Source organism: Paenibacillus sp. FSL R10-2782, assembly GCF_038592985.1.
Classification (GTDB): domain Bacteria; phylum Bacillota; class Bacilli; order Paenibacillales; family Paenibacillaceae; genus Paenibacillus; species Paenibacillus terrae_C.
On record NZ_CP151951.1, the window covers coordinates 2,536,708 to 2,594,378 of the forward strand.

Annotated in this window: 30 protein-coding genes (2 of these 30 only partly in view); 19 read left to right on the top strand and 11 right to left on the bottom strand. The window is 48.7% G+C overall.

The annotated features are described in order from the left end of the window. The 4 genes from NST83_RS11615 to NST83_RS11630 all read left to right on the top strand — a co-directional run. Positions 1-13,951, top strand: the 3' end of a protein-coding gene (locus tag NST83_RS11615) for a non-ribosomal peptide synthase/polyketide synthase (protein ID WP_342417691.1). The gene continues 28,133 nt to the left of window position 1, outside the view; the window shows 13,951 of its 42,084 coding nt (coding positions 28,134-42,084); its start codon lies beyond the left edge, outside the window; its stop codon occupies positions 13,949-13,951. A gap of 165 nt (positions 13,952-14,116) precedes the next feature. Then, complete coding sequence (locus tag NST83_RS11620; protein ID WP_342417692.1) at positions 14,117-25,294, top strand: amino acid adenylation domain-containing protein; 11,178 nt, start codon at positions 14,117-14,119, stop codon at positions 25,292-25,294. 260 nt (positions 25,295-25,554) lie between these two features. After that, positions 25,555-27,456 (top strand): serine hydrolase domain-containing protein, encoded by a 1,902-nt coding sequence (locus NST83_RS11625; RefSeq protein ID WP_342417693.1) that lies wholly within the window; start codon positions 25,555-25,557, stop codon positions 27,454-27,456. 167 nt (positions 27,457-27,623) lie between these two features. Next, the gene (locus NST83_RS11630) at positions 27,624-30,659 is read left to right on the top strand and encodes a chitinase N-terminal domain-containing protein (protein ID WP_342417694.1); all 3,036 of its coding nucleotides are present in this window, start codon (positions 27,624-27,626) and stop codon (positions 30,657-30,659) included. 86 nt (positions 30,660-30,745) lie between these two features. Here NST83_RS11630 and NST83_RS11635 read toward each other — a convergent pair whose 3' ends face one another. After that, the gene (locus NST83_RS11635) at positions 30,746-30,880 is read right to left on the bottom strand and encodes a hypothetical protein (RefSeq protein ID WP_283655879.1); all 135 of its coding nucleotides are present in this window, start codon (positions 30,878-30,880) and stop codon (positions 30,746-30,748) included. Positions 30,881-30,909: 29 nt separating this feature from the next. Then, positions 30,910-31,263, bottom strand: coding sequence for a hypothetical protein (locus NST83_RS11640; protein ID WP_137063002.1), 354 nt, complete (start codon positions 31,261-31,263; stop codon positions 30,910-30,912). Positions 31,264-31,539: 276 nt separating this feature from the next. Between NST83_RS11640 and greA the strand changes: the two genes are divergently transcribed. Further along, positions 31,540-32,019, top strand: coding sequence for a transcription elongation factor GreA (gene greA / locus NST83_RS11645; RefSeq protein ID WP_137063003.1), 480 nt, complete (start codon positions 31,540-31,542; stop codon positions 32,017-32,019). Positions 32,020-32,165: 146 nt separating this feature from the next. Here the strand turns inward: greA and NST83_RS11650 are convergent, their stop codons facing one another. Together NST83_RS11650 and NST83_RS11655 are read right to left on the bottom strand one after the other, a co-directional pair. Then, positions 32,166-32,705 carry a transcription repressor NadR gene (locus NST83_RS11650; RefSeq protein WP_342417695.1) on the bottom strand — a complete coding sequence of 180 codons (540 nt, stop codon included), beginning with the start codon at positions 32,703-32,705 and terminating at the stop codon, positions 32,166-32,168. Further along, positions 32,702-33,856, bottom strand: a complete 1,155-nt coding sequence (locus NST83_RS11655) for an IscS subfamily cysteine desulfurase (protein WP_342417696.1) — start codon at positions 33,854-33,856, stop codon at positions 32,702-32,704. Before NST83_RS11655 ends, NST83_RS11650 begins: the two co-directional genes overlap by 4 nt. A 168-nt stretch (positions 33,857-34,024) precedes the next feature. Here NST83_RS11655 and nadA point away from each other — a divergent pair, with 168 nt between their 5' ends. Then, positions 34,025-35,131 (top strand): quinolinate synthase NadA, encoded by a 1,107-nt coding sequence (nadA, locus tag NST83_RS11660; protein WP_342417697.1) that lies wholly within the window; start codon positions 34,025-34,027, stop codon positions 35,129-35,131. 9 nt (positions 35,132-35,140) lie between these two features. Here nadA and NST83_RS11665 read toward each other — a convergent pair whose 3' ends face one another. Beyond that, positions 35,141-36,499, bottom strand: coding sequence for a PQQ-binding-like beta-propeller repeat protein (locus NST83_RS11665; RefSeq protein ID WP_342417698.1), 1,359 nt, complete (start codon positions 36,497-36,499; stop codon positions 35,141-35,143). 233 nt (positions 36,500-36,732) lie between these two features. Between NST83_RS11665 and NST83_RS11670 the strand changes: the two genes are divergently transcribed. The 5 genes from NST83_RS11670 (at position 36,733) to NST83_RS11690 (ending at position 41,154) form a co-directional block, all read left to right on the top strand. Next, complete coding sequence (locus NST83_RS11670) at positions 36,733-37,062, top strand: hypothetical protein (RefSeq protein WP_342417699.1); 330 nt, start codon at positions 36,733-36,735, stop codon at positions 37,060-37,062. Beyond that, positions 37,028-37,861, top strand: coding sequence for a membrane protein insertase YidC (gene yidC / locus NST83_RS11675; protein ID WP_342417700.1), 834 nt, complete (start codon positions 37,028-37,030; stop codon positions 37,859-37,861). Before NST83_RS11670 ends, yidC begins: the two co-directional genes overlap by 35 nt. A gap of 260 nt (positions 37,862-38,121) precedes the next feature. Further along, positions 38,122-38,790, top strand: coding sequence for a phosphatase PAP2 family protein (locus tag NST83_RS11680; protein ID WP_342417701.1), 669 nt, complete (start codon positions 38,122-38,124; stop codon positions 38,788-38,790). A gap of 280 nt (positions 38,791-39,070) precedes the next feature. After that, positions 39,071-39,781: a response regulator transcription factor gene (locus tag NST83_RS11685; RefSeq protein ID WP_342417702.1), complete on the top strand. Its 711-nt coding sequence runs from the start codon at positions 39,071-39,073 to the stop codon at positions 39,779-39,781. Next, entirely contained in the window at positions 39,778-41,154 is a 1,377-nt protein-coding gene (locus NST83_RS11690) for an ATP-binding protein (protein ID WP_342417703.1), read from the top strand. Before NST83_RS11685 ends, NST83_RS11690 begins: the two co-directional genes overlap by 4 nt. An 83-nt stretch (positions 41,155-41,237) precedes the next feature. Here NST83_RS11690 and NST83_RS11695 read toward each other — a convergent pair whose 3' ends face one another. Then, a complete protein-coding gene (locus NST83_RS11695; RefSeq protein WP_137063012.1) occupies positions 41,238-41,711 on the bottom strand; it encodes a C40 family peptidase in 474 nt (157 codons plus the stop codon). A gap of 360 nt (positions 41,712-42,071) precedes the next feature. On the opposite strand from NST83_RS11695, the gene NST83_RS11700 reads away from it, so the two are divergent. Together NST83_RS11700 and NST83_RS11705 are read left to right on the top strand one after the other, a co-directional pair. Continuing rightward, complete coding sequence (locus tag NST83_RS11700; protein ID WP_342417704.1) at positions 42,072-43,112, top strand: glycosyltransferase family 4 protein; 1,041 nt, start codon at positions 42,072-42,074, stop codon at positions 43,110-43,112. 5 nt (positions 43,113-43,117) lie between these two features. Then, the gene (locus NST83_RS11705) at positions 43,118-43,840 is read left to right on the top strand and encodes a succinylglutamate desuccinylase/aspartoacylase family protein (protein ID WP_342417705.1); all 723 of its coding nucleotides are present in this window, start codon (positions 43,118-43,120) and stop codon (positions 43,838-43,840) included. A 130-nt stretch (positions 43,841-43,970) separates the two neighbouring features. On the opposite strand, the gene NST83_RS11710 is transcribed toward NST83_RS11705, so the two are convergent. Next, the gene (locus tag NST83_RS11710) at positions 43,971-45,314 is read right to left on the bottom strand and encodes a sugar phosphate nucleotidyltransferase (protein WP_342417706.1); all 1,344 of its coding nucleotides are present in this window, start codon (positions 45,312-45,314) and stop codon (positions 43,971-43,973) included. 40 nt (positions 45,315-45,354) lie between these two features. Further along, entirely contained in the window at positions 45,355-46,185 is an 831-nt protein-coding gene (locus NST83_RS11715) for a DUF6492 family protein (protein ID WP_137063016.1), read from the bottom strand. A gap of 211 nt (positions 46,186-46,396) precedes the next feature. Between NST83_RS11715 and NST83_RS11720 the strand changes: the two genes are divergently transcribed. The 5 genes from NST83_RS11720 (at position 46,397) to ytfJ (ending at position 50,849) form a co-directional block, all read left to right on the top strand. Beyond that, positions 46,397-47,272, top strand: coding sequence for a YheC/YheD family protein (locus tag NST83_RS11720; RefSeq protein WP_342417707.1), 876 nt, complete (start codon positions 46,397-46,399; stop codon positions 47,270-47,272). Between the two features lie 253 nt (positions 47,273-47,525). Further along, positions 47,526-48,233 carry a DUF421 domain-containing protein gene (locus tag NST83_RS11725; RefSeq protein ID WP_342417708.1) on the top strand — a complete coding sequence of 236 codons (708 nt, stop codon included), beginning with the start codon at positions 47,526-47,528 and terminating at the stop codon, positions 48,231-48,233. A gap of 94 nt (positions 48,234-48,327) precedes the next feature. Then, positions 48,328-49,359, top strand: coding sequence for a cupin domain-containing protein (locus tag NST83_RS11730; protein WP_342417709.1), 1,032 nt, complete (start codon positions 48,328-48,330; stop codon positions 49,357-49,359). Between the two features lie 231 nt (positions 49,360-49,590). Continuing rightward, complete coding sequence (locus NST83_RS11735; RefSeq protein ID WP_137063021.1) at positions 49,591-50,370, top strand: ABC transporter ATP-binding protein; 780 nt, start codon at positions 49,591-49,593, stop codon at positions 50,368-50,370. A gap of 74 nt (positions 50,371-50,444) precedes the next feature. Then, positions 50,445-50,849, top strand: a complete 405-nt coding sequence (ytfJ, locus tag NST83_RS11740) for a GerW family sporulation protein (RefSeq protein WP_342417710.1) — start codon at positions 50,445-50,447, stop codon at positions 50,847-50,849. Here ytfJ and ppk1 read toward each other — a convergent pair. From ppk1 to NST83_RS11755, 3 genes are all read right to left on the bottom strand, one after another. Beyond that, positions 50,843-52,981: a polyphosphate kinase 1 gene (ppk1, locus tag NST83_RS11745; protein ID WP_342417711.1), complete on the bottom strand. Its 2,139-nt coding sequence runs from the start codon at positions 52,979-52,981 to the stop codon at positions 50,843-50,845. The two genes, ytfJ and ppk1, sit on opposite strands and share 7 nt — an antisense overlap. 190 nt (positions 52,982-53,171) lie before the next feature. Next, complete coding sequence (locus NST83_RS11750; RefSeq protein WP_013310198.1) at positions 53,172-53,564, bottom strand: hypothetical protein; 393 nt, start codon at positions 53,562-53,564, stop codon at positions 53,172-53,174. A gap of 86 nt (positions 53,565-53,650) precedes the next feature. Further along, positions 53,651-53,866: a hypothetical protein gene (locus NST83_RS11755; RefSeq protein WP_342417712.1), complete on the bottom strand. Its 216-nt coding sequence runs from the start codon at positions 53,864-53,866 to the stop codon at positions 53,651-53,653. Positions 53,867-54,021: 155 nt separating this feature from the next. Between NST83_RS11755 and NST83_RS11760 the strand changes: the two genes are divergently transcribed. Continuing rightward, positions 54,022-57,671 carry the 5' portion of an HAD-IC family P-type ATPase gene (locus NST83_RS11760; protein ID WP_342417713.1) on the top strand. It continues 1,030 nt past the right edge of the window, so only the first 3,650 of its 4,680 coding nucleotides appear in the window; the start codon lies at positions 54,022-54,024; its stop codon lies off the right edge, out of view.

Here is a 57,671-nt window from a genome sequence, read left to right on the forward strand (position 1 = left end):
GGAGGAAAGCCGAGGGGCCTTGGCCGGACGGAAGTCTGAGGGCCAACTGGAAACGGCGGTTAGCGCTGAGACGGTGGAATCAGGTACCCTCCATGGAGACCCGAGTTTAACATTAGACTGGCCATCTGACAGTAAAGCAACATCCGAACCAGTAACTGGACTGTGCTTGCAGACAATGCTGGCGTTGGACGATGAGTCGCTGTACACCGGAGACACCACGGATATCGAACCTATCAACGAACCGCAGGATCTGGCGTATGTGATCTACACCTCTGGAACAACGGGACGTCCGAAGGGAGTCATGATCGAGCATCACAGCTTGGTGAATACGGCTGCAGCGTATCGCCGGGATTACCGTCTGTATCAGTTCCCGGTACGGCTGCTGCAACTGGCGAGCTTCTCCTTCGACGTATTTGTCGGGGATATTGCGCGGGCGCTCTATAACGGCGGAACAATGGTCATTTGTCCGAAAGACGACCGGATTGATCTCAGCCGTCTGTATGACTGGATTCACGATTATCAGATTACGGTGTTTGAATCGACCCCAGCCCTGATCGTACCGTTCATGCAGCATGTGCATGAACAGGGACTGGACATGAGCAGTCTGGAGCTACTCATCACCAGCTCGGATAGCTGCAACGTGGCGGATTACCGAGTGCTGCAAGAGCGGTTTGGTGCAGCTACTCGTATTATTAACAGCTATGGTGTAACGGAAGCGGCGATTGACTCCAGCTTCTACGACGAAGAGCTGTCGAAGCTGCCAAGCAGCGGCAGTGTGCCGATTGGTCAGGCGTGGCTGAATGCCCGTTTTTATATCGTAGACAGCCAACTGAATCCGGTGCCTATCGGCGTACTGGGCGAGCTGTGTATTGGCGGAGCCGGGGTGGCACGGGGCTACCTGAACCGTGCCGACCTGACGGCCGAGAAATTCGTGGCGAATCCGTACGTGCCGGGTGAACGATTGTACCGCACAGGCGATTTGGCGCGGTGGATGCCGGACGGGAACGTTGACTTTATCGGGCGGATGGACTATCAGGTCAAAATCCGGGGCTACCGGATTGAACTGGGCGAGGTGGAAGCGCAGCTGCTGACCGTGGATGGTATTGAAAAAGCCATGGTCACCGCCTGGGAAAACGAAGATGGCAACAAGGACCTGTGTGCGTATCTTGTAGCCTCAGAGGCACTGAGTTTGCCGGAGCTACGCAACGCGCTGCAGCCAAAGCTGCCGGGCTATATGATCCCGACGTACGTCGTACAACTGGATCATTTCCCGCTGACACCAAATGGAAAAATAGACCGCAAAGCGTTGCCTGCGCCGGAAGCACGCTTGGGAGGCACGGAGTACGTTGTGCCGCGGACATTGCTGGAAGAGCAACTGGTACGTATCTGGCAAAGTGTACTGAACCATTCGCAGATAGGCATTAAGGATAACTTCTTTGAAGTGGGAGGACATTCTCTGCGCGCCACAACACTGGTGGCGAAAATTCATCAGGAGCTGCATCACAAGCTGGCGCTGCGAGATATTTTCCAATATCCGACGATTGAGCAATTGGTGCAGGTGATGGGTGAACATCAGACACAGCACACGTATGTATCTATACCTGTTGTGAAGGAGCGCGCATATTATCCAGTTTCCTCGGCGCAAAAACGGATGTATGTTTTGAGTCACTTGGAAGGTGGAGAGGTTAGCTACAACATGCCGGAAGCCTTGATTATTGAAGGTTCCCTGGATAAAACGCGACTGGAGCAAGCCTTCCGCCAGCTGATTGCACGTCATGAAACCCTGCGAACCAGATTCGATATGGTGGGGGGCGAGGTTGTTCAACGTATTGATCCAAGTGTTGAATTCAACGTGGAGTATGTGCAGGCAAGCGAAGAAGAGACACAGCAGTACGCACTGGACTTTGTACGTGCATTTGATCTCGCGCAAGCACCGTTGCTGCGGGTTCAGTTGGTGGAAAACGGACCGCAACGTCACGTTATGCTCTATGACATGCACCATATTATTTCGGATGGCGTTACTGAGGGAATTATCGTGCAGGAGCTCTCTCAATTGTATGCAGGCAATGAGCTGCCGCCACTTCGCATCCAGTACAAGGACTATGCCGTTTGGCAGCATGAAGATATGCAAAGTGAACGTCTTCGTGAGCAAGAAAGCTATTGGCTGAAAACCATGGCTGGTGAAATTCCGGCGCTGGATATGCCAACAGATTTTGCAAGACCAGCCGTACAGCGTCTAGAAGGAGCTCGACTGGATTTTGCAATCAGCATGGAGGATAGCGAGCAGTTGAAACAGCTGGCCGCTCAAACAGGATCAACCTTGTACATGGTGTTGCTGGCAGCGTATAGCACGCTCTTGCATAAATATTCGGGGCAGGAGGACATTATCGTCGGAACGCCGATTGCCGGAAGACCACACGCGGAGTTGGGTGGCCTGATAGGTGTATTCCTCAACACGTTGGCGATCCGTAATTATCCGTCTGGCGACAAATCGTTCCTCGATTACCTGCAGGAGGTCAAGGAGCATGCGCTCAGTGCTTATGAGCATCAAGACTATCCTTTTGAAGAGCTGGTTGAAAAGCTGAATTTGACACGGGATACGAGCCGGAATGCGTTGTTTGACACAATGTTTGAGTTGAAAACATTTGAGCAGCAGGAGTTGCAGTTGGAAGGTCTGACCTTAAAGCCGTATCCGACGGAAAATAATACTGCCAAATTTGATCTGACTCTGGATGCAGTAGAGCAGCCGGAAGGTATTCTGTGCAGTCTGGAATACAGCACGGTGCTGTATAAGCCTGAAACCATTGCACGATTGGCCAAGCATTTTACCGAACTCGTTCGTGCGATTACACTTGATCCACAGCAGCCACTGGCAGCTTTGGATATGGTAACCGTCGAGGAAAAAGCACAAATCATCTACGGTTTTGGAGATGTGGGTGTATCGGGTGTTGCTGCCGTTGAAGCAGGAGCCCTGTTCCATACCTTTGTGGAAGAACAGGCGCAGCTTGTCCCGGATCACGTGGCGGTTGTGTACGAGGAGCAACAACTTACGTACCGCAAACTGAACGAGCGTGCGAACCAATTGGCTCGTAGATTGCGAAATGAAGGCATTGGACGCGAGTCGATTGTCGGCATCTTGAGCGAACGATCGGTGGACATGCTGGTGGGCGTACTGGCGGTGTGGAAGGCTGGAGGCGCATATGTGCCGCTGGATGCAGACTATCCGTCGGAGCGTATTCGTTTCATGCTGGAGGACAGTGGCGCGACGGTGCTACTGACCCAAACAGGCTTGCAGGAGCGTGCACAAGTATGGCTGGAGGAAAGCCAAGCTATATCCGAACCAGCAGCAGGACTGCGCCTGCAGACCGTACTGGCGCTGGACGATGAGTCGCTGTACATCGGGGATACCACAGATGTCGAACACATCAACGAGCCGCAGGATCTGGCGTATGTGATCTACACCTCCGGTACAACGGGACGTCCGAAGGGCGTCATGATCGAGCATCGGAGCTTGGTGAATACGGCTGCAGCATATCGCCGGGATTACCGTCTGAACCAATTCCCGGTACGATTGCTGCAACTGGCAAGCTTCTCCTTCGACGTATTCGTCGGGGATATCGCACGGGCGCTCTATAACGGCGGAACGATGGTTATCTGCCCGAAAGACGACCGGATTGATCCAAGCCGTCTGTACAGCTGGATTCGTGACTATCAGGTTACGGTGTTCGAATCGACACCGGCCTTGATCGTACCATTCATGCAGCATGTGCATGAACACGGACTGGACATGAGCAGTCTGGAGCTGCTGATCACCAGCTCGGATAGCTGCAGCGTGACAGATTACCGGGTGCTGCAAGAACGATTTGGTGCAGATATTCGCATCATTAACAGCTACGGCGTAACGGAAGCGGCGATTGACTCCAGCTTTTACGATGAAGAGCTGTCGAAGCTGCCAAGCAGCGGCAGTGTACCGATTGGTCAGGCGTGGCTGAACGCCCGCTTTTATATCGTAGACAGCCAACTGAATCCGGTGCCTGTCGGCGTACTGGGTGAGCTATGCATTGGCGGCGCCGGGGTAGCACGCGGATACCTGAACCGTGCCGACCTGACGGCCGAGAAATTCGTGGCGAATCCGTACGTGCCGGGTGAACGGTTGTATCGGACGGGTGATTTGGCGCGGTGGATGCCGGACGGGAATGTGGACTTCATCGGCCGGATGGACTATCAAGTCAAAATCCGGGGCTACCGGATCGAGCTGGGCGAGATCGAAACCGTGATCCAGCGGGTGCCGGGCGTGCGTCAAGCGGTCGTGATCGACCGGACAGATGAGCGTGGGCACAAGTATTTGTGCGGCTATATCACGGGAGAAGCGGAGCTGCGGATCGAGGAGGTACAGGCTGAGCTGGAAGCAGGGCTGCCAGCGCACATGGTGCCAGCACGCTTGATGCGACTGGAGACGATCCCGCTGACGAGCAACGGCAAAATCGACCGCAAGGCGTTGCCGGAGCCGGAAGGCAGCATCCATACAGGTGCAGCCTATGTGGCACCGCGTACAACGGTAGAGCAGGTGCTGGCTTCGGTATGGGCCGGGGTGCTCGGCGTGGAAGCGGTAGGCACACAGGATAACTTCTTCGAGCTGGGCGGCGATTCGATCAAGGCGCTGCAGGTATCATCCCGATTGCTGCAAGCAGGCTATCGACTGAACATGAAAGACCTGTTCAGCAATCCAACGGTGTCTGCATTGGCGCTGAAAGTCCAATCCGTGACAAGATTGGCAGATCAGAGCGAAGTAGTGGGTGCTGTGAAGCTGACACCTGTTCAACAATGGTTCTTTGAGCAAAACCTGACGGATGCTCATCACCATAACCAGTCCATCATGCTGCATAGCAAGGACGGTTTTGATGAAACGGCATTGCGTACAGCGATGGAGCAAATTGTTAGCCATCACGACGCGCTGCGTACCATTTTCCGTCCTACCGATCACGGATACGAAGCATGGAGCCGTGCGATTGGTGAGGGTAAGCTGTACACGCTGGAACAGACGGACTTCCGCAATGAGACTGAGGTGTCTGCGGCCATTGAGGCCAAAGCGAATGAAATTCAAGCTGGAATTGATTTGAGTGAAGGACCGCTGGTGAAGCTGGGGCTGTTCCATTGCCCAGATGGAGATCATTTGCTGATTGCGATTCATCACTTAGTGGTGGACACTGTATCCTGGCGCATTTTGTTCGAGGATATTACGACAGCCTATGAGCAGGCATTGAACGGACAAGCGGCTCGTCTTCCGTACAAAACGGATTCGTTCCGCATCTGGGCTGATGGACAATCTCAATATGCGAACGGTCAGGAAATTGCAGCGGAACTCGCATTCTGGCAAGAAATTGAACAGGGAATGTATGAGCCGCTTCCAAAAGACCAGCCACAGTCCTATTCATTAAATAGGGACAGCGAGATCGTTACTGCCACGTGGACAGCTCAGGAAACGGAGCAACTGTTAAAACAGGCGCATCGTGCCTACAACACGGATATGAATGATTTGCTGCTTACGGCATTGGGAATGACGATTCATCGCTGGGCAGGCATTGGACGAGTGCTCGTCAACCTGGAAGGTCATGGACGGGAATCCATTTTGCCAGAGCTGGATATTACTCGCACCGTTGGCTGGTTTACGACTCAATTCCCGGTTGTGCTGGATATGAGCGTGGGACAAGGCCTTTCACAGTGCATCAAAAATGTGAAAGAAGGGCTGCGTCGCATCCCGCAAAAGGGTATTGGCTACGGTATTTTGAGATACCTGTCCGCCGCACGTGAGCAAGAGCGTTTTGTAACCGAACCTGAAATCAGTTTTAACTATTTAGGACAATTTGATCAAGATATGCAAAATCAATCCATTGACGTATCTCATTACTCCAGCGGTGAAGAGCTTGGCGCACATGCAGCCAGATCGCACACGCTAGACATTAATGGAATGATTTCCGAGGGCGAACTGCAATTGACGATCAGCTACAGCAATCAGGAATATCGCCGTGAGACGATGGAGCAGCTAGCCGAGGAGTTCAGAACTAGCTTGCGGGAAATCATTGCGCATTGCGCAGGCCGCAAACAGCAGGAGCTGACCCCAAGCGATGTAATGCTTAAAAATGTAACCATGGCTGAGCTGGATCAATTGGTAGAGCGGACTCGTGACATTGGCGAACTGGAAAATGTATATGCGTTAACGCCGATGCAAAAAGGTATGCTGTTCCATAGTCTGATGGATGCAGAGTCAGGTGCTTATTTTGAACAAACGACATTTGATTTGCGCGGACGCTTCCAGGCGAATATTTTCCAAGATAGCTTGAATCATTTGGCGCAGCGGCATGAGATTTTTAGAGCTAATTTCTACAGTGGTTGGCAGGATGAGCCTGTGCAGGTCATTTTCCGCCGCAAGGATATTGGTTTCAAATATGAAGATCTGCGTCATTTGGATGAGCAGGAGCGTGACACGTATGTGAAGGAATTTATTCGTAAAGACAAGGCAGCCGGATTCGATTTGTCCCGTGATGCATTGATGCGCGTGGCGATTTTACGAACAGGTGATGAGGATTATTATTTTGTGTGGAGCTCTCATCACATCTTGATGGATGGCTGGTGTGTGGCGTTGGTAACGGATGAGGTGTTTGAGGCTTATTTTGCAGCCGTCGAGCATAGGGAACCGAAGCTTGCCCCAGTTACTCCATACAGTCAGTATATTGAGTGGCTTGAAGCACAGGATGTAGAGGCTGCATCTTCATACTGGAAGGATTATTTGCTCGACTATGATCAGCAAACTTCGATTCCGACCGGAAAAGTAGGCGTGAAAGCGGACGGTGCACAATTTGAGCATGTGCTGTGCGATCTGGGCAAGGATTTGACAGGCCGCATTGAAATGGTTGCCAAGCAGCACCACGTGACCACGAATACATTATTGCAAACGGCATGGGGCTTGCTGCTTCAAAAGTACAACGGTAGTGACGACGCTGTTTTTGGCGGCGTAGTGTCTGGTCGTCCGGCTGATATTTCGGGTATCGAAAATATGGTGGGCTTGTTCATTAACACCATCCCGGTACGCATTCGCAGTGGAGCTGAGGAAACCTTTGCCGACATGATCAAAGCGAATCAGCAGCAGGCGCTGGCTTCTCAAGCGTATGAAACGTATCCGCTATATGAAATTCAAGCCTTAAGCGAGCAAAAGCAAGACCTGATCAACCACATTATCGTGTTTGAAAACTATCCGGTGGAGGAGCAGGTCGAGCAGCTTGGCGAAGGTGCAGAATCGGATTTTGAAATTAGCAACGCAGGCATGATTGAACAAACCAACTATGATTTCAATCTGCTCGTCATTCCGCAGGAAGCGATGAAAATCCGATTTGAGTACAATGCAAAGCTCTATGATCGTGAAGCCGTTGAACGGACTCAGGGCCATCTGGTGCAGTTGCTGGAGCAGGTGGTAGCGAATCCGGACATTCGGGTACATGAGCTGGATATGTTAAGCGAGCAGGAGCGAGAGCAAATTCTGGGTGCATGGGGGAATACGGCGGCTGAGTACCCAAGCGAGCAGACGATCCATGGCTTGTTCGAGACACAAGCAGCGCAGACACCGGAGCAGGCAGCGTTGTTCTTCGAAGGAGAGCAGTTGACCTACCGTGAGTTGAATGAACGTGCGAATCGTCTGGCTCGTACCTTGCGCAGTCAAGGCGTGACGAAGGATCGTCTAGTGGGTCTGATGACCGAGCGTTCGGTAGACATGATTGTGGGCATCTTCGGGATTTTGAAAGCCGGGGGCGCATATGTGCCAATTGATCCGACGTATCCAGAGGAGCGTATCCGCTACATGCTGGATGACTCAGGGGCAGAGCTGTTGTTGACGCAAAGCCATCTGGTGGACAAAGCAGCTTTTGACGGCCATGTGCTGGTGCTGGATGGGGCACAGGGTGTGTATCACAAGGATGGTTCCAATCTGGAGCCGTTGTCCGGGCCAAACGATCTGGCGTATGTGATTTATACGTCAGGTACGACGGGTCAGCCGAAGGGTGTAATGCTGGAGCATCACGGGCTGTGCAATCTGAAAACGTATTTTGACCAGACACTTCGGATCAGCACGTCGGATCATGCGTTATTGTTCGCCAGCTATTCGTTTGATGCGGCTTGCTGGGAAATCTTCCAGGCACTGTTCTGCGGAGCTACGTTGTACGTGCCAACGTCAGAGACGATTTTGGACTATGAGAGATTCGAGCATTACATGAAAGAACATCAGATTACGGTGGCGACATTACCACCGACCTATGCGGTGTATCTGGAACCGGAGCATATGCCGAACCTGCGTACTCTGTTCACTGCCGGATCAGCATCATCAACAGAGCTGGTGCACAAGTGGAAGGATCAGGTGGCGTACTACAACGGTTACGGTCCGACCGAAAACTCGGTAGCAACGTCGGTTTGGTCGGTATCCGAAGACGAGAGAGCAGGCCAACTGATTTCCATCGGACGTCCTATTCCGAATCATCGGGTATACATGGTGGATGTGCATGGACATTTGGCTCCAATAGGCGTAGCGGGTGAACTGTGTGTATCTGGTCCGGGTCTGGCCCGTGGCTATCTGGATCGTCCAGAAATGACGGCTGAAAAATTCGTACCGAATCCGTTTGCGGCTGGCGAAGCGGGCTATGAACGGATGTACCGTACGGGTGACTTGGCGAGATGGATGCCGGATGGCAATATCGAATATTTAGGCCGGATCGACCATCAGGTCAAAATCCGGGGCTACCGGATCGAGCTGGGCGAGGTTGAGGCCCAAATGCTGAAAGTGGAAGATGTGCAAGAGGTCATTGTGCTGGCCCAGGCGGACGAGCAGGGGCAAAATCAACTGGTGGCGTACTATGTTGCTGAACGGGAAGTGAACGCAGGAGAGCTGCGCAGCTTACTGGGCGCGGAGCTTCCAAATTACATGGTGCCTTCGTATTTGGTACAGCTGGAGCACATGCCATTGACACCGAACGGCAAAATCGACCGCAAGGCACTACCAGCACCGGAAGACAGCCAGCAAAGCGGAGCGGATTATGTCGCACCGCGGACGTGGGTGGAAGTGAAGCTGGCACAAATTTGGCAGGATGTACTGGGCTTGGCGCAGGTCGGCGTGAAGGAAAACTTCTTCGAGATTGGCGGACACTCGCTGCGTGCGACAACCCTGGCCTCGAAGATTCACAAGGAGCTGAACAAGCCGCTTCCACTGCGCAGTATTTTTGAAGCACCAACAATTGAACAACTGGCAGCGGTTCTGGAAAGTCTGGATCAAGTGGTGTATGCTTCCATTCCGGTAACGGAAACCCGTGATTTCTATCCGTTGTCTTCGGCGCAAAAACGACTGTATGTGCTGCATCAGTTCGACCCGAATGATGTGAACTACAACATGCCGTCCGTGCTGCAAGTGAGTGGTCCGCTGGACGTGAAACGAGTAGAAGACGTATTCCGTCAACTAATCGCCCGCCATGCGACCTTGCGTACCCGCTTTGAACTGGTGGACAGTGAGCCGATGCAATGGATTGAGGACACGGTGCCATTCGAGGTGGAATATGCAAAGGTACGGGCAGAGGGTGCGACGATTACAGATACGGACACGATGGTTAGCAAGGAAGCACAAGAGCAGGTGCGACGCTTTGTCCGTCCGTTCGATCTGGAAGCTGCGCCGCTGCTGCGGGTAGGCTTGGTAGACCTGGGCGTTCAAGGAGCAGAGCAAGAATTGCAGCATTTGCTCATGCTCGACATGCATCATATCGTTTCGGATGGTGTGTCCATGGGCATACTGACCGATGAATTTGTCCGCTTGTATGAGGGTGAAGAGCTATCGCCATTGCGGATTCAGTACAAGGATTATGCGGTATGGCAGCAAAGCGAAGCCCATCAGGAGTGGATGCAGCGTCAGGAAGCGTACTGGCTCGACACCTTCCGGGGTGAGTTGCCTGTGCTGGATGTACCTACGGACTTTGCCCGTCCGGCGGTACGAAATACGGCAGGGGATACGGTCGTGTTCGGACTGGAGCATGAAGTTAGCGAACGCCTGAAAGAACTGGCGGCGCACACAGGCTCCACGCTGTATATGGTGCTGCTGGCGGCATACACTGCGCTCTTGCATCAATACAGCGGACAAGAGGATATTGTGGTCGGTACGCCGATTGCAGGACGACCACATGCGGATCTGGAGCCGATCCTCGGGATGTTCGTCGGAACGTTGGCATTACGGAACTATCCAACGGCGGAGCATACCTTCCGCAGCTATGTGGAAGAAGTGAAAGTTCATGCTCTGCAAGCCTACGAGCATCAGGACTATCCATTTGAGGAACTGGTGGAAAAGCTGAATGTGAAGCGGGATATGAGTCGCAATCCGTTGTTCGATACGATGTTTACGCTGCAAACCACTGAGGAAGGCGAACTGCAGCTGGCAGACCTTAGCTTCCGTCCATACGGCTTGGAACAAACGCCAGCCAAGTTTGATTTGACGCTGGAAGCCAGAGAGGAAGAGGCAGGTATTCAGTTCGGATTGCAGTATGCAACCGCGTTGTATCAACGGGAAACCGTAGAACGGATGACACGTCACTTCATTCGTTTGGCCGAAGCCGTGGCAGCGAACCCGGATGCGAAGCTGGGTGAGCTGGAGCTGATAACGGCGGAAGAAACCGAGCGGATTCTGAAGGTGTTCAACGATCCGAACGCGCATAGCGTGCGTGGAGGAGCACAAGGTCGTGCGCTCAGCGAACGCTTTGAAGAGCAGGCGAAGCGCAGTCCTGAGCGGGTAGCGGTCGTGTCTGGGGACACGAAACTGACCTACGCTGAGCTGAACGAGCAAGCGAACCGATTAGCCCGTGTGTTACGGGAGAAAGGGGTCGAAGCAGATCAACCGGTAGGTATATTGCTGGAACGTTCTGCGGATATCCTGGTGTGCATTATGGGGGTACTTAAGGCTGGAGGCGCGTATGTGCCGATGGATAGCATGTATCCGCAGGAACGCATCGACTACATGCTCCAAGACAGTGGGGCAACGGTCGTGATTACAAGCAGAGTCGCCCAGCTATCACTCAGCTTGCCATCCACAGTACAGGCTGTAGTCCTTGATGACGAGGACGTTCAGACTCAGTTGAATGTACAGGATGCGAGCAACCTGGTCCCTGTTGTTGGCCCGCACAACCTGGCCTATATGATTTACACGTCAGGTACAACCGGCCAGCCGAAAGGGGTCATGATTGAGCAGGGCAGTGTCAGCAATCTGGTAGATGCTTTATCTGAGCGGGTATACAGCCACTATGAGCAGCCGCTTCATGTCGCATGGCTGTCGGCATTTGTATTTGACGCTTCGGTGAAGCAAATCTTTGCCAGCTTGCTGTTAGGCCATACCTTGCATGTGGTATCCCGTGACGTAAGCCTGAGCGGGGAGCAATTGATCGCCTACTACCGCACGCACCGGATCGACCTGTCAGACGGCACACCTGCGCATCTGCATATTTTGAACGAAAGCGTCAGCGTGACGGAAGCGCCAGAAGTGAAGCATTACCTGATCGGAGGCGAAGCATTATCTGTACAACTGGTCAATGTGTTCCTGCACAAGTGGTCCGGGTACCGCCCGATGATTACCAATGTGTATGGTCCGACCGAAACGACGGTAGATGCGACAGCTTATACGATTGAAGATGTAGAAGCCCTAAACGTGCTGCTGGAAAAAGGTGAGCACACGGTATCCATCGGAACGCCGATAGCGAACCAGTCCGTGTATATTCTCAACACCAGACAACAGTTGGTGCCGATCGGTATCGCGGGTGAGCTCTATATCGGGGGGGCAGGTGTAGGACGAGGATATCTGAATCTGCCGGAACTGACGGCAGAGAAGTTCCTCCCGAATCCGTTCGCCTCAGCTTCACTGGAAGCTGAACAAGCTCCAGATGTTCATAGCCATCGCATGTATCGGACGGGCGACCTAGCACGGTGGCTGCCGGATGGCAGCATCGAGTATTTGGGCCGGATCGACCACCAAGTGAAAATTCGGGGGTATCGGATCGAACTGGGTGAGGTGGAAGCACAACTGCTGACCGTGGACGGCATTCAGAAGACCGTGGTCACGGCATGGGAAAACGAAGACGGACACAAGGACCTGTGTGCCTACATCGTAGCCACAGCACCGCTGAGTCTGCCGGAGCTGCGCAACGCACTGCAGCCTAAGCTGCCGGATTACATGATCCCGACGTATGTTGTACAACTGGATCGCTTCCAGCTGACCCCAAGCGGAAAAATCGACCGCAAGGCGTTGCCTGCGCCGGAAGCACGCCTCGAAGGAGGCCTGGAGTACGTTGCGCCGCGGACGCCACTTGAAGCCAAGCTTGCTCAAATCTGGCAGGATGTATTGAAGCTGTCCAGCGTAGGAGTTACCGACTCATTCTTCGACATGGGTGGACACTCCCTGCGGGCAACAACGCTGGTGGCCAAAATCCATCAGGAGCTGGACAGCCGGATTACACTTCGTGAGGTGTTCCAGCACATTACGATTGAGCAGCAAGCCCAACTGATAGCTACGCACGGCACAGACACCTATACGGTGATCCCTGCGGCGGCGAAACAGGCCTACTACCCGGTTTCCTCGGCTCAAAAACGGCTGTACATTTTGAGCCATCTGGAAGGCGGGGATGTCAGCTACAACATGCCGGGTGTGCTAACGGTGGAAGGTCCGCTCCAGGCAGATCGACTGGAGGCTGCGTTCTGTCAGTTAATTGAGCGTCATGAAACGTTGCGTACTTCCTTTGAAATGGTGGAAGGTGAGGTCGTTCAGCGAGTTTACGATCAGGTTGAATTTGCTGTAGAACGCCTGCAGGTCAGTGAACACGAAGCCGAAGCGTATATCGAGTCATTTGTACGCAGCTTTGATCTTCGGCAGGCACCGCTGCTGCGCGTTCGTCTCATTCAAACCGGATCAGAGCGCCACTTTTTGATGTACGATATGCACCATATTATTTCGGATGGTGTATCGTCTGACAATATCGTGCAGGAGCTGGTACAGCTGTACGAGGGACAGAAATTGGAGCCGTTGCAAATTCAGTACAAGGACTTTGCCGTGTGGCAGCAGCAGGAAATGCAGCGTGAGTCATATCAACGTCGGGAACACTTCTGGCTGGAGCATTTAGCCGGAGAGTTACCGGTACTGGATCTGCCGATTGCTTATCCAAGACCTGCTGTTCGCAGCTTCGAGGGCGCACTGTATGATTTTACAGTTGACCCGAATGTATCCGCGCAGCTGCACCGAATTGTGGCTCAGACCGGAAGTACGCTGTACATGGTACTTTTGAGCGCCTACACCGTTCTGTTGTCCAAATACAGCGGTCAGGACGATTTGGTCATCGGTACTCCGGTAGCAGGCCGCCTGTTGCCTGAACTGGAGCCACTTATCGGAATGTTCGTCAATACGCTAGCCATCCGGCATCAGCCGAAGGGCAGCCAAACATTCCACAGCTACTTGCTGGAAGTCAGAGATCGTACACTGCAAGCCTTCGAGCATCAGGATTATCCATTGGAAGAGTTGGTGGAAAAGCTGGATGTAGCACGGGATGCAAGCCGTAACCCGTTGTTTGACACCATGTTTGTACTGCAAAATATAGAGTCGCAGGAAGCGAAGCTTGAGACCCTGTCCTTCAGTCCGTATGTTCAGGAGCATAATATCTCCAAATTCGATCTTACCTTGTCCATGAGTGATGAAGACGGGGTGATCAAGGGTTCCTTCGAATATTGCACGAAGCTGTTTGGAGCAGACGCTATTGAACGATTAACGGGAGATTTGATAGCGATCCTGTCACAGGTAGGGGCCAACCCGGATTTGCTGTTAAGCGATATTCAGGTGACCTCCACCGACGAGAAGCCGGAAGGCTTTTCACCGGATTCCATCGACTTTGTTTTCTAAATCAGTTTTCTAAAATACAATGATTTCACTTTGCGTGTGCAGAGGGCGGCGGCTTGTCCGACTGCCCTTGCCTGCAAAGTATTATTTTTCCGACACAACGCTCATCTACGTAATAACGCACCATTCCAACCGGGGTACAGACCCCATGAAGCAGGAGGGATGTCATTGAAAGCCTTATTTGAGAAGGAAAAAAATTACTGGAGTCATAAGCTGGAATCTGAGGATCATATCATCTGCCTGCCATATACCAACAACGTGTCCAAGGATGCAACTGCAACGAATTTAAATTCCCTTACGTACACGCTCACATTTCCATCTGAAATTTCCGGGCGAATATTGTCTATAACAGGTGGCGCTCCATGGGCAGTGTTTATGGTTCTGCTTGCTGGAGTAGAAAGCCTGTTACATAAATACACAGGTGAGGAACGTGTGCTGTTGGGCATTCCGGTAGCCAAGTCTGGCAACGGTGCTACAAAGCCGATCAATCATCTGCTCATACTGAAAAACTCGCTGGATTCTACAACGACCTTCAAAGCCTTGCTGTCTCAAATCAAAACCTCTGTCAGCGAAGCGATTGAGCACCAAAATATACCTTTTTGGAACTATACCGAGGGGCTTGAAATTCCACGTAACGAGGATGAACAGCCTCTTATTCACACCACGGCATCCTTGCAAAACATCCATATTTCCGATTTTTCGAATCATGTACAATCTGAGCTGGATTTTCAATTTCAATGGGACAACGCAGCGGTTTCCCTGAATCTGAATTACAGTAGCCATCGCTATAATGAGGCGACAATTGAACGCTTTGTTGAGCAGCTGTTGCGGTTGTACAGCGTTGTTTTGCATCAGCCAGAGCTGGCAATTTCCACAGCACAGGTGTTGTCAGAGCAAGAAGTGGAGCAACTGGTTCATACCTTCAACGATACAACTGCGGATTATCCACGTCATGCGTCCATACATGAGTTGTTTGAGAAACAGGCGAAGCAGGCACCGGAGCAGGTGGCGGTAGTGTTCGGAAAAGACAGTCTGACCTATGGAGAATTGAATGAAAAAGCTAACCGTCTGGCTCATACATTACGTAAGCAGGGGATCTGCACCGAGCAGACTGTCGGTATTGTGGCTGAACGCTCGATGGAAATGATCGTCGGTATGCTCGCGATTCTCAAAGCAGGCGGGGCCTATGTGCCGATTGACTCTGATTATCCGGATGAACGCGTGCGCTATTTGCTGGAGGATTCTGGTGCAAACCTACTTCTAGTGCAGCGGATGGAGCATCGGCCCGCTGATTTTCAGGGGATTGTGCTTGACCTGAGCGATTCAGCAATCTATGGAACGAATGATGCTGATCGTTTCGATCTGGTTTTGCCGAACGATAACGAGACATATGCTGACAGAGCTGGCATCGGATATGTAGATTGCTTAAACCCGCTCTATTCCATTTCCGCTAGTCCTGAGCTTGCTTCTACTACAAGCACACAACCAGAAATCCTGCAACCAGAAGTTACGCAATCAGAACAAGCGAAGGCAGCAGCTGCTGATCGCTTGGCATACGTTATGTACACCTCAGGGACAACAGGCCAGCCGAAAGGCGTTATGGTGGAGCACCGTAATGTCGTGCGTCTGGTGAAAAATACAAACTATGCGCAATTGGATGCGGATACGCGCATTTTGCAGACCGGGGCTGTTGTCTTCGATGCGTCCACCTTCGAAATTTGGGGTGCGCTATTGAATGGTGGACAGCTGGTACTGGTGAGTCAGGATGTCATTTTGGACGCGCCGAAGCTTAAGGAAGCTGTTCGCAGCCACGGCATTACGACGATGTGGCTGACTGCGCCGCTCTTTAACCAGCTGTCCCAGCAGGACCTGGAGCTGTTCGGGGGAATCCGTGAGCTGTTGGTTGGCGGTGATGTGCTGTCCGTCCCGCATATTAACCGGGTGCTGGAGGCCCATCCGTCTCTTCGGATCATCAATGGCTACGGCCCGACGGAAAACACAACCTTTTCCACAACACATGCGATTACTGGCGTGCAAGCAGAATCGGTACCGATTGGCAGCCCGATCCATAACTCAACGGCGTATGTCGTGGATCGTTCGATGCAGCTCCAGCCTGTCGGAGCATGGGGAGAGCTGATCGTCGGCGGTGACGGGGTGGCACGTGGATACCGCAACCGCCCGGACCTGACGGCAGAAAAGTTCATCGACAGCCCGTTCCGCAGTGGAGAACGGTGCTATCGCACAGGCGACCTGGTGCGCTGGAATGCGGACGGGACGCTGGAATACAAGGGACGGATCGACGCCCAGGTGAAAATCCGTGGGTATCGGATCGAGCTGGGCGAGGTGGAAGCACAGCTGTTGAAGCTGGAGGCGGTGCGAGAAGCGGTCGTAATTGCACGAGAGGATGAGCAGGGGCAAAAGCAGCTCTGCGCTTATGTGGTGACCCATGAGGAGGTAACGGCAAGTGAGTTGCGCAGCGCTTTGAGCCAGGAACTGCCGGGCTACATGGTGCCATCGTATTTTGTACAGCTGGAGCAATTGCCACTGACGCCCAACGGTAAGGTGGATCGGCGGGCGCTGCCGCAACCGGAGGGAAGTATAAGCTCAGGCGCAGAATATGTACCTCCTCAAAATCAATTACAAGTACAACTGGCGAGTATCTGGAAAGATGTGCTGGAGCTTGAGCGCATCGGGATTAAGGATAACTTTTTTGAAGCAGGAGGGCACTCCTTGCGGGCGACACATGTCATATCGCTGATTCATAAGGAGCTGCATAAAAATGTGCAGCTAAAGGACCTGTTTCAGCACCCGACGATTGAACAGCTTGCACACGTTATTGAAGCGCTGGAGCAAACCGCCTTTGAATCCATACCTGTTACCGAGAATAAGCCATTTTATGCGGTATCCTCGGCACAAAAACGAATGTATATCCTCAATCAGCTTGATGGAGCGGGAATTAGCTATAACATCCCTGGTGCTCTGACACTGACAGGTTCACTTGATCATAAGGCACTGGACAATGCGTTCCGCCAGCTTATTGACCGCCATGAAACATTGCGTACCAGCTTTGAGACCATGAACGGTGAACCTGTCCAGCGAGTACATGACGAGGTTCCTTTTCACATGGAGTTGATTCATGCCCACGGCGCTGACCCTAAGGAGACGGATGAACTGGTACGCGGCTTTGTCCAGCCGTTTGATCTTGGACAGGCTCCGCTATTCCGAGCCGGTTTGATTGAAACAGAACCAGAGCATTATATTTTACTGCTGGATATGCATCACATCATTTCGGACGGTACCTCTATAAATGTGCTGATTCAGGACTTCGTCCGTTTATATACAGGTGACACGCTGCCACCGCTGCGCATTCAGTATAAGGACTACGCCGCCTGGCAACAGGAGCAGCAGCAACATGAACGCTACCAGGAGCAGGAACGCTACTGGCTAAATACCTTCGCGGGAGAGCTACCCGTGCTGGATATACCGACCGATTATCCACGCCCGGCGGTGAGAAGCTTTGAAGGAGATGTACTGGAATTTACGCTCGATCAACGGCAGAGCGAAGGTTTAAAAAGCATTGCGGTACAGACGGAATCGACATTATATATGGTGCTGTTGGCTGCTTATACGTCTTTGCTTAGCCACTACAGCGGGCAGGAGGATATTATTGTCGGTTCGCCGATTGCGGGGCGGCCCCATGCGGATCTTGGTAGCCTGATCGGGATGTTTGTGAATACACTGGCAATCCGCAATGTTCCGGAAGGTAGTAAGACCTTCCGCGATTATGTATTGGAGGTCAAGGAAAACGCGCTGAGGGCATTTGAACATCAGGATTATCCGTTTGAAGAGCTGGTGGACAAGCTGGGCGTGGATCGAGATTTAAGCCGTAATCCGTTATTTGATACCATGTTTGCTCTGCAAAATTTGGAGCAAAAGGAGCAGCAACTGGAAGACTTGCAATTGACACCCTATCCGAGTGAACAAAATACCGCAAAATTTGATTTGAGTCTGTTCGCGATGGAGGATGGGGAGCAAATTGCCTGCGGTCTTCAATACGGAACCCGGCTGTACAAACGGGAAACCATCGAACGACTGGCTGCACATTTGCAGCAGCTTATCCATACGGTGATAGAACAGCCGGATATCGCTCTTTCGGCTATTGAAATGGTTTCGTCCCAAGAAAAAGAGCAGATTCTAATGCAATTCAACGATACAGTAGCAGACTATCCGTATCCACGTGATCAAGTCCTGCATGGGCTGTTCGAGGAACAGGCAGCACAATCACCGGATCGGCTGGCCGTCACCTTCGCGGACACACAGCTCACCTACCGCGAACTGAAGGAGCGCTCCGACCGTCTGGCACGTATACTCGCTTCCCATGGGATACGGCGCGGCTCCGAGCCAGAGATACAGCGAGTAGGGATTATGGCGGAGCGTTCCATTGAAATGATCGTCGGCATGCTGGCCATTTTAAAAGCTGGGGGAGCTTACGTTCCCATTGATCCCGAATATCCTGAGGAGCGTATCCGTTATTTACTGGAGGATTCCAGTGCTAGGCTGTTACTGTCACAGCGACGTGAGCAGGTTCCTTTTGAACCAGGTATTCCGATCATAGACTTGAGTGATGAACAACGATGGAGTAGCGAATCTGAACTTTATGCTCATGTGGATGAATCATTTGCGATTCCAATGGAGGGATCTTCCTCGGATCTTGCGTATGTGATCTACACCTCTGGTACAACAGGCAAGCCGAAGGGCGTGATGATCGATCACAGCAATGTCGTGCGTTTGGTGAAAAACAAAAGCTATGCCTCGCTTGACGAGCATACGCGTATGCTGCAAATGGGTGCAGTTGTGTTCGATGCCTCCACGTTTGAAATCTGGGGAACGCTGCTGAATGGGGGTCAACTGTATGTGGTAAGCCATGACACTATCTTGGACGCCGCCAAGCTCAAACAGGTGATTGATAAGTATCGTATTAGTACCATGTTCATGACCACAGCTTTATTCAATCAGCATTCACAGGAAGCTATTGGAGTGTTTGCTTCCCTTAAAGAATTGCTTGTGGGTGGTGATGTGTTGTCCATACCACACGTCAATCGTGTGCTGAAGGAGCACCCGCAGCTTCGTTTGGCCAATATTTATGGGCCGACGGAGAACACTACCTTTTCCACCATCTATGACATTACAGAACCGCAAACCCAAGCTATTCCCATTGGGCGTCCGATTGATCATTCAACCACATATGTGGTCAATCGTTCATTGAAGCTGCAGCCAATCGGAGCCTGGGGGGAGCTGATCGTCGGTGGTGATGGTGTGGGACGTGGATATTTGAATCGGCCGGAGCTCACGGCTGAAAAGTTTATAGAAAGTCCGTTCCGGCCCGGGGAGCACTGCTATCGTACAGGCGATTTAGTACGTTGGCGCGCAGATGGCGTGTTGGAGTACAAGGGAAGAATGGATGAGCAGGTCAAAATTCGCGGCTACCGCATTGAGCTGGGTGAAATAGAAACCCGTTTGTCCACGATTGCAGGGGTGAAGGAATCAATTGTTACCGTACGGCAGGACGATAACGGGCAAAAACAGCTGTGTGCGTATTTTGTAACAGACAGCGAATTGAGCGCCAGCGACTTACGTAACATTTTGTCGCAGGATCTTCCTGGCTATATGGTGCCTTCCTACTTTGTGCAGCTTTCCAGATTGCCTTTGACGCTGAATGGTAAAGTAGACCGCAGGGCCCTGCCTGCACCGGAGCAAAACGTCGATACAGGCATGGATTATGTGGCACCCGAGACGGATGTTCAGCAAGCACTAGCTACCGCCTGGGGGGCAATTCTTGGGATTCAGCGAGTGGGCATACAGGATAACTTTTTCCATCTGGGTGGCGACTCCATCAAGGCCATTCAAGTGTCGTCCCGATTGTTTCAGGCTGGATACAAGCTGGAAATGAAGGACTTGTTCAAATACCCGACGATTGCGGGACTAAGCAAATTTATTCAGCCTGTTAACCGAATAGCAGAGCAGGGAGAGGTTACAGGTTCTGTTTTGCTTACACCGATTCAGCGCTGGTTTTTTGAACAGTCAACGGCAGAGCCGCACTATTTTAACCAATCTGTCATGCTTTATCGACAAGAAGGCTACGATGAACAGGCACTTCGGCAGGCACTCAACCAGATTACATCGCACCATGATGCATTGCGTATGGTTTTTCGTTCGTCGGAGAACGGGTATACGGCATGGAATCGTGGTATAGAGGAAGGCGAACCATACCATCTGGAAATCTTTGATTATAGGGACAGCAAAGTAAACGAGGGCGATTTGGCGAAGATGGTTGAAGCCAATTGCAATGAAATTCAATCCAGCATTTCCCTAAGCGAAGGGCCGCTCATGAGGCTGGGGCTGTTCCGTTGCCCGGATGGAGATCATCTGCTGGTCGCGATTCACCATTTGGTGGTGGACGGGGTATCCTGGCGCATTTTATTCGAGGATTTGGCAACTGCTTATGATCAGGCCTCCAAGGGGGAATCGGTGATTCAGTTGCCTCATAAAACGGATTCGTTCCAAACGTGGGCCCAGCAGCTGTACGCTTATGCCAATAGCCCAGCCATGGAACGTGAGCGCTCGTACTGGGAGGATCTTGCACAAGCCGAGCTGGCTCCCTTGCCGCAGGATTACGGGCATCATGAGCACAAAAATTCGTTGATTGGTGACAGTGAGTCGGTTACCGCTGTATGGACTAGTGCGGAGACAGAGCAACTGCTCAAGCAGGCCAATCGTGCCTACCACACGGAGGTTAACGATCTGTTGCTGACAGCGGTAGGGATGGCATTGCAAGCGTGGAGCGGAAATGAGCGTTTCCTGATAAATCTGGAGGGGCATGGACGCGAAGCTATTTTACCTGAGGTAGACATTACCCGAACCATTGGGTGGTTTACAAGCCAATATCCTGTTTTGCTTAATATGCCGCAAGAAATTACTCTTTCGCAACGGATTAAGCATGTGAAGGAAGGACTGCGCGGCATCCCGCAAAAAGGGATTGGCTACGGTGTACTGAAATATGTAGCTGATCACCAGGAGCAGGTAACATCTCCAGCCTTATTTGAGGCAGATCCAGAAATAAGCTTTAACTATTTGGGACAATTCGATCAGGATATGAAAGGAAATGATCTGGAGTCATCCCCTTACAGTGGGGGCATGCCACTAAGCCCGACCATGGCTCGGACGTATACGCTGGATTTTGGCGGCATTATTTCGGGAGGTCAGCTGGGTCTGACGATTAGCTATAGCCGTACCAGCTATCGACCAGAGACGATAGAGCGGTTGGCGAAATTACTGGAATCGAGCCTGCGTGAAATTTTGACGCATTGCATTCATAAAGAACAGCCGGAGCTGACCCCAAGTGATATTTCCTATAAAGGAATGAGTGTGGAGGGCTTGGGCAGCCTGTTATCTGAAATGGGTGCTGCGGGTGAGGTTGACAATGTATATGCACTGACCCCGATGCAAAAAGGGATGCTGTTTCACAGCCAACTGGATAGTCAAGCAGCCGCGAATGACGCGTATTTTGAGCAGGTTTCTTATGATATGCGAGGTCGGATGGACATTCGGGCTTTTGCAGAAAGCCTGAATATTCTGGTTCGGCGACATGAGGCGCTGCGTACACATTTTTATTTTGGCCGGGATACGGAGCCGTTGCAGGTGGTGTATCGAAGTCGGGATTGCGGCTTTCAATATGAGGATTTACACAAGCTGGATGTGGGTACAAGAGATACCTGGGTGAAAAACTTCGAGTTGGAGGATAGAGCACGGGGCTTTGATCTGCGTCGGGATGTCCTGCTGCGTGTAGCGATTTTACGTACCGGAGAAGACAGCTATCATTTTGTATGGAGCTTCCATCATATCGTCATGGACGGCTGGTGTCTGTCCCTTATAAATAAAGAAGTGTTTGAAAGCTATGCAGCACTTCAGGAGGGCAGAGTGCCAGAGCTGGCACCGGCAGTGCCGTACAGCAGCTTTATTGAATGGCTGGAAGCACAGGATGGCAAGGCGGCAGCCGACTACTGGAGCAGCTATTTATCCGGGTATGAGCAGCAAACAGCACTACCAGCTATAAAATCCGGTCGCAAGAGTGAAGGCTACACGGCCAGCGATTGGGCGACGGATTGGGAGCGTGAGCTGACCCTCCGGGTGGAGGAAACGGCTAAGCGGTATCAGGTGACCATGAATACGTTATTACAAACCGTATGGGGGATTGTGCTGCAAAAATATAACAACCACAGTGATGTTGTATTTGGCAGTGTTGTCTCAGGTCGTCCATCGGATATTATCGGGGTCGAGGATATTATCGGTTTGTTCATTAATACCATTCCCGTTCGTATCCGCTGCGAGGCAGGGGAATCTTTTGCAGAAGTGATGCAGAAAATGCAGGAGCAGGCGCTGGCTTCGCATGCGTATGATACGTATCCACTGTTTGAAATTCAGGCATTGACCGACCAGAAGCAGGATTTAATTAACCATATTATGGTGTTTGAAAATTATCCGGTGGAGGAGCAGGTCGAGGAACTGGGAAGTGACGGGCAGGATGCATTCCCGATTTCCAACGTGGTGGCTGCAGAGCAGACCAACTACGATCTGAACCTTGTCGTTATGCCGGGAGAATGCATAAAGATTCGTTTTATGTATAACGCGTTAAGCTTTGATCAAACAGACATTGAGCGTCTGCATGGACATTTTGTGAATCTGCTGGAGCAAGTTTTGCTGAACCCGAGTGTTTGCGTAGAAGAGCTGGAACTGGTTACAGCGGCGGAAAAACAACAGATTACAGGAGAGTTTAATGACACTGCCTCTGCATATCCACGGAATCAGACGATCCAAAAATTGTTTGAGGAGCAGGCTGAGCGCACGCCGGATCATATTGCCGTAGCTTTGGGTCATCAATCATTGACCTATCGGGAGCTCAATGAAACAGCCAACCGATTAGCGCATACGCTGCGGGATGCAGGGGTGAAGCCCGACGAACCTGTTGGCATTTTGACGGAGCGCTCGCTGGATATGATTACTGGAACACTCGCTATTTTGAAGGCTGGAGGCGCGTATGTGCCGGTAGACCCTCAATATCCAGAGGACCGTATCCGTTATATGCTGGAGGACTCGGGAGCCAAGCTGCTGCTGGCACAGCAGGATTTACTGGATCGTTGCTATTTTGACGGACAGATTGTCAATCTGAATGATGATACGTCCTACAGTACGGATCATTCCAATCTGGGGATGGATGGAGCAGGCCATCATGCCGCTTATGTCATTTATACCTCAGGCTCCACAGGCAAGCCTAAAGGCGTCGTTGTTGAGCATCAAAGTGTCGTGCGCTTGGTCCGCAATACGGATTATGTACCATTTGATGAATCGATCCGCATGCTGCAGACTTGCGCGTTTGTATTCGATGTGTCTACGTTTGAAATTTGGGGCGCGCTGCTGAACGGCGGTCAGCTTGTACTCGTGCATAAGGATGATCTTCTGGACGCGTCCAAGCTCAAGGAGACGATACGGGATCATCGCATCACTATGATGTGGCTGACTACACCGTTATTTAATCAGCTTTCGCAGCAGGACAGTAAGCTTTTTGGCGAAGTGAAGTATTTACTGGTTGGTGGTGATGTTTTGTCTGCGCCCCATATTAACCGGGTCCTGCGTGATAATCCGGACATGAATATCATTAACGGCTATGGGCCAACGGAAAATACAACCTTTTCGACGACGTATCACATTACGGAAGAACAGCTGGATTCTGTGCCGATCGGACGTCCCATCCGCAATTCGACGGCGTATGTTGTGGATAAGTCATTTAACCTGCAGCCGGTCGGAGCCTGGGGTGAGCTGGTTGTCGGCGGAGACGGAGTTGCACGCGGTTATCTGAACCGTCCTGAGCTGACGGCTGAGAGATTTCTTGCTAACCCGTGGATGGACGGAGATCGCCTATACTGTACCGGAGACCTTGTTCGCTGGCGTGAAGACGGCATGCTGGAATACGCCGGACGGATTGATCAACAGGTTAAAATTCGCGGTTACCGGATTGAGCTTGGCGAGGTGGAGGCGCGGCTGGCAAATGTACCGTCCGTGCGGGATAGCGTTGTCATCGCTTTACGGGATGGAACAGGCCAGCAGCAATTATGTGCTTACTTCACTGCCGATGAACAGCTGACCATCCGTGAGATTCGAGCTGTGATGTCGGCCAGTCTGCCGAACTATATGATTCCATCCGCATTCGTACAGCTGGATCGGTTACCGCTGACGACAAACGGCAAAATCGACCGCAAAGCTTTACCTGTGCCGGACAAAGCGCTGCACACGGGCATAGAATATGTCGCACCGCGAACCGATGTGGAGCAGTTGCTGGCAGCCATTTGGCAGGAAGTGCTCGAAATCCCGCAAGTGGGTATCCACGATGACTTTTTCACGTTGGGGGGACATTCCTTGAAAGTGCTGGAGCTTGTACGCAAAGTCCACCTTGCCACAGACATCGAGCTTCCAATCCGCAGTGTTCTGGAGTTCCCGACCATCGAAGAGCAGGCGCTCGCATTATTGAAATCGGATTTGCAATCTAAGGCAGATAGTCCAATCATTCGATTGAATGAACACGGTCCTGTCTCCATCTTCTGCTTTCCGCCCATGCTTGGATACGGGCTGTCGTTCGCGGAGCTTGCGAAACAACTGGATCAGGATGCAGTCGTGTATGGATTGGAGTTCGTAGATGATGCTTCGGATGAACAGGAAATGCTGGCACGGTATGTTGATTTGATCGTCAGCACGCAAGCGCAAGGTCCGTATGTGCTGCTTGGTTATTCCATCGGCGGTAATCTGGCGCATAAGGTAGCTGACACACTGGAGCGTCAAGGTCATGCTGTATCCGACATTTTGATGCTCGATTCGGTCAAAAGGAAGGAAGCCCTGCCCTTCACAGTCGAAGAAACAGAGCACGAAATTCATGCCATGCTGGAACAGGTTCCCGAATCCTACCGTGAGCTGTTGAATGAAACGTACCAGCGTAAAATGATCGCTTACGCGGTGTATGGCAACCAGCTTGTGAATACAGAGAGCGTTCAGGCGAATATTCACGGCTTTGTCGCCGTTGGATCGGAAACGGTCAAGGGTACAGGAGACAATCGACTTTTGTGGAAGGACGCTACACAAGGAAGCTATGAAGAGCATAGCTTGATTGGCAATCATTATGAACTGCTTGAACCCGGATTTATCGAGGAAAATGTAAAAAGTATCCGAGCCGCAATACAAAACATAACCCGGAACATGGACAAAGACATAGCACAAGATTTGGCTCATCATAATTCTTGAAAATCTACGGTCGATGATTTGACTGGAGTTCACTAATTTTTAATCTGTAACCCATGAATCCTGATCGAACATGTAAGAAGCCTGCTGCTTACGTGATTCGCTCAGGATTCGCTCTATCATCTGCACTCCCTCTATGGGAAGTACGATGATTCCATAGCGCCATGCTGATGGCTCCGAACCGGAGTGAAAATATCTGCTCCGCTATGCAATCACCGCACTGTATCAATGAACGTACTTCATACGTAAGGATGGTACTTCATATGAAGAATAGGGGCATATGTTGCCTATCCGTATTCATAGTATCGTTATTTCTCTGGAACCTGCTCATTGCTCCAGCATCGGCAACAGGTAGCTTAACGCCGAATCTATTGGAAAAAGCAGTGGATCACATCATGATCACAGAATTGGATAAATGGCATATTCCGGGGGCTGCCGTCGTCGTGACCCAGGGAGATCAAATACTTTTTAGCAAAGGGTATGGATATGCAGACCTGGAGCGAACAATAGCCTTCGACCCAGCGAAGACCATTGTTCGTGTCGGATCTCTAACCAAATCTTTTAGTGCAAGCGCCGCTATGCAGCTGGTTGAGCGAAACAAGCTCGATTTGAATGAAGACATAAACAGCTATCTCTATAGCTATAAAGCTTCGCAATACTCCAATCAGCCTTTTAATCTGCATCAGCTTTTGACACACACCTCGGGATTGGACGAAGCGCTGTACGGCATTAACAGCTCGACCAAGGCAGGCACTTTGCCTACAGAGCAGTATCTCAGCACTTATTTTCAAAATCAGCCGCCCATTCGTGAGCCTGGAATTCAGTTTGATTACAGTAATGTCGCCTACGGTCTGGTCGGTAATATTGTGGAGCAAGTAAGCGGTCAGGGACTGAATGATTACCTTCGCACACATCTGTTCCAGCCGATGAATATGCCGAGCGCGACACTGGATTTGCCGCTGAATAATCCGGCACTGGCTCAATCGTATCGTTGGAAACATGGAGCGTATTTGAAACAGCCTTTTTCGTATATTAATCTGCCGGGGGCAGGAGCGTTGAGCATCACACCCAACGAATTTTCACATTATCTGATTACTCATTTAAACGAAGGCAAGTATGAGGGAAAAGCGGTACTCCAGCCCCAAACGGTAAAAGCCATGCATACACAGCAATTTGCAGCAGATCCACGTCTGGATGGTGTGGGCTACGGATTTTTCCGTGGCCAACTGGAGACGGGAGTACCCATGCTGTGGGCTACCGGGGAAATTGATGATTTTATTTCCGAAATGGTACTGATTCCGTCCCAAAAGATTGGTATTTTTGTGACCATTAATACGGCTGACACGGACACCCTGCTTCATGGAGAAGTCATAAATGCGATAGCCCAAATGCTGCCCGCAGAGCCGCAGGCCGATTCTCAGTCACTGGCTCCTTCTGCTACCCAAGTGAAGCTTCCGCCAGAGATCGAGGGCGTATATCAGGTGAATGTGAACCCCGTTCATGGGTGGGGGAAATGGATTCGGATGCTGGGAAGCATTAAATACACCGTTCAGATTCAAGATGATCATACGTTAATTGTTAACGGTGTGTACCCGAATGAAAATGAAGCAACGAACAAAGTTTTTCAAGCAGCAGGCGATGGGCTGTTTGTGGAAAAGGGGGGCCAGCTTAAAATTTTGCTATATCCGCAAAACGGTACATGGATGATGGTCGCCCCGGATAGTAAGACCATGAAGCAGACGACACTTTGGCACCGTACCTGGACGCTGCTTGTCAACTACGCTGCTGCCTCCTTGTTTTTTATCACGACCCTGCTGATTTGGGTCGTAAGGTATGCAATAAGATCTATCCGCAAAAATAAAGTTCACATTTCTTCCAACCTTGCATTCATCGCGTTACTGAATACGATTTTTCTCGGCGTACAGTTTATTTATGGAAATAGTCAGATTGTATATGGTTATCCAGCCTGGTATGTGTGGGGGATTTGTACGCTCCCACTGATTTCAGCGCTCATTGCTGTATGGGTATTGATCGTGAATGGTGCAAAGCTGATTACGGGGGAAAGGAGAGGTAGAGCCACAGGCAAAATCCTGTTTGCGGTGCTCACATTGCTGCATACTGTATATCTTTTTTATTGGAATTTTCTCCCTGTTCATTATTCGTAAACATTTTAAGCGTTTTGCATCAATCCCAAGAGCCATTTTTTAATCAGCCATATAGAGATGGAGACTAATTTACAAAACATTACATGTCCGAACATAAATGAATGCTACAATTTATACTTGGTTCCCCATCAACGGGGGCGAAAACTAACATATAGGAGGAATAGGAATTGGGAATCATTCGACTTTTTACATCCCGCAGCTTTAAATACGCAACTGCAATGGTGTTCACTTTGTCGTTGTACGCTGGTGCTGTGAGCAGCCTAAACCCTGCATCGGCGGAAGGTCCGGCTGATCCGGCCCCTTTTATCGCCGCCAAGGTGGTCAATGAGAATGCTGGCAAAAAAGTATTGTTCGATAATACACACGGACAGACAGCTGGCGCTGCAGACTGGGTCATTGACGGAGGTTTTTCAGACTTTGGGCAGGCCCTTGCGAATCGTGGCTATGATGTACATGAGCTTCGCAAATCTACGCCGATTACTTACAATGATCTGAAGGATTATGATGTATTTGTGACAGCAGAGCCGAATATTCCTTTCAAACAAAGCGAACAGGCTGCGATGGAGCAGTATGTCAAAGCAGGCAACAGCATTTTCTTCATTGGAGATCACTATAATGCGGACCGCAACAAGAACCGTTGGGACGGATCGGAGAGTATTAACGGCTACCGTCGTGGAGCATGGGAAGATCCAGCCAAGGGAATGAGTGCGGAAGAAAGAAGCTCGGCAGCGATGCAGGGCGTAGTCAGCTCGGATTGGCTGGGTAGCCAGTTTGGCGTGCGTTTTCGCTACAATGCATTAGGCGATATTACCGCTAATCAAGTTGTAGAGCCTGCGCAGGCGTTCGGCATTACAGCTGGGGTGAGCAATGTCGCCATGCATGCAGGATCAACACTGGCGATTATCGACCCGGCGAAAGCCAAGGGGATCGTATATCTCCCTAAAACCAATCAGGCTTGGGGCAACGCGGTAGATCAGGGCGTCTATAACGGAGGCGGCATACCGGAAGGACCCTATGCAGCCGTATCCAAAGTAGGACTCGGCAAAGCGGCCTTCCTGGGAGATTCATCTCCTGTTGAAGATGCGACGCCAAAATATCTGCGCGAAGAGACAGGAACCAAGAAGACGACGTATGACGGCTTTAAGGAGCAAGATGATGCCGTGTTGCTGGTTAATATCGTCGATTGGTTATCCAAGAAGGAGAACTACACCAGTCTGACGGATGTGAAAAGCTTGCAGCTTGATCAGCCGACAGCACTGCTGCCTTTTGAGGAGCCGCAGGCTTCGACGGAGCCACAAGCCGAGCCTTGGTCCGCTCCCGCAGCAGGCTACAAGTGGTGGGATCAGCAGACCTACAAGCCCGGAGCCTATGGCAGCTCTACGGCCAGTACGCAGCCTGTTTACAGCATCGTTCGTCAGGATCAGCTGCCGAATGCAGAGCCTTTTCAAATTCGAATTACTGCGGACCAACTGGCTCCGAATACCACGGTTAGCGGATTCAGCACAGGTATTTATGTAGCGGGCGGCAATCAGGTAGCCCAGATTCAAAACCAGGATGGCACCTGGCCGACCTCGTACGGCTATAGCGGAGCATTCAGCCTAGAGTCCGACAGCAAGGGACATGCCTACAAAGACCTCACCGTACGGATCAAACCGGGAACCAGCGGTTCAGCCAGTCTTAGACTGAGACAAAACGGCAGCAACCTGTTGACCCAATCGGTCGTGCTGGCAGATGTTCCGGCCCAGCCGTTGCCAGAGGAAGGGAATACCGTCCCGGCTCGTATCAGTGTTGCAGAAGCACGGAGCCTCCCGGCTGGCAAAGTGGTTACACTGGCAGGTACGGTGACGACCGAGCCGGGTGCATATGGCGGGCAAGCCTTTTATATGCAGGATGAAAGCGGCGGTATTTATGTATATCAAAACCAAAGCGGTTTTCACCAAGGTGATCAGGTGAAAATTACGGCATCCTTGGCGCTGTATAACAGCGAGCTGGAGCTGACCGATCCGGTTGCTATTGAAAAAACAGGTGAAGGACAGCTTCCAGAAGCTGTACAGATCACCGAGCTAAGCGATGCTAACCAAGGGCAGTTGGTCGAGCTTCCACATGCCATTATTCGTAATGTAGTAGACGCGACTCCCGTCGGTTCGTTTGAATTTGATGCGGTGTCCGGTGAGATAAGCCACCATGTGCGTGTGGATGCACGTACAGGCGTAACACGGACCTCTTTTCCATATCAAGAAGGACAGCAAGTGAAGATTAAGGGGATTTCAGCGATTTTCAAAGGGAATTACCAGTTAAAGCCTCGTGGTCTCGATGATTTTACTGCTCAGGCAGGGGCGACATTGCAAGAGGTGAAGCTTTCACTGGATCAAACAGCTCTCAATGTTGGAGATACAGCAGTAACACATCTCAGTGGTACGCTCACGGATGGCAGCCAAGCCGATTTAAGTTATGCGTCCGTTCAGTATGCCAGCAGTCAGGAGTCTGTTACCCTCGATACGTATGGACAAATTAAGGCAGAAAAAGAGGGGAGCGCCGAAATTACGGCCAGCGTAACCCTTGAAGGTAAAACCATCGTATCCAATCCAGTAACCGTTACAGTCCGGAAAGCCGTTGCAGGGGAAGTGCCGGGCAAACCTGTACTGTCCCATGATAACGGGCAGAATACCGGATTGAAGGACGGCGATTATAATATCACCATGAATCTATGGTGGGGTACGAACGGTGACGAACTCAAGCTGTATGAAAACGGCGAGTTGATCGGGACTCAACCGTTGAAATCCGCCTCCCCCAGGGCACAGAACGCAGTCATCCCGGTAAAGGGCAAGGCAAATGGCACTTATACGTACACCGCTGAGCTGATCAACGCTTCCGGTAAAACGGTGAGTGACCCGTTAACCGTCGAAGTGACCGATGCTTCGCCCGGCATTCCGGTACTGTCTCACAACAACTGGGATGGTGACGGAAATTACACCGTTGCTATGAACATGTGGTGGGGCACGAATGCGACCCAATACCATTTATATGAAAATGGTGAGCTGATCGACACGCAAGAGCTGCCTAACCAAACGCCGCAGGCCCAAAGTGCAGTCACAGATATCCAAGGCCGCAAATCGGGCACTTATGAGTATCGGGCCGAGCTCGTCAATGAATCAGGAGAAACTTCTAGCAAAACGATAATCGTTCAAGTGAAGGACCGTTAAATTGTAAGAGCATCTATTGACTTCTCAAGTGTCGATAGATGCTCTTTCGTATTATTAGGTCAGCCAGAAACTTTGGGTTGACCCATTTAAGATTGGGTTGGTTGAGCCGAGAGATTCTCTATATTGGTAGAGCCAAAGAAGAATAAAACAATCAGAATTGTAATAATAACAAACTCTGCAAAATGCTCTCCATCAAACTCACTTGGCGCAAGCTCACTCACCACAAATAACCCCTTTCGTAATCGGCATATTACTTTTGCATTTTCTTTTGAAAGGCTTGCATCACTTGATCCAGCGTCATATTCCCGTTATCATTTAAAAATTTCACCATATTATCGACATTGGAAGGGTCTGCTGCTAATGTTTTGTATTTTCCCGTTAATCCCACAAGCAGCGTTGCTTGTCTGTATAAAGTAACGGAATCGACATGTAGCTTTCCTGTTAATAACAGGGCTGCTACGATGACCTCCACATTTTTTCCATGCAGTGCGGAGAAGATAGCCGAGTTACTGTTTAACCCATTTTTCTTTTGTCCGTTGGGGTTAGGGGATGATTTGGATTTTTGATTGCGATTTTGGTTTCCATTTTTTCCTAAGGAAGTCATTGAATCTTCCTCCCGCCATATGTTGTCCTTGCCATTGCGGGACAAGGACAACGGAACTGCACGTACTCATTCAAAATGCCGTTATATTCATATGATATGCGAACCAGAAAGCGTTGGTTACTGTAAGAATAACCCTGTCTGGGTGAACCCGACTCCTATCACCCTGTAATTTCTTTTCGCATGTTGGCTCAATATAGAGTAAACTACAATAAAGAAAGCTAAATGCGTTGGTAATCGAATGATGCAAAATGCTGAAATAGGAGTTGTAGATAAAATATGTCGAATGAAGAAGTTTTGTTGACTAAAGAGGGATTGACCAAGCTGGAGGATGAGCTTAAGGAACTGAAGACCGTAAAACGCAAGGAACTCGCCGAACGGCTTAAGCTGGCGATCAGCTACGGCGATTTGAAAGAAAATAGTGAGTATCACTCAGCCAAGGATGACCAAGCGTTTATGGAAACCCGGATTCTCATATTGGAGAAGATGCTGACCAAAGCTCGGGTCGTAGATGAGAGCAGTTTGGATCTTAGAACCGTTAGTATCGGATCGACAGTCATTCTGAATGACATCGAATTTTCAGAGAAGATGGAGTACAAAATTGTAAGTCCTGCTGAGGCGGACGTGCTGGATAATAAAATCTCCTACGAAAGCCCTCTAGGCAAGGAGCTTTTGGGTAAAGAAGTGGGCAGTATCGTTCATGTGAATGCACCCATGGCTGTCATCAAATACGAACTGCTCGAAATTAAGCTGACGTAATCCGTTCCCGATTCCCTTTTATGAGGGGGCCGGGATTTTTACTTTTTAACGAGCACATTTTTAAGCCAATAGCCGTCCCACCGGAGCGCAGGGTGCGCTCCATATGTGAGACAGGGGGTACATAGTATCTGCTATAACACTGCAAGCTAGTCCGTCATTAGAAAACCAGCGTTCTCCAATGCGGCACAGGCTTCATTAATTTTAGCTTCATCAGGGGCATGCAAGGTATGAAGGTGAATACCTCCGGTCAGCTGGGACAGATAAGTCGCTTGGGTGGAGCTGATTTTGCGGATAAAATCGTCCACTTCCTTGCGGGTTCCGACCCGAATCGGAGCAGTCAGATCACCGTATACGGGATGCTCCACAATAACATCCTGTACACTTACGCCATAGTCGACGATCAGCTTTAGTTCTTCTTCTGTCTGTTCAGGTCGGTGCTTGCACACGATAATACGTGAGGCCGGGGGAGCGACCTGACCCGCAGGCTCCATATAAATATATCCTTGGCTCGTTGCAAGAATAGGCTCCTGGCCAGCTTTTAACAGGGAAATATCCTGTACGATTACTTGTCTGGAGACGGAAGCCCTGCGTGCCAGCTCGCTCCCGGTCAGCGGGGACTCGCTCTTAAGCCACTGCAGTAGCTGTTCGCGGCGTTCCGTGCCCATCCGTTTTAAAGGTTCAGTCAACGGGATAAGCTCCTTTCTTGTCTGCTTGTCAGGTCTGTTAAAATATCCACCAACACATCCAGATCCCCGGCGGTTGTTGTTCTTCCGAAGGAAATACGGATAAATTGCAATGCCTCCCGACCGGATGCTCCAAGCGCCTGTAAAGCAGGTGAAGGCTCGTGATGTCCGGCAGAACAGGCGCTTCCGGTGGATATACAGACACCGCTACGGTTACATTCCAGCATAACATATTGTCCCTCATAACCGTGAAAAAAACATCCCAGTATATGACTGAGTCTCTCAATCTTATTGTTTTCCTGTGCGGCCAAACGCACTGGAATTGATCTTTCCTGAATTTTGGTGAAAAAAAACTGTCTCAGTGCGGTGTATCGTTCCTGATGTAGCTCCATTTGTTCGGTCATCATTTCCGCTGCCGCAACAAACGCTGCAATGCCGGGAACGTTGACTGTTCCGGGGCGAAAGCCGTTTTCATGCAGTGTATCAGGGTACACAGGGCGCCACGGCGTTCCCGGCTTGAGATATACCGCCCCCACACCCTTGGGACCATACACTTTATGGCTTGATATAGAGATAGCGTCCACCCCCAAGGCTACTACATCAATGGGAATGTTCCCAAAGGTCTGGACTGCGTCGCTGTGCAGCACAATCCCTCGTTTCCGTAGCAGGGGAGACAAGGTGGCAAGATCCTGAATAAGCCCGGTTTCCGAGTTGGCGTGCTGTACGGATACAAGCCCGGTGTCTTCTCTGAGATAAGGTAAGAGAATATCACGGGTGATTCGACCTTCCTTGTCCGGCTGTACAATGGTCAGCTCATAGCCCTGCCGCTCCAGCAAAGCAGCCAGATTGTACATCGAATGGTGCTCCAGGGCGCTCATGATCCAGTGCTTTTTATGCTGTGGCAGTCCGTTCAGGATGGACTGTACAGCCAGCATGTTAGACTCCGTTCCCCCTGTTGTAAAATAAACTCCTTTCTTTTGACCTCCAATCATGTCTGCGATCCGTTGTCTGCTAAAATCCAGTGCATAAGCCGCTTGACCGCCTGCATCATGGAGGCTGCTGGCATTTCCGAACATTTCCTTATTTAATGTGTTATACATATTCAAAGCTTCGTCACACATCGGTGTAGAAGCGGCGTAGTCCAGATAAATCATGGCGAATCTCCCCCTGCGAAAAATAATTCCATCCAAAAAGCCTTGAGATTATTGTAGGCATGTGTAAATATAAGTGTCAAGACACTTGTAAATATATATGTACACACAGCGCTTGTCTATTACTGGGAAGGCGGGCAGATAAGCCACAGAGATAATGGAGGGATTCAAATGTCTATGCTTGACGTTTTACAAGGAAATCGTGGACTCATGCCAGAGTACTACAAGACACTGACGGTTGCTGATATGGAGCAGCGTGTCGCCCAGCTAAAGCAAAAATGGGGACAAAAGCTGCTAATTCCGGGCCATCACTATCAGAAGGATGAGGTTATTCAGTTTGCAGATATGACAGGGGATTCCCTTCAGCTTGCCCAAATGGCGGCACAAAATCAGGAAGCAGAATTTATTGTGTTTTGTGGAGTGCATTTTATGGCAGAAACAGCGGATATGCTGACTACGGATCGGCAAACGGTCGTGCTGCCGGATATGCGCGCAGGCTGCTCGATGGCAGATATGGCGAATATGGAGCAGACAGAGCGGGCCTGGAAGCATTTGCAGGAGATGGTAGGCGACACAATCATCCCACTGACCTATGTGAATTCCACGGCAGAAATTAAAGCTTTTGTCGGGAGACATGGCGGGGCTACGGTAACCTCTTCGAATGCCAAGCAAGTGCTGGACTGGGCGCTGAAGCAGAAGGAACGCATTTTGTTTTTGCCGGATCAGCACCTGGGCCGCAACACAGCTTATGATCTTGGAATTCCGCTGAATGAAATGGCGGTGTGGAATCCAATGGCCGATCAACTGGAGACGGACCGTGACCCGGCAGCCGTAAAAATTATTTTATGGAAAGGGCATTGCTCTGTTCATGAAAAATTTACAGTCGAGAATATCCGTCATATCCGTGAGCGTGACGAAAACATCCGGGTCATTGTTCATCCCGAATGCTCTTATGAGGTTGTTCAGCTTGCAGATTGCGCGGGCTCCACGAAATTCATCATCGACACGATCCATGCGGCAGAGCCGGGGACAAAATGGGCCGTTGGTACGGAAATGAATCTCGTGCAGCGTATCCGGCAGCAGTACCCTGAACAGCAAATTGAATCGCTCAATCCCGATATGTGTCCCTGCCTGACGATGAACCGGATTGATCTTCCCCATCTGCTGTGGGCGATGGAGCAGATTGACCGTGGAGAGCCTGTGGGTGTGATTCGTGTTAACGATCAGGTTAGGCAGGATGCTGTGCTGGCCCTGAACCGCATGCTTGCTATCCGTTAAGGTTTGAAATTATTTTAAAGATGCAGGGAGCTTGACAGCATGCAGACGGTTGCCGCTTTGAATAAATATCATCCCGCCGGATTTGAGCGTTGGACCGAAGGAGCGTGATCCAATGTTGACGGTAAACACGGGTTTCAAGGTCATCAGGTCATAACCATGAAACACGCCATCTGATTGTCCAACATAGACCCCTTTGCCGAATACGTCAGCCTGAATGGTTGGATTATCTCCGTAATCATAATGGATGAATTGCCCGGAGGCCAACTTCATGGCAATCAATCCACCAGTGCTAAAATCCTGGTAGAACATGCGGCCTTCATGAATGGACCATAAAGGAACAAGCTGCTCATAGCCATTTTGCGACCACTTGCGAGCAGGTTTGCTGTCTGGCTTGTAGTTCCAGAAGTCATAGGAAGCCAGTGCCTTTCCCTGAAAAACATAAAGGTCTTTGCCGTCCAGAAAAGCAGAGCCATGAATGCCTCCGGATCGGAAGATACCGTCTTTATTCTCAGGGTCGGTCCAGCGGTATTGGCGCTCCCCTTTGGATTCTCCTGTCTTGAGATTATACTGTGCTATCGTAATCTTTCTGTTTACCGGGTCGTCATCCATCATAAACGTGTTGACAACAGAGTAGACGACCCCGTTTTTAATGGTTAGTGGAAAGGAAGTTCTGAAGCTTTCCCAAAGCTTTTTGCCAGTTTTAGCGTCATAGGCATTAATCTGTTCAAAGGTCAGGCTGCCCTGTACGTTATAGTTGCGGATAAGGACACCATCAGTTTCCATTAACTGGTTCAGACCGTGGTACGAGTCCTTATCCTCACTGATTTTCCATTTGAGCTTGCCGCTAGCAGCATCAACGGCAGCCGTTTGCTCCGACTGTGTAATGTATACTGTAGAGTCGATTCTATAAATATGATCTGCCTTGGTAAATCCTAATGAAGTGGTCCATGCTTTCTTGCCTGATTCTCTAACGGCATAGATGGAACCGCTCTGTGTCATTCCGTAGATGGTGTCGTTGCTATGAATCAAAACAGGGGTAAGCTGATTGCCATATTGCCACAATTTCCGTCCCGAAGTACCTTCCAGGGCAACCAGTCTGTGGTTAGAATCCACTGCGAACACCTTACCGTTTTCCGCAACCGCACCTGCCTGATCTGGAACCTGATTTCTATCGATTGGGATAACGGGAAAAGACCAGGACGGCTTGATCACAGGCGCTTGGATTGGAGAACTATAAGCCCCGTTGCTCATAGAAACCGTCGCTTGCTCTGCATTTGCTTTTAAGGCAAACCCACCGCCAGTCAAAGGCAGCCCGATGCTGACTATCGCCAATCCTGTTAGCAATGAGCTATGTATCGTTTTCTTCATTCATGCTTGCTCCTTTAATAGTTAAATTGGGTGTAAGGCTTGGGTAAGCCATCCTTTGATTAGACTGTAAAAAGAACCAAAAGTTTCATAATCCATTTCATTTTCATTTTCAGTTCTTTTTTGAGTAAGAGGGATGCTTAAATTTAGTAGTACGACAACCTGTTGTATCACTTTCTAATGTAATAGTCGCTTGCCTGGTTTCGTGCTATAATCGTAGCAACGAATCGAAGGAGGTGAATCCCTTGTTTGAGCTTCAGGACCTGCTCCCCTACTTATTTACGATCGGCTTGCTGTGTACGGTAACCTACGCATATCTCGCTCATTTGCACGGCAATGTGCCTGAATGCTGGATAGAAGGCGGGGCCGTGCGGTCGCATGCTTCTCCGCTGATGCCGTTAACTGCCCGCGGGCAGGACATGCCTGTCCGGCTGGCACGTCATATCCGGCGGAAGGAAGCGCCGGATGAAGACGCGTCAGATTGTTCCCCCTTGTTGAACGATGGCACAGCCAATCAACGAGGAGGAACATATGAAACGATTCAAGGGATTCACCTTTTGGGGTAAAAAAGAACGGATATTCGGAATTATGGTAGCGCTGGCGGTGGTTATGCTGCTTTCCGGCTGCGGCGCGAATGCTGCGGAGATTAATGCACAGACACCCGGATTTTTTAATCATTATGTGGTGTTCCCGCTATCCTGGCTCATTCAGCAATTAGCGCAATGGTTTGGCGGAAGCTTTGGACTGGCGATCATGTCATTGACGTTAATCGTCCGTCTGGCGTTACTGCCGCTTATGATGCGCCAAACTCGTGCTCAACAGGGGATGAAGCGCAAAATGAGCGCTATGCAGCCCGACTTAGACCGAATTAAGAAGAAGTACGAAAATAAGAAGGATGCTGTCAGCCAGCAGAGTATGCAGCAGGAAATGATGTCACTTTACAAAGAGCATCAATTTAATCCGCTGAATATCGGCTGTCTGCCTGTTCTCATTCAGCTACCCATATTGAGCGGTATGTACACAGCCATCCGCTTAACCCCGGAACTGGCGTCTCATTCGTTCCTATGGTTCCGGCTCGGACAGCCGGACTGGATTTTAGCGATCATCGTCGCAGTCGTTTATTTGGCACAGGCCAAGCTATCCCAGCTTCAAATGACGGCTGACCAGCGCAAGCAGTTTGCGATCATGGGATATCTTTCGCCCATTATGATGGCTGTTTTTTCTTTTAATGCGCCTGCTGCCATGCCGTTATACTGGACGGTAAGTGGTACCTTTTTACTGTTGCAGTCGCTATGGTTCCGTAGACGCTATCCAACGGAGGAAGCAGAGGATAAGGTTAAGCTTGGAGAAGCTACGGCAACCTAAAAAAGATGATGTTAGTTTAAATATGGGAATTGTGTTTATCGTTTGTAGTATGTAATAACAGGATGCCCTTCGAGCCGTTATAAGGTTTGAGAGGCATCTTTTTTTTATGCTTATTGTGGACATTTAGCTTGCGTTAATTTAGTGATTATGAAATCCTTATTGGATAAGTTAATTCTTAGAAGTTGGGAGAGGCTATATGAAAAAATCAACCTGTGGGTAAAGTAAACACACGAATGAATATCACGGAGGACAAACAAGACATGAAACAAACACCAACAAAGCTTCCCATCTCCTTAGCCCTGCTTACATGTGTAGTATGTGCGCTCGGTTTCGGTTTAATCGCATTATGGGTTAGCGACCATCAAGTACGGTATTTTGACCAGAAAATCATTACGGATATTCAACAGTTGGAGTCGCCTGCCATGACCCGTCTAATGAAATCTTTCACTATGATCGGAAGCGGAATTCCGGTTGTGATTATTATTTTAATCGCTATGTTTGTGCTGCACAGAGTATTGGGACACCGCAGAGAACTGCTATTTTTGGCGATTGCTGTGCTGGGCTCGGCGCTGTTGAATACGGTTTTGAAATGGATATTTCAGCGTGCCAGACCCGAAATTAACCGTATTATTGAAGCGAATGGGTACAGCTTTCCGAGCGGACATTCCATGACCGCTTTTAGTATGTATGCGGCGTTGACGTTTTTAGTGTGGAAACATGTTCCTTTCAGGTCAGGCCGTATCCTTCTTATTGTGCTCAGCAGCCTGCTGATTATAGCGATCGGGACAAGCCGCATTTATTTGGGTGTACATTATCCGAGTGACGTTGTGGGTGGCTATTTTATGAGTGGCTGTTGGATGGCTGCCTGTATTTGGTTTTATCAGCGTTATGAAGAACGAATAAATGTAGCCTCGTCACGGCGGCGTTAAGTTTGTACATTTAATCCTTGGTATGCTGTCAGAACTAATGAGAACAGCCAGGATAACCCCAAGCACTCGCAAAGCCAACCTAAGCCAGTTCATTGATCCAGTGAGGTAAGTATAGTCTACATTAATTAACATGAATAAATTACTCCTTAACATCAAAAAATGAATTACAAAATTACTTTATAGAGCGTCCCAACGAATAAAAGCTAAAAATCAAATAAAAAAATGCATGTCTTCTCCATTACTCCATTTGTTTTTCTATAGGAAATTAGGTGGTTTTGCGATGGAAAAATCAGTACTGATCATTGATGATGAAGAGAAAATATCCAGATTACTCCAATTGGAATTATCCCACGAAGGTTATGCAGTTGAAATCGCTCAGACGGGCAAAGAAGGACTGGAAAAAGCTTTGGCACACACATGGGATATCATCATTTTGGATGTGATGCTGCCTGAGCTTAACGGAGTCGAGGTGCTAAAGCAGATTCGAAAAGTGGACCATCATACACCCATAATTATGGTCACTGCACGTAACAAAACTACTGACAAGGTCTCCGGTCTGGATGAAGGTGCGAATGACTACATTACGAAACCTTTTGAAATCGAGGAGCTATTAGCGCGGATGCGGGCCAGTATGAGACATCAATTGGAATCCAAAGCTACCTCTTCTCAAGCAGAGGACAAACTGTCGTATCTTCGGGTCGATAGCTTGGAACTGGAACCCAAGACACGTTCTGTGGTGCGGGAAGGGAAGCGAATCGAACTGACACCCAAAGAATTTGATCTGCTTCATTACCTCATGGAGCACAAAAATCAAGTATTGCAGCGGGATCAAATGATTCAGGACGTGTGGGGGTTTGATTTTGTGGGGGATACGAATGTAGTCGATGTGTATATCAGATATGTTCGTAAAAAAGTGGATCATGGCTACAAAAAAAAGCTGATTAAAACTGTTCGTGGCGTAGGGTATTGCATTAGGGAGGAAGACCATTGAAGCTGCGAACCAAAATTACCCTGCTCAGCTCGATTCTGGTGATGACCATTCTCCTGTTTGTAGACGTTACCGTTCATCTGTTGTTTGTCAAAATCGCCACTCGTAATGAAAGAGAAGTGCTGCAAAATAAGTGGACTGAAATCATGTCCGAAACCGGTTCCAAGATGATTCTAAAAAATGCATGGGGACCTGAGTTGAAGGATGAGCTTTCAGGAGACACCATCCTCAGGGTTTTTGATCAGCAATCCCGCCTTCTGTATGAAGTAAGTCGTCAGTCCCGCTTCAAGCTGGGCGATATACGTTTTAATCCTTCTCAAAGCTCACAGCTAACAGATGTACAGGGTCATAAAATCTTGGTCATTCATCTTCCACTACTTTCTCCAGAGGGAAATCAAGAGGGAACGCTGGAGATCGTGGAAAAATGGGATGCGCTCGAAAACAACCTCGATATTTTAAATACGATCCTGGTCACCTCGACTACAGGAGCCATGCTGCTTAGTCTTGTAGGCAGCACGATTTTAGCGAATGCCATATTGCTACCGATTTCGAGCAGTATCCAGACGATGCAGGAAATTGAACGAAGCCTTAAATTCAAAAAAATCCCTGCTCGCGCTCACAATCAAGATGAATTGTCCCAAATGACCGCAACCTTTAATCGAATGATGGACAGATTGGAGGAGAGCTTTCAAAGCCAGCAACAATTCGTCTCAGATGCTTCGCATGAGCTGAATACGACATTAATGATCATTGAGGGTTATGCTAATATGCTGCGACGGTGGGGCACGCATGACGAGGACATTCATAAGGAATCCATTGAATCGATTTATGAAGAAACTCAGCGGATGCGCACGATGACACAGCAATTACTGACTTTGGCTTCTTCACAGCAGAAAGATCCGGAGCCGTATGAACAGATAGAGCTGGTCAATTGCTGTCAACAGGTAGTAGCACATCTGAAGCCTGTACATGATCGTCAAATCACTATTTTTACAGATGAAAAAGAAATTTGGCTTGATGTCAGCCTTGCAAAAATCAAGCAGTTATTAGTTATATTGCTTGATAATGCTTTAAAGTACAGCTCAGATCCCATCGATATCCAGTTGTCTACAGATGAAAAGGATGTGTACATCCGCGTCAAGGATTATGGAATCGGGATACCAGAGCACGAAATCAAGCGAGTCTTTGAACGATTTTATCGGGTAGATAGCTCTCGTCATCGTAAAACAGGAGGAACCGGGCTTGGGCTACCGATTGCCAAGGCTATTACAGACGTGCATCAGGGGACGATACGTATAGAAAGCGTAGAAGGAAAAGGAACGGAGGTGACCGTCTCGCTCCCTAGAATACAACAGGAAGGGCTGTCCCTACAGTAGACGTATCTACTCGCGGAACAGCCCTTATTTGCTGATATTTTGTAAGTGGTTACAGATGAATGAGAATGTAATCTATATGTGTCCTAGAGGACACGACGTGCTGTAGTGTAATGGGAGCTCCACCAACCTGAATTCAGGTCCGTAATCGTTACGCCGCCTTTACCGAATGTGTGTAAAATTTTGCCGTCCCCCATATAAATCGCTACATGGTGAATTGGAGCATAGAAAAAGACTAGATCGCCTTTTTGTAGCTGACTACGTGGTACAAAAGTGCCGACAGTCGATTGCTGTCTGGAAGAGCGCGGCAGATTGATGCCGTTTTGCCCAAAAACATATTGAGTAAATGAAGAGCAATCAAAAGAGCTTGTGTTGCCCGCTGGTGCTCCATGCTGATAGCGTACACCCATAAACTGAGAACCTGTGGAAATAATCTGATCAGCTTTATCTACCGAAGCAGCATGAGTGGTGGTTGGTGCAACAACGAAACTCCCGGCGCCGAATGCCAATGTCATTGTAAAGCAAATACCCATCCATAATTTTTTTGAAGTATGTCTCATGTAAATTACCTCCATTATTTCGTATTTTGTATCTATCATGATGTCCTTGAGATGACAATAACACAAATAAAATATCCGAAATTTACCACTAAAGGTTACAATCCTGTTACCCCAACGGTTTTCCCTCATTTATTAGAAAACGATGAGAATTTTCACCTTATTTTGAGTTGACAAAATATGAAGCTTCCCCTTATTCCTGGGCACGTATGACAAAAAATGACCTGGAGACGATTTGCACAAGCAATCACGCAAAATATACATACCTATATACTACGGTTTATATCTTGTACGGGAATAAGCTCAGTCTCCCGTTCATTTCCTAAAAAGCACACCGTATTCCGATCAGGAAGGGGAATTCGTATGGCTTTAAAGCAGGTTAAAACATCCAAAGGCCAACGTCTAACCATTGTTCAGGTCATCTCCAACTATCCCAATGCACAGCCGGTACCCTCCATAAAGGGTGGAACGGAAAAGGTCGTGTATGAACTAACGGAGGAACTGGTAAGACGAGGGCATCACGTATCTTTGTTTGCCGCCCGTGGCAGCAGGAGCAGCGCGCGGCTGATTACCTATCCCAAGGGATTAAAGCACGATCAGATCCCTCAGTACGTACTTCAGCGGATGCCTCCCGGCACGCAAATCATTCATGATCATACCTTTCGTTCTGCTCTAGGACGCAGGAAGCTACCTTGTCCATCAGTATGTACAGTTCATCTTCCCGTGAAGAGACACGGTAAAAACCCGGTATTTGTCAGTAAACGGGCACGCCAGCTTATGGGCGGGGGCAAAGGATTTTATGTGTATAACGGTATCAACACACATGAATACGAGTTCAGCAGCGAGAAGCGCGGCTATTTGCTGTTCATGGGCAGGATTATACGTAATAAGGGTGTATTGCAAGCTATTCAGGTTGCAGAGCGAACAGGAAAAAGATTGCTTATTGCCGGTCCTATCAGAGCACCTTTATTTTTTCGCCAGGAGATTCAAAAGCGAATTCAGCACAATCCCAAAATCCGCTATGTGGGGGCGGTGGGAGGTAATCAAAAGCAGAAATTGCTTAAGCATGCGGAATGTCTGTTGTTCCCGACATTGTGGGAAGAGCCCTTCGGTCTTGTGATGGTAGAGGCGATGGCCTGTGGAACACCCGTACTGGCTTTAAAAAATGGCTCCGTTCCCGAGGTGCTTTCAGGCTTTCCAGAGCTGATTTGTAATTCTGTTGGCCAAATGGCACGAAAGGTAAAACAAAAAAATTACCCGTCACCAGCCAAGCTTCGCCTGTATGTCACGCAAAGATTTACTAACAAACAGATGACCGACAAATATGTGAAACTATATCGTGAAATAATCCGACGGCAAGGAGAGGAGAAAAGGGATCGAAAGCCTGAGCCTAAACGGAGGTGAAGGGAATGAAGGTAAAAAAGCATATGCTTGGAAAGGGTTGTTCCTGGGTGACTCCATATTATATAGCCACCGGGAGACAGAGAGGTCCGCATGTGATGGTGGTCGCGGGCATCCACGGCAAGGAAATCGCAAGCATCCGCGCGGCTGAGAAGCTGGTGGAGCTGTTGAATCAGCAGAAGCTGCTAATCAGCCAAGGCAAGCTTATAGTCGTGCCTATTGTCAACCAAGCAGCTTACCGCAAACGGATTAGGGGGATACCTGATCTGAATCGAACCTTTCCACGCAATAATAAGCAGGCGGCATCCAATCCACTTTCCGCTGCGGTATTCCAATTAACACGAAAGCATCAACCTGAGTGGTATCTCGATCTGCATGAAGCCAACGGATTGTCACAAAAGGATGCCAGGGTGCTTGGTCAAACACTAATTTCCAATAAAGGAAATCCGGTAGTCCCTGCAGTGCGTCGAACTATAAAGCGAATGAACCGTTCCATCAAGGACAAAGGCCGCCATTTCAACCTTCGGTTGCATGAGCTTCCAGGTTCCTCACGTACAGCGGCCGCACGTATCTTAGGCGCACGCGCGGTCACCGTGGAAACAGGCTGGAGTCTGCCCAAGAATGTACGTATAAAGTATCAGTTGGAGATCATGCAGCATTTCTTAAAAGAAGCCAGGATGATCAAGGCCAACGAGGTATATCTATCTTCCAAGGTTAGAGCTGTAACCTAATTAAAATGTATCATGACAAAATAAAAATCGCTTCTTGAGCAAGGGATTTTCCTTTCCTACACTCAAGAGCGATTTTTTTATTTGTCATTCTCGTACACAAATGGATACATATTAGTGGCATCGATATGCGTCAGGCTTCGGATTTAAAGAAGGCGCTCACCAAGCTTTCTCCCAGACGAACCTCGATCAGCTCCAATGGTTTATCGAGATCGGCACGGATCGTGTGATACATATCAACCGGAATGCGAAAGACTGAACCGCTTGCCGCCATAAAGCGTTCTCCGTTCAGCATGACCTCCCCCCGTCCGGAAACAATCGTCCACACTTTCAGCCCACTGCCGTGAAGCTGTCCGTTTAAGCGATGGTCTGGCAGCACCGTCAAGCGTATGGCAAGAATATCGTTCAAGCTCCGATGATCATATTCGTCCAGCACCCGGTAGCTGCCCCAGGAGGTTTCACCATGCATAGGGCGTAACTGAAGAGTCCCCAGCTTCTCCTTGATCGCGTGGGCATGACTTTTGGCGGCAATGAGGATGCCATCGGGGCTGGCAGCAGCAATAATATCCTCCACGCCAATGACATGAAGCGGATAGGGCAGCTCATTGACGATATGCGTACCATGAGCGGGGCCACTGATCTGTCCGCGTCCAGTCACTCGGTTGCCCAGTTGCTCCGTTAATGCTTGCCAACTGCCGATATCACGCCATTCACCCTCGTAGGGCAGGACGACGGCATGTTCGGCACGCTCCGCAATCTCCTCGTCGAAGCTGCGAACAGGGAGGCAGTCATACATCGCGCATAATGCCTTGTCGTCCAGCGGCAAATGACTACGCTCCATGCAGGCCAGCATATATCGTAGCTTAAAAGCGTAAATGCCGCAATTCCAGAGCGCACCTTGGCTGATAAGCTGTTGCGCCCCCAAGTGATCCGGCTTTTCTGTGAAGCGGTCAACTGACGCATAGGAGATGTTTCCTTTCATGATCCTCTCCTGACCCGGAACGATATATCCGTATTGGTCGGAGGGATGAGTGGGCCTTGTCCCAAGCATGGCCAGATCGGTTCCACGATCAAGCAACAAACAGGAAAGCGCCGCTACATGGTGGAAGAAATCCTCTCCCGCAAACATATCCGCTGGAGCTATACAAACAATTTCGTCCAGCCCCACGCCTTTGGCGTGAAAATGAGCGGCTGCCAGTGCAGCTGCGGTGAAGGTTCCCCGTTTGGCAGGTTCGCCTAGTACGGGCAGACGACCTTCCGTATGGCGGTAGGCTAAATTTACCTGGCTTTGATGAGCCAGCAGCAGGGCAGAGGAATCCAGCCCCGCTACAGTAAGCTGTCGGACCACCCGAGTGAGCATGGATTCCTTTTGCCCGTCAGGGGCAGGCAACAGTCGGAGAAACAGCTTCGAGCGGATATCGTTGGACAATGGCCACAGCCGTTTTCCAGCACCACCGCATAGCAATACGATGTGCACAGGCACTTCCTCCTTCGATACAGATCCATTATGGATCACATCATTTTGCGGAATTTTGTTGATTTTTAACAAGCTGATACACTTTACGTTGATGAAAGGATAGAGAACGATGTTTTTTAGCGTAGGCATCCAATTGTTTTTGCGAGAGGGAAGAAGCCCGACAATGAAGCGCTTTATTAAGTGACTTGCGTAAAATCATCCGAGAGGGCTGCTTGCTGTACAGATCGTTGGCATACGTCTCATATTCGGAAAAACCAAACTGTTTTTTCCGATCTATACTTTGGATAATCGCGTTGTACCAGGGTTTTCCATGACGGGCCTCAATGACCTGCTTGAGCCGGGTGAGTCGCGCTTTTTCAAATAGCATATAGTGAGTAACAAAGGACTTTGGTGAAGGGGCTTTCACGCCCATAAGCTTGCGGTAGGTGCGAAAATACTCAGGCTGGCTCCAGCTCCGATAGTAAAATATCGTTTTGCCATCCTTTCGAAACACATGTGGACGAATCAAAATCGTATCCGCATCAATGACGAGAAAGAAAGAAGCTTTACTGATTTTATCGCCGTTCATTTTGAGCAATTGCTGATACAGCCAGCCTGAGCGGTCCCAGCGTGCTGTACCATAACGGATATGTTTTTTTGTGATGGGTAGCACCGTCTTTTCATCTACAAATGTACAGCCTTTGCTTGCACATAGTCGACGAATTCCAGCGCTTTGCGGTGAAACGATATATATTGTTCCAATTCGGTGCTGCACGTGACGGCGAAGGCTGTTAATTACCAGTGGCAAAGTGGCTATATCTTTATCAATTGCAGGAATCAGAACATCGATGGTAAGAGAACCCTTCTGTGGCCCATCCGATTGCACTGACATGTTTTTCACTCCTTATATAAGCAAATGTACGCGTCCGGCGTCTTATCCTATCGTATGCCTGGACAGGCAACTTCGACCGGGCAAGGCCAAACGTCCATTTCTAAGCAGAACAGGGCTGATGTAGCTTTCGGCTAGGGAGTTGTTGCATACGATGGATTGATCTTTTTGTAACAGGTGCGTTCTACCTTGGGATTAGAGAGGAGAGGGGCAAGTGAATTCTTCACAAGCACAGGCTTTGCTCAGCAAGTGGCATAAAACCCAATTGCTTCTCCCGCATCGCGGCATCAAGCCGTTTGTGCCGGATACCCGAAGATATACCAAAGCGAATTTGAAGTCAATGCTGGAGAAGTACGGTATGGTCTATGTAAAGCCCGAGCGAGGTACGTTCGGTAAAGGTGTCATGAGAGTAGAGCAGGAGGAAGGTCAGCGGTTTGCCTATCAACATGAGGAAAAGCGTGTGGAGTTCAAAAATGTAGAGGCACTATATGCCAGCCTGTCGAAGAAAACGGGGAAGAAAAGCTATCTCATTCAAAAGGGAATCCATTTACTGCGTCATCAGAAGCGTTACTTTGATATCCGGGTCATGGTGCAGCGCAATGCAAAAGGGCCATGGGAATCTACCGGAATTATTGGTCGGCTCGGTCATCCCCGCAAAATCGTAACCAACTATCATAGCGGTGGTACGCCGATGGCACTGGAGGAGCTGCTAAAGTCTCATTTATCCCAAAGCAAACAGGCTGAGCTGATAAAGAAACTGAATGCCCTGGGCATTACCATTGCCTCACAGCTGCAAAAAACATATCCGAATTTCCGGCAAATCGGAGTGGACATTGGACTGGATCGCAGCTTTACCCCATGGATTATTGAGGTGAATACGAAGCCTGATCCATACATTTTTAATCAATTAAAAGATAAGTCTATGTACCGCAAAGTAATAAGCTATTGGCGACTGGCCAATGAAAAGAAGAAAGTAACGGTCCCGAGCGAAGATAAGAATAAGGCTAAAAGTAAAGATAAGAATAACAGTAACAGTAACAGTAAAGACGCTAAAAAAGCTAAAAAAGCTAAAAAAGCAAAAAGTTCATGAGCGAGGAAACGTTACAGTGACTGAGAAGCTCTGAACCAGAGAAATAAAAGGATGAATGCCTTATTGATTCATCCTTTTATATGCTCATTTTCCTGGTTTATGCCGCTGCTCGAAGTCTCTGATTGTACAGTCATGATACAAAATGAAAATGGGTTGTACAAACGATACAGCCTTGACCTATCGAAATGAATGTAATGAAAAAAGAGGAATTGGAAAAGCTATATGAAAACAATGAGAACTGGAGTTTTGGTATATGGAAATATGGGAAATAATATTTAGGTCTGTACTAGCCTTTACCATCATGATGCTCATAGCACGTATTTTAGGCAAATCCACCATTGCGCAAATGACCTATCATGATTTTGTAGCCGCGATTACCTTGGGGGCCATTACTGCGAATATTTCCTTTAATAATACAATAGATATTTGGCTCTTATTAACAGCTCTATTGACCTTTACCGTCATTGCTTACCTTCTGATGTTTTTTTCCATGAAGAACCGCAAGCTGCGAAACTGGTTTTCGGGAAAACCAACCGTGTTGATCCAAGAAGGAAAAATTTTGGAGGGTAATATGAGAAAGCTTAAGATTACGCTGGATACTTTGAATCAAGAGCTAAGGGGGAAAAATATTTTTAATATTCAAGATGTTCAGTATGCCGTACTTGAGTTGAATGGTAGCATTTCCGTACTACCCAAGCAGGAGTGTATGCCTGTAACCAGAAAAGATTTACATTTGGACGTTCGTTCCAAACAGACTTTTCCCATTGAATTAGTTATGGACGGACACATTGTGGAAGCAAATTTAAAGCAGAATGACATTACAACCGAGTGGTTACATTCGCAGATAAAAAAGAAAGGGCTTTCTATTGAAAATGTCAATTATGCCGTAATTAGTTCTGATGGAAAAGTATATTTTGATGAATATGAGGATCAAATTGAACATCCTGTTGATAAAGAATGAATAGATTTGATTTTATTCACATTAAAGGCATATAATAGATATGTTTAAATAAGTAAACATAGACATATAAAATGGTTTTGAGGAGGAATCGGCTATGAAATCATTTAAGTATGCTTTGGAGAAAAAGGAACCCAGAACCGGACCGGGAGGTATTACACGTGGGGCTTCGGTTCATGATTTTCCTGTATCGGAAGGAATAGCAGGGGTTTCCATGCGTCTGGAGCCGGGTGGTATGCGTGAGCTTCACTGGCATGCCAATGCGGCTGAATGGGCTTATGTGATTAGCGGCTCCTGTCGGACAACGGTTATCCATCCGGATGGTTCTTCATATGTCGATATTTTCAATCCCGGTGATGTATGGTATTTTCCGCGTGGTTATGGTCATTCCATTCAAGGTCTTGGTCCTGGAGAGTGTCATTTTATATTGATTTTTGATAATGGAGATTTTTCGGAGGACCACACGTTCAGTATAACGGATTTCATAGCGCAAACTCCTGCGGAGGTTGTCATGCAGAATCTGGGACTTGCAGCCGACGAACTGGCTCTTATGCCAGATAAGGAAGCCTATTTTGCAAAAGGACCTGTACCTTCTAACGGATCACATGATGCATATCCTCGCATTTCTTCCGATCTGGTCACTAAACATCGGTATCCTCTATTGGCCAAACAGCCCAGGTTGGCACCAGGTGGAGGGACGCAGCGGACCGTTACGGTAGAAGATTTTCCGATTTCTTCGACGATGGCAGGATCTGTAATTGAACTGGAGCCAGGCGGATTGCGAGAAATGCATTGGCATCCCAATGCGGACGAATGGCAATACTATTTGGATGGGAATGCAGAAATGACTGTATTTCTCGCTGAAGGGAATGCAGTGACAGAGCAGTTTGAAGCCGGAGATGTTGGGTATGTACCGATGGGAGCCGGACATTATATTAAAAATACCGGATCGGAGATATGCCGGATTTTGATTGGTTTTAACAGTGGTCATTACGAAGCCATTGATCTGAGTGAGTGGCTGGCTGGGAATCCTGTTGATGTATTAGCAACGAATCTGCACCTTCCTAGAGCAATAGCGAATAAACTGCCGCACAAATCGGTGTTCATCGCCCCAACATCCAAATCATAAAACAACGAAACAGCCCGCTTTTGGCTCCCGTATGTATGGGGGAGCCAAAAGCGGGCTATTAGTCAGGGTATCGGTACTGTACTTTAAATAATTCTATGCAGTGAATTTAAAATTGAACAACCTGCAACACTGTGCTATTCTTATACAAAAGTGAAGTTTAACGTAGTGAAAATAGTCTTTTTATTATGTTTTTAAACATCAGATGATATGATCATTAGGAGGAGGAAAGCTATGAACTCTGTTATTGAACTTAACAATGTTAGCTGGAAAAGGGACAATCGCACCATACTGGATCAAATCAACTGGCAGGTAGCCGAGGGAGAGCACTGGGCTGTACTTGGATTGAATGGATCAGGTAAAACAACGATGCTGAATATGATCAATGGTTACATATGGCCAACTACAGGCAGTGTCGGTGTGCTGGGTCACGCCTTCGGGGATGTGGATCTGAGGGAGCTGCGCAAATCTATCGGCTGGGTCAGCTCCTCGTTGCAGGAAAGAATCAATGGTAGCCAGCGCACGCAGGATGTGGTTATTAGCGGTAAATTTGCCTCCATTGGACTTTATGATCAAACAACGGATACGGATTATGAGCAGGCCGTACTCCTCATGACCCAACTGGGCTGTGCTCATCTCGTGGACCGATTGTATCAGGGGTGCTCACAGGGGGAAAAGCAAAAAGTGCTTATTGCCCGCGCGCTAATGGCCTCGCCCAAGCTATTGATTTTGGACGAGGCGTGTAACGGTCTGGACTTCTTTTCCCGGGAGGCACTACTAACTAGCATCCGTCAGCTGTCCGAGTCTCCTGGTGCGCCGAATTTGCTGTACGTTACACATCATATCGAAGAAATTCTGCCGATGTACACGCATACGATTTTGATTCGCCGTGGCACTGTTTTTGCCAAAGGCAGAACGACTGATATTCTGAGCAGTGAAACGCTTAGCGATTTTTTTGAAACGCCGGTGCAGGTAGAGTGGAGACAGGAACGTGCATGGCTCTCTATGGAGTAGAGAGTCAATGCGGTTTATTCTTTTTCAATCCTGACTACAATGACATAGGAGAACCATTGTAGAGAGGTGAATGAATGTCAGAGCATCCATTACAATCTTTTGTAAAAACGGCGAAAGATCACTTAAAGGACATGATGAACGTCAATACGGCCATTGGAGAGCCGATTACCGTGTCTGACGGCACCATTATCATACCGGTTTGTAAAGTGAGCTATGGCTTTGCGGCAGGTGGAAGCGATTGGGAAAGGCACAATCAGGAATCCGCAAGGGTGATGCCGTCATTTGGTGGAGGTATGGGCGGAGGTGTGTCCGTAACACCTCTCGCAATTTTAATTATCGGCAAAATGGGTGTTCAAACGGTCTACCTGGATAACTCTCCTACTGTATACGACAAGATTTTGGATATGGCGCCACAACTTTTGGATAAATTGAACAATCTTATTAAGCAATACCAAACAGGAGATGATAACAGTCAGTGAATCAGGTCTGACTCGTTTGGGTATGCAGAGGCTGCCAATGGGGTTATGCAGTCGTTTTGAATAGGAAAGGAGTTGTTTTTCCTTACTACCAGATTTTTGACCTCTGACTGGCTACGGCAGGGGGGCTGTTCATTGTGCGCCATAACATATCGTCCATCGGGAAGCAGCTGTCGGGCTTTAATATTATCGTTCAGCAACAGCAATAAATATTGGGTGACGACAGATTGATGTTCTTCATTCAATAGTGGGCACATTAATTCAATCCGCTTGTCCATATTTCTGGTCATCCAGTCCGCACTGGATAGCCACAATTGGGGTATGCCGGCATTCTCAAAATAAAAAATTCGAGAATGTTCCAAAAATCGGCCAACAATGCTGCGAACGGTAATATTGTCGCTCAGTCCGGGAATTCCTGGACGCAAGCAGCAGATCCCACGAACGATCAGATCAATTCGGACGCCTGCCTGGGAAGCTGCGTATAGCTCGTCGACCAACTGTTTATTTGACAGCGAATTCATTTTGGCTATAATCCTTGCAGGTTTACCGCTCAAGGCATTTTCCACTTCGCGCTGAATACATCCCAACAACCGTTGTTTCAAATGAGCCGGTGCTACGCTGAGGTAATGCCACTGGCTTGGGGCGGAAAATCCCGTAATCTTGTTGAATAAATTGGACACATCTTCACCGATCTCTGGATCGGAAGAGAAAAGTCCGATATCTGTAAATATTTGCGCCGACACTTCATTGTAATTTCCGGTTGCGACATGAATGTAACGTCTAAGAGAATCCGCTTCCTTGCGTACAACCAAAATCATTTTGGCATGAATTTTCAACCCGGACAGGCCGTAGACGACATGGCATCCTGATTTTTCCAATTCTTTTGCCCACCCAATATTTTTGGCTTCATCGAAGCGTGCTTTCAATTCGACGACTACAGTGACCTGCTTTCCTGCTTCGGCAGCTCGATTCAAAGATCGGATAATCTGTGAATTGCCGTTTACGCGATACAAGGTCATTTTGATAGCCATAACGGATGGATCGGCAGCAGCATGTCCGACAAAATCGTTAACAACGTCAAACGATTCATACGGATGAAATAAGAGCACATCTTTTTTTCGCAGCACTGAAAAAAAATCGTCCGTGTTCGTGAACTCCCACGGATATAGAGGATCAAATCTCGAATGCTTGAGATGCTCATAACCCTCAATCGAATTGGCGAATGACATATAGTAGCTTAAGTCAATAGGTCCATTATTCGTAATTAAAAACTGGCTTTCAATTTCCAGTTCTTTTTCTAGTAATTCCAGTGCAAATGGATCAAATCCCTGTTCTATTTCCAAACGAATCGGAGTGCCCCATTTTCTTGCGCGCAATACTTTCTCCACTTCATCAAGGATATCTTCAGCCTCTTCCTCGTTTAAATCAAGGTCTGCATTTCGAGTTAAACGGAATGTATGGAAAGTAACAGGCGTATACGTAGTAAACAAAGTCTGAATATGCTGCTTAATCAAATCTTCGAGCAAAATAAACTGCCAATGATCATGAGCTGATAGAGACGGAACTTTAATATAGCGAGGCAGATTGGACGGAATTTCAACCAAGGCAATATAAGCGTCCTTTCCCGATGCATCGGAAGGCGGCTTCAAACAGACGGCCAAATATACACTTTTCGAACGAATCAGAGGAAAAGGGCGGCTTTTATCGATAGCTAGAGGGGTTAGCACCGGAAATACTTTTTCAAGATAATAGGTTTCCATTTCTTTCTGCTGAGTAGGATTAAGCTCACAATAAGCAGTAAAAATAAGGCCCTCTTCCTTTAACAGTTGAATAATCCGCACATGGGTTGCATACTGATCTGCTACTAATTGCTCAATCATGGCGATTACTTTATCTTGTAGCTGTTGCGGGGTAAAGCCAGTGAAATCGATCTCTTGATTGCCCGCTCTAATTTTATCCATAAGTCCTGCGACCCTGACACTGACAAACTCATCCAGATTGGTGGAAACAATCGATATGAACTTTGTTCGCTCCAATAGAGGAGTGCTTTCGTCTTGCGCTTCCTCAAGAACACGTCTGTTAAATTGAAGCCAGCTTATCTCACGATTAATATAGTTCACAGCGCATGCCTCCATCTGCCTATTCTTTTTTTCTAAATAATAAATACCGTATTTTTTGAAACAATTGCCATGTGGCGCTGAGGCGAATCGTGATCGTGTCGGGAATATTCTCATGTTCGTTTTTAGTCATGATTGTCAGGTTCCTCTCGTTTTTAAAATAGGGAAAACTCGCTAAACGAAGTTAGCGAGTTACATGGATATTTTTTTATTCGTGAGATGCTGTCGTCTGCATTGCATCCGCGACCGGGCTCGTTATGGACTCGGTTACTTTCGATGCGTACTGTGTCATGTTGCTGACCAAACGATTGTTAAGAAGCACATTGCCTGCTTGCATTCCAACTGTTTGGCCCACACTGTTCCCTAACAACCCACCAACAACGGAACCAAGGACTGTCCCTACTCCTGGCAGCAACGAAGTTCCAAGGATAGCCCCATACTCAATACCGGCCATGACGCCGAGTGCTCCTGTCAGATTCCCCGACGTATGAACCATATAATCTTTGTTATCCATATGTCCTTTCGTCAAGCTAATGGTATTCTGCAGTTGGGTTATACCTCCGGAGATAAGACCTCCCCATAATGAACCGCCTTGAAGCATGCTGATCTCTCCTTTATTTGATTTTTTATTCCAGGATAGTGGTTCCCCATGATGCGTTTTTTTAATTATTTTACATTTGCCAATTGTTACGGAAGCCAAACCTTTTCTGTATTTTTTTCTTCATTTTTTACTGCTTCTGCGGATTGTTGCTCTCTAGTGCCGTCTTTGACTTGATCCGCAAGCTCAAGCACAATTCCTGCTCCTTTAACGGCAAGTTTGCGTGCGGCTTTTCGGGCTTCGGGGGACACAGCAAGTGCTAAAGCGGCAGCAGTGAAAATAATACCAAGCGGTGATTTAACCACAATACCCTCTCCTTAAAAAAGTTTGTTAATAAAATAATTCCTTAATATGAAATTTTTATACTGGTTTACATTCAGAAAACAAAATGCATATTCTGCTAACTATTGTTAATCATAAGTAAAGCTGATTTTTTGATTATGGAAAAGGGAGGATAGATATGGTATCGCTGCGAAACAAAAACAGGTTTCTTCATGTCCTTCCTGGCAGGATACGGATGGAAATTTACGGCTTGAAGGGAAGCAAAGCTGCCGCAGAGCTTTTAGTCAAAAGCTTGTCCACTTGTAGTGGGATTTACAGAGCGGAACCCTGTACAGTGACGGGCAGAGTGCTGCTTCTTTACGATGTAAAGCTTGTTTCTGAGCAGCACATTTTCCATATAATCCGCGAAATAGAAGATGGGATCTGTTCGGCCAATCTAACAGCCCGCCCGGATACCCACAACGAGGTTACCGGGTCGAAGGAAGCGAAGCGAGAAGCTGCCGCTGCTCAGGCTGAATTGGATATTCCTTGTGATTTGCCGATGATCCCAACGGCGCCTAAGACGAATACGGGCGAGCCAAGGGAAAAAGTCCCCATTGCATTGGCTATTTCCATGAGTGGTTTAGCCGTGCTGGGAATCAAGCAGGTCTTTTTCGGACGTTCAGCCCTGGCAAGAAGTCCGGCGACGTTCTTTTTATCGGCGCTCGTATCTGTCGTAACCGGCTACCCTTTTCTCAAACGAGGAATTCAGACCTATTCGGATAAGAAAAAAATAAACTCAGATCTCATTTTAGGTACAAGCGCTCTTGCTCTTGCGCTTATGGGCGAAAATCTTGTAGCGCTTGCCGGACACAGCATTTTGCAATATGTAAACTGGAAGCGAAGCCACTCTGTATTAAATGGACAGCAAGGGGCTTCTTTGTCACCGGAAATTCAAGCATATAGCGATAAAGCAGGCAAATTAGGGTTTGTTGCAGCCGGAATGACTTGGGCCGTTACCCGGAATCCGTTCCGTGCCATCGCCGTGCTTCTGGCAGCAAATCCGCGGGTGATAACCGTACCTGCTGAGTATGCCTGGAAACAGGCCGAGCTCGTTTCAGAAGAAAGAAAATACGTAGTTCCGGAAAAAGGATCACTATCTCAACTCGCTCGAACGAAAACGATTTTATTTGAAGATTCATCACTCCTGTTTAACCGTTCAGAGGTTGAAGAAATTCAATGTATGGCGGAGAAGGAGCAAGAGGCGGATAAAGTGATCTGTTTGGCGGCTTCATTAATGGAGAAAACAGAACATCCGTGGAAAGAAGAGGTGTTCAGCAAGGCTAAACGAACTTGCCGGACGATCCGCACTGCTTTTCATGTGGAAGAAGAGTCACAGGGTATAAAAGGAAAAGTCAATGATAGACAGATTATTATTGGCAGCTACAAATATATGGAGGAACACGGTATTGATTGCAGTTCCTATGAGCTTAAATCAAAGAGGCTTGCAAGAAAAGATTACGACGTTCTTTTGGTCGGAAGCCAGGGGAATGGCAAAGCCGAATGTCTTGGGTTAATTTCCAGACATCGGCAATTAACGGTCAACGAATACGGCTCTGCCGCCTTTTCATTCAGCGAAAAAGGCTGGAGGCTTGGACTGTTGAATAACAGTCTGCAACTCAGCGCTGACGAGCTTTTGCAATACGATATGGATACAAGCTGGTCCTCTTTTGAACAAGGCGAAGTGATTGAACGAATCGCAGTGCTCAAGCAGCAAGGCGAAGAGGTTTTATTTGTCGCCGGTCTGGAGCAAAATCCGCTCAATGAGTTCTATAAAGAAGCCGGATTCCAGACGATTTCTATTCATGAGCTACAACCTATTCAGGAAAGCGCTTTGTACGCCGAGAAAACAGAACAAATCGTAAACGAGCATACTTTAATTGCTAAAAAATGGAATATTTTCGGATCTGCTTTTGCTACATTAGGCATGATTAGTGCCCCAGTGGTCAGTTTGATCGGTGATGCTTTATCGCTTGTGTTTATATCCAGAATGAAAAACAGGAGTGAAGCCTTGCCAGCTCCACCGGAAATGGCTTATAAGGACGAGGCTGCGGCCGCTTCCGAAGCCTTTGCCTGGCACCAGCTACCTAGCGAACAGATTATCGCAAAGTTTCAAACAAACCTGCAAAACGGGTTGACGTTAGATCAGGTTCTTTCTATAAGAAACCAATATGGTTCAAATCAGCTTGAGAGTAAAAAACCTACTCCTTGGCTCATTGCATATTTGAGCCAATTCAAGGAATTCACAACTCTGATCCTCCTTGGCACAAGTGCACTCGCCTTTCTTACGGGGGGATTATTCGATGGACTTGCAATGGGGGCAATCCTGCTTGCGAACGCCGCAATTGGCACGATTCAAGAACGTAAAGCGGAAAAAGTTGTGGACAAGCTGAATCAATTTCAACCCCCGGTATGTAAAGTCATCAGACAAGGCCAGCACGTAGAGCTAAACGCTGTGGAATTGGTGCCCGGCGATATCGTTTCCCTGGAAGCAGGGGATCGCATTCCAGCCGATATTCGGTTGATCAACTCATGGAACATGCGAGTCAATGAGTCGACCCTGACTGGGGAATCTGTTCCCATCGAAAAGAATGAGTCATCTCTCTCAGAAGATTGTGCTTTATCTGAGCGAACCAACATGCTCTTCATGGGAACCGACGTGTGCGGAGGCAAGGGAATGGGTATTGTTGTACAAACCGGGATGAATACTGAGATGGGGCATTTAATGTCGCTTTTAAAGCAGCAGGAAAAAGAAGTAACCCCTTTACAGGAAAAAGTAACGTCAATTAGTAAAAAATTTGTGAAAGGCGCTCTTATCGTTGGAGGGATCGTATTCGCAATTGGTATGTTCCGTGGCATCCCTTTTCCACAAATGATTTCGACTTCGATCACACTGGCGGCTTCTGCCATCCCTGAAGGGCTTCCGGTCACCATCACGATTGCCCTCAGCGCAGGTATCTTCCGTATGGCGAAGAAAAACGCGCTGATCCGAAAGCTCTCCTCATTGGAAACATTAGGAAGAACTACGGTTATTTGCACAGACAAGACAGGCACGTTAACCAAAAATGAAATGACGGTAAAAGCGCTCTCTACCGCGGATCGCGCATGGACTGTAACAGGCGATGGTTACGAACCGACAGGAGCATTGGAGGAGCTTGCTCCAGAGGCTGCTGCAGCAGCGGCAGGGCTCAAAAATGTAGGAAGTTACGAAAGCCCTTCAGCCGATCCTGATTTGACTCGCTTGCTGCAAATCTGCTTGCTATGCAATAACAGCAAGCTTGAGCAGCAGGAAGGACAGTGGATGACCAAAGGGGATCCGACTGAGGGCGCGCTTTTGACGCTTGCAGCCAAAAACGGACTGTGGCTTAACGATATGACCCATTGGCATCGCGGGCATGAAATTCCATTTGATTCTAAAACCGCGAAAATGAGCGTGGTTTGCAAGGATGTTCGGGCGGAGCAGGAATGCTATCTCTTTTCCAAAGGAGCCGTTGAGACGATTCTCCGCCATTGCAATCGATATCAAAAGAACGGAGATATATTGCCTCTATCCGAAGAACAGAAGCAGCACATTATACAGCAAAATGAAAAGTTTTCAGCGGCAGCGTTGCGTGTGCTTGCTTTCGCGTATCGACCTTTGGATGAGAGTATCGATAACGAATCCATTGATGACGAACGTGAATTAATTTATGTCGGCATGACCGGCATGATGGATCCTCCCAAACCGGAAGTAGAACAAAATATTCAGGAAGCTTTTGCACTTGGGCTAAAACCTGTGATGATTACTGG

Excerpts from the sequence above, each read along its gene's own strand:
- NST83_RS11625 (WP_342417693.1), top strand. The coding sequence starts at position 25,555 with ATGAAGAATAGGGGCATATGTTGCCTATCCGTATTCATAGTATCGTTA.
- NST83_RS11640 (WP_137063002.1), bottom strand. The coding sequence starts at position 31,263 with ATGACTTCCTTAGGAAAAAATGGAAACCAAAATCGCAATCAAAAATCC.
- greA (WP_137063003.1), top strand. The coding sequence starts at position 31,540 with ATGTCGAATGAAGAAGTTTTGTTGACTAAAGAGGGATTGACCAAGCTG.
- NST83_RS11655 (WP_342417696.1), bottom strand. The coding sequence starts at position 33,856 with ATGATTTATCTGGACTACGCCGCTTCTACACCGATGTGTGACGAAGCT.
- nadA (WP_342417697.1), top strand. The coding sequence starts at position 34,025 with ATGTCTATGCTTGACGTTTTACAAGGAAATCGTGGACTCATGCCAGAG.
- NST83_RS11665 (WP_342417698.1), bottom strand. The coding sequence starts at position 36,499 with ATGAAGAAAACGATACATAGCTCATTGCTAACAGGATTGGCGATAGTC.
- yidC (WP_342417700.1), top strand. The coding sequence starts at position 37,028 with ATGAAACGATTCAAGGGATTCACCTTTTGGGGTAAAAAAGAACGGATA.
- NST83_RS11680 (WP_342417701.1), top strand. The coding sequence starts at position 38,122 with ATGAAACAAACACCAACAAAGCTTCCCATCTCCTTAGCCCTGCTTACA.
- NST83_RS11685 (WP_342417702.1), top strand. The coding sequence starts at position 39,071 with ATGGAAAAATCAGTACTGATCATTGATGATGAAGAGAAAATATCCAGA.
- NST83_RS11695 (WP_137063012.1), bottom strand. The coding sequence starts at position 41,711 with ATGAGACATACTTCAAAAAAATTATGGATGGGTATTTGCTTTACAATG.
- NST83_RS11700 (WP_342417704.1), top strand. The coding sequence starts at position 42,072 with ATGGCTTTAAAGCAGGTTAAAACATCCAAAGGCCAACGTCTAACCATT.
- NST83_RS11705 (WP_342417705.1), top strand. The coding sequence starts at position 43,118 with ATGAAGGTAAAAAAGCATATGCTTGGAAAGGGTTGTTCCTGGGTGACT.
- NST83_RS11715 (WP_137063016.1), bottom strand. The coding sequence starts at position 46,185 with ATGTCAGTGCAATCGGATGGGCCACAGAAGGGTTCTCTTACCATCGAT.
- NST83_RS11725 (WP_342417708.1), top strand. The coding sequence starts at position 47,526 with ATGGAAATATGGGAAATAATATTTAGGTCTGTACTAGCCTTTACCATC.
- NST83_RS11730 (WP_342417709.1), top strand. The coding sequence starts at position 48,328 with ATGAAATCATTTAAGTATGCTTTGGAGAAAAAGGAACCCAGAACCGGA.
- NST83_RS11735 (WP_137063021.1), top strand. The coding sequence starts at position 49,591 with ATGAACTCTGTTATTGAACTTAACAATGTTAGCTGGAAAAGGGACAAT.
- ytfJ (WP_342417710.1), top strand. The coding sequence starts at position 50,445 with ATGTCAGAGCATCCATTACAATCTTTTGTAAAAACGGCGAAAGATCAC.
- ppk1 (WP_342417711.1), bottom strand. The coding sequence starts at position 52,981 with ATGGAGGCATGCGCTGTGAACTATATTAATCGTGAGATAAGCTGGCTT.
- NST83_RS11750 (WP_013310198.1), bottom strand. The coding sequence starts at position 53,564 with ATGCTTCAAGGCGGTTCATTATGGGGAGGTCTTATCTCCGGAGGTATA.